The organism is Algoriphagus zhangzhouensis (genome assembly GCF_900148515.1).
In the GTDB taxonomy this organism is placed as follows: Bacteria; Bacteroidota; Bacteroidia; order Cytophagales; family Cyclobacteriaceae; genus Algoriphagus; species Algoriphagus zhangzhouensis.
Genome location: NZ_FRXN01000001.1, coordinates 1,268,773 through 1,325,552, shown reverse-complemented (window position 1 = coordinate 1,325,552; position 56,780 = coordinate 1,268,773). Strand labels below are relative to the sequence as shown.

58 protein-coding genes (2 of these 58 only partly in view) are annotated in these 56,780 nt (G+C 39.4%); 29 read left to right on the top strand and 29 right to left on the bottom strand.

Annotated elements, in window-relative coordinates; all coding sequences use genetic code 11:
• Positions 1-2,213 carry the 5' portion of a putative LPS assembly protein LptD gene (locus tag BUF13_RS05630; protein ID WP_073570731.1) on the bottom strand. The gene continues 466 nt to the left of window position 1, outside the view, so the window shows 2,213 of its 2,679 coding nt (coding positions 1-2,213); its start codon is at positions 2,211-2,213; the stop codon falls past the left edge of the window.
• Positions 2,214-2,322: 109 nt separating this feature from the next.
• Here BUF13_RS05630 and BUF13_RS05625 point away from each other — a divergent pair, with 109 nt between their 5' ends.
• The 5 genes from BUF13_RS05625 (at position 2,323) to BUF13_RS05605 (ending at position 7,653) form a co-directional block, all read left to right on the top strand.
• Positions 2,323-3,126, top strand: coding sequence for an N-acetylmuramoyl-L-alanine amidase family protein (locus BUF13_RS05625; RefSeq protein WP_073570730.1), 804 nt, complete (start codon positions 2,323-2,325; stop codon positions 3,124-3,126).
• Positions 3,127-3,292: 166 nt separating this feature from the next.
• Entirely contained in the window at positions 3,293-4,909 is a 1,617-nt protein-coding gene (locus BUF13_RS05620) for an acyl-CoA carboxylase subunit beta (protein ID WP_073570729.1), read from the top strand.
• A 90-nt stretch (positions 4,910-4,999) separates the two neighbouring features.
• The gene (locus BUF13_RS05615; protein WP_073570728.1) at positions 5,000-6,265 is read left to right on the top strand and encodes a sulfite oxidase; all 1,266 of its coding nucleotides are present in this window, start codon (positions 5,000-5,002) and stop codon (positions 6,263-6,265) included.
• Position 6,266: 1 nt separating this feature from the next.
• On the top strand, positions 6,267-6,734 hold the full coding sequence (locus BUF13_RS05610; RefSeq protein ID WP_073570727.1) for a hypothetical protein: 468 nt from the start codon (positions 6,267-6,269) through the stop codon (positions 6,732-6,734).
• 76 nt (positions 6,735-6,810) lie between these two features.
• Entirely contained in the window at positions 6,811-7,653 is an 843-nt protein-coding gene (locus BUF13_RS05605) for a transglutaminase-like domain-containing protein (protein ID WP_073570726.1), read from the top strand.
• Here BUF13_RS05605 and BUF13_RS05600 read toward each other — a convergent pair.
• The gene (locus BUF13_RS05600; RefSeq protein WP_073570725.1) at positions 7,650-8,219 is read right to left on the bottom strand and encodes a redoxin domain-containing protein; all 570 of its coding nucleotides are present in this window, start codon (positions 8,217-8,219) and stop codon (positions 7,650-7,652) included. The two genes, BUF13_RS05605 and BUF13_RS05600, sit on opposite strands and share 4 nt — an antisense overlap.
• Before the next feature lies 1 nt (position 8,220).
• Entirely contained in the window at positions 8,221-8,850 is a 630-nt protein-coding gene (locus BUF13_RS05595) for a 4'-phosphopantetheinyl transferase family protein (RefSeq protein WP_073570724.1), read from the bottom strand.
• A gap of 35 nt (positions 8,851-8,885) precedes the next feature.
• Between BUF13_RS05595 and BUF13_RS05590 the strand changes: the two genes are divergently transcribed.
• From BUF13_RS05590 to BUF13_RS05575, 4 genes are read left to right on the top strand one after another with little or no spacing between them, the layout of a single operon-like run.
• On the top strand, positions 8,886-9,809 hold the full coding sequence (locus tag BUF13_RS05590) for a WD40 repeat domain-containing protein (RefSeq protein ID WP_073570723.1): 924 nt from the start codon (positions 8,886-8,888) through the stop codon (positions 9,807-9,809).
• Positions 9,806-10,783 carry a DivIVA domain-containing protein gene (locus BUF13_RS05585; RefSeq protein WP_073570722.1) on the top strand — a complete coding sequence of 326 codons (978 nt, stop codon included), beginning with the start codon at positions 9,806-9,808 and terminating at the stop codon, positions 10,781-10,783. Before BUF13_RS05590 ends, BUF13_RS05585 begins: the two co-directional genes overlap by 4 nt.
• Positions 10,783-11,148, top strand: coding sequence for a dihydroneopterin aldolase (gene folB, locus BUF13_RS05580; RefSeq protein ID WP_073570721.1), 366 nt, complete (start codon positions 10,783-10,785; stop codon positions 11,146-11,148). The genes BUF13_RS05585 and folB overlap by 1 nt, the downstream gene beginning before the upstream one ends.
• A 3-nt stretch (positions 11,149-11,151) precedes the next feature.
• A complete protein-coding gene (locus tag BUF13_RS05575; RefSeq protein ID WP_073570720.1) occupies positions 11,152-11,610 on the top strand; it encodes a DUF4268 domain-containing protein in 459 nt (152 codons plus the stop codon).
• Here BUF13_RS05575 and BUF13_RS05570 read toward each other — a convergent pair.
• Together BUF13_RS05570 and BUF13_RS05565 are read right to left on the bottom strand one after the other, a co-directional pair.
• Positions 11,607-12,104 (bottom strand): DUF6265 family protein, encoded by a 498-nt coding sequence (locus BUF13_RS05570; protein ID WP_073570719.1) that lies wholly within the window; start codon positions 12,102-12,104, stop codon positions 11,607-11,609. The genes BUF13_RS05575 and BUF13_RS05570 overlap by 4 nt on opposite strands.
• A 32-nt stretch (positions 12,105-12,136) precedes the next feature.
• Positions 12,137-12,451, bottom strand: a complete 315-nt coding sequence (locus tag BUF13_RS05565; RefSeq protein ID WP_073570718.1) for a HesB/IscA family protein — start codon at positions 12,449-12,451, stop codon at positions 12,137-12,139.
• A 110-nt stretch (positions 12,452-12,561) separates the two neighbouring features.
• On the opposite strand from BUF13_RS05565, the gene BUF13_RS05560 reads away from it, so the two are divergent.
• The 7 genes from BUF13_RS05560 (at position 12,562) to BUF13_RS05530 (ending at position 18,285) form a co-directional block, all read left to right on the top strand.
• Complete coding sequence (locus BUF13_RS05560; protein WP_073570717.1) at positions 12,562-13,083, top strand: DUF7935 family protein; 522 nt, start codon at positions 12,562-12,564, stop codon at positions 13,081-13,083.
• A 4-nt stretch (positions 13,084-13,087) separates the two neighbouring features.
• The gene (locus tag BUF13_RS05555; protein WP_073570716.1) at positions 13,088-13,501 is read left to right on the top strand and encodes a YkvA family protein; all 414 of its coding nucleotides are present in this window, start codon (positions 13,088-13,090) and stop codon (positions 13,499-13,501) included.
• 32 nt (positions 13,502-13,533) lie between these two features.
• Entirely contained in the window at positions 13,534-14,157 is a 624-nt protein-coding gene (locus tag BUF13_RS05550; RefSeq protein ID WP_073570715.1) for a thioredoxin family protein, read from the top strand.
• Complete coding sequence (locus BUF13_RS05545; RefSeq protein WP_073570714.1) at positions 14,154-14,873, top strand: Rossmann-fold NAD(P)-binding domain-containing protein; 720 nt, start codon at positions 14,154-14,156, stop codon at positions 14,871-14,873. Before BUF13_RS05550 ends, BUF13_RS05545 begins: the two co-directional genes overlap by 4 nt.
• Positions 14,870-15,322, top strand: a complete 453-nt coding sequence (gene dtd / locus BUF13_RS05540; protein WP_073570713.1) for a D-aminoacyl-tRNA deacylase — start codon at positions 14,870-14,872, stop codon at positions 15,320-15,322. Before BUF13_RS05545 ends, dtd begins: the two co-directional genes overlap by 4 nt.
• A 38-nt stretch (positions 15,323-15,360) precedes the next feature.
• Positions 15,361-16,836 (top strand): ATP-binding cassette domain-containing protein, encoded by a 1,476-nt coding sequence (locus BUF13_RS05535; RefSeq protein ID WP_073570712.1) that lies wholly within the window; start codon positions 15,361-15,363, stop codon positions 16,834-16,836.
• A gap of 180 nt (positions 16,837-17,016) precedes the next feature.
• Positions 17,017-18,285 carry an aminotransferase class V-fold PLP-dependent enzyme gene (locus BUF13_RS05530; RefSeq protein ID WP_073570711.1) on the top strand — a complete coding sequence of 423 codons (1,269 nt, stop codon included), beginning with the start codon at positions 17,017-17,019 and terminating at the stop codon, positions 18,283-18,285.
• On the opposite strand, the gene BUF13_RS05525 is transcribed toward BUF13_RS05530, so the two are convergent.
• From BUF13_RS05525 to BUF13_RS05515, 3 genes are read right to left on the bottom strand one after another with little or no spacing between them, the layout of a single operon-like run.
• Positions 18,266-18,640 carry an iron chaperone gene (locus BUF13_RS05525; RefSeq protein ID WP_073570710.1) on the bottom strand — a complete coding sequence of 125 codons (375 nt, stop codon included), beginning with the start codon at positions 18,638-18,640 and terminating at the stop codon, positions 18,266-18,268. The two genes, BUF13_RS05530 and BUF13_RS05525, sit on opposite strands and share 20 nt — an antisense overlap.
• Before the next feature lie 13 nt (positions 18,641-18,653).
• Positions 18,654-19,136, bottom strand: coding sequence for a hypothetical protein (locus BUF13_RS05520; RefSeq protein ID WP_073570709.1), 483 nt, complete (start codon positions 19,134-19,136; stop codon positions 18,654-18,656).
• Between the two features lie 13 nt (positions 19,137-19,149).
• Positions 19,150-19,776, bottom strand: coding sequence for a MarC family protein (locus tag BUF13_RS05515; RefSeq protein ID WP_073570708.1), 627 nt, complete (start codon positions 19,774-19,776; stop codon positions 19,150-19,152).
• Positions 19,777-19,897: 121 nt separating this feature from the next.
• Between BUF13_RS05515 and BUF13_RS05510 the strand changes: the two genes are divergently transcribed.
• Entirely contained in the window at positions 19,898-20,236 is a 339-nt protein-coding gene (locus BUF13_RS05510) for a nucleotide pyrophosphohydrolase (RefSeq protein WP_170865138.1), read from the top strand.
• Between the two features lie 30 nt (positions 20,237-20,266).
• Here the strand turns inward: BUF13_RS05510 and BUF13_RS05505 are convergent, their stop codons facing one another.
• From BUF13_RS05505 to BUF13_RS05475, 7 genes are all read right to left on the bottom strand, one after another.
• Entirely contained in the window at positions 20,267-20,503 is a 237-nt protein-coding gene (locus tag BUF13_RS05505; protein ID WP_073570707.1) for an HP1242/YdcH family protein, read from the bottom strand.
• A gap of 81 nt (positions 20,504-20,584) precedes the next feature.
• A complete protein-coding gene (locus tag BUF13_RS05500; RefSeq protein WP_073570706.1) occupies positions 20,585-22,144 on the bottom strand; it encodes a M81 family metallopeptidase in 1,560 nt (519 codons plus the stop codon).
• Positions 22,145-22,226: 82 nt separating this feature from the next.
• On the bottom strand, positions 22,227-22,733 hold the full coding sequence (locus BUF13_RS05495) for a hypothetical protein (protein ID WP_073570705.1): 507 nt from the start codon (positions 22,731-22,733) through the stop codon (positions 22,227-22,229).
• 10 nt (positions 22,734-22,743) lie between these two features.
• Positions 22,744-23,643 (bottom strand): hypothetical protein, encoded by a 900-nt coding sequence (locus BUF13_RS05490; protein ID WP_073570704.1) that lies wholly within the window; start codon positions 23,641-23,643, stop codon positions 22,744-22,746.
• Between the two features lie 55 nt (positions 23,644-23,698).
• The gene (locus BUF13_RS05485) at positions 23,699-24,406 is read right to left on the bottom strand and encodes a 2-phosphosulfolactate phosphatase (RefSeq protein ID WP_073570703.1); all 708 of its coding nucleotides are present in this window, start codon (positions 24,404-24,406) and stop codon (positions 23,699-23,701) included.
• Positions 24,403-25,497, bottom strand: a complete 1,095-nt coding sequence (gene gcvT, locus BUF13_RS05480; protein WP_073570702.1) for a glycine cleavage system aminomethyltransferase GcvT — start codon at positions 25,495-25,497, stop codon at positions 24,403-24,405. The genes BUF13_RS05485 and gcvT overlap by 4 nt, the downstream gene beginning before the upstream one ends.
• A gap of 130 nt (positions 25,498-25,627) precedes the next feature.
• On the bottom strand, positions 25,628-25,954 hold the full coding sequence (locus tag BUF13_RS05475; RefSeq protein ID WP_073570701.1) for a HesB/IscA family protein: 327 nt from the start codon (positions 25,952-25,954) through the stop codon (positions 25,628-25,630).
• 236 nt (positions 25,955-26,190) lie between these two features.
• On the opposite strand from BUF13_RS05475, the gene mce reads away from it, so the two are divergent.
• Positions 26,191-26,604: a methylmalonyl-CoA epimerase gene (gene mce, locus BUF13_RS05470; RefSeq protein ID WP_073570700.1), complete on the top strand. Its 414-nt coding sequence runs from the start codon at positions 26,191-26,193 to the stop codon at positions 26,602-26,604.
• A gap of 66 nt (positions 26,605-26,670) precedes the next feature.
• On the top strand, positions 26,671-27,699 hold the full coding sequence (thiL, locus tag BUF13_RS05465) for a thiamine-phosphate kinase (protein WP_073570699.1): 1,029 nt from the start codon (positions 26,671-26,673) through the stop codon (positions 27,697-27,699).
• A 55-nt stretch (positions 27,700-27,754) separates the two neighbouring features.
• Here thiL and BUF13_RS05460 read toward each other — a convergent pair whose 3' ends face one another.
• Both BUF13_RS05460 and rlmD read right to left on the bottom strand, forming a co-directional pair.
• Positions 27,755-28,132: a hypothetical protein gene (locus BUF13_RS05460; RefSeq protein ID WP_073570698.1), complete on the bottom strand. Its 378-nt coding sequence runs from the start codon at positions 28,130-28,132 to the stop codon at positions 27,755-27,757.
• A complete protein-coding gene (gene rlmD / locus BUF13_RS05455; protein ID WP_073570697.1) occupies positions 28,129-29,535 on the bottom strand; it encodes a 23S rRNA (uracil(1939)-C(5))-methyltransferase RlmD in 1,407 nt (468 codons plus the stop codon). The genes BUF13_RS05460 and rlmD overlap by 4 nt, the downstream gene beginning before the upstream one ends.
• A 118-nt stretch (positions 29,536-29,653) precedes the next feature.
• On the opposite strand from rlmD, the gene BUF13_RS05450 reads away from it, so the two are divergent.
• The 5 genes from BUF13_RS05450 to BUF13_RS05430 all read left to right on the top strand — a co-directional run bounded on the left by BUF13_RS05450 (position 29,654) and on the right by BUF13_RS05430 (position 37,029).
• Positions 29,654-30,457 carry a hypothetical protein gene (locus BUF13_RS05450; RefSeq protein WP_073570696.1) on the top strand — a complete coding sequence of 268 codons (804 nt, stop codon included), beginning with the start codon at positions 29,654-29,656 and terminating at the stop codon, positions 30,455-30,457.
• A gap of 29 nt (positions 30,458-30,486) precedes the next feature.
• Complete coding sequence (locus tag BUF13_RS05445) at positions 30,487-31,299, top strand: SDR family oxidoreductase (RefSeq protein ID WP_073570695.1); 813 nt, start codon at positions 30,487-30,489, stop codon at positions 31,297-31,299.
• A complete protein-coding gene (locus tag BUF13_RS05440) occupies positions 31,300-35,175 on the top strand; it encodes an AAA domain-containing protein (RefSeq protein ID WP_073570694.1) in 3,876 nt (1,291 codons plus the stop codon).
• A gap of 223 nt (positions 35,176-35,398) precedes the next feature.
• Complete coding sequence (locus BUF13_RS05435; protein WP_073570693.1) at positions 35,399-35,734, top strand: helix-turn-helix domain-containing protein; 336 nt, start codon at positions 35,399-35,401, stop codon at positions 35,732-35,734.
• Complete coding sequence (locus BUF13_RS05430) at positions 35,728-37,029, top strand: type II toxin-antitoxin system HipA family toxin (RefSeq protein ID WP_073570692.1); 1,302 nt, start codon at positions 35,728-35,730, stop codon at positions 37,027-37,029. The genes BUF13_RS05435 and BUF13_RS05430 overlap by 7 nt, the downstream gene beginning before the upstream one ends.
• Here the strand turns inward: BUF13_RS05430 and BUF13_RS05425 are convergent.
• Together BUF13_RS05425 and BUF13_RS05420 are read right to left on the bottom strand one after the other, a co-directional pair.
• Entirely contained in the window at positions 37,026-37,922 is an 897-nt protein-coding gene (locus BUF13_RS05425; protein WP_073570691.1) for a hypothetical protein, read from the bottom strand. The two genes, BUF13_RS05430 and BUF13_RS05425, sit on opposite strands and share 4 nt — an antisense overlap.
• Before the next feature lie 118 nt (positions 37,923-38,040).
• Positions 38,041-38,811, bottom strand: coding sequence for a YdcF family protein (locus tag BUF13_RS05420; RefSeq protein ID WP_073570690.1), 771 nt, complete (start codon positions 38,809-38,811; stop codon positions 38,041-38,043).
• Between the two features lie 169 nt (positions 38,812-38,980).
• On the opposite strand from BUF13_RS05420, the gene BUF13_RS05410 reads away from it, so the two are divergent.
• Positions 38,981-41,926 carry an FAD-binding and (Fe-S)-binding domain-containing protein gene (locus BUF13_RS05410; protein WP_073570688.1) on the top strand — a complete coding sequence of 982 codons (2,946 nt, stop codon included), beginning with the start codon at positions 38,981-38,983 and terminating at the stop codon, positions 41,924-41,926.
• A gap of 23 nt (positions 41,927-41,949) precedes the next feature.
• Here the strand turns inward: BUF13_RS05410 and BUF13_RS05405 are convergent, their stop codons facing one another.
• The 6 genes from BUF13_RS05405 to hutH form a co-directional block, all read right to left on the bottom strand.
• Positions 41,950-43,146, bottom strand: coding sequence for a 6-bladed beta-propeller (locus tag BUF13_RS05405; protein ID WP_073570687.1), 1,197 nt, complete (start codon positions 43,144-43,146; stop codon positions 41,950-41,952).
• A gap of 84 nt (positions 43,147-43,230) precedes the next feature.
• The gene (locus tag BUF13_RS05400; RefSeq protein WP_073570686.1) at positions 43,231-44,049 is read right to left on the bottom strand and encodes a mechanosensitive ion channel family protein; all 819 of its coding nucleotides are present in this window, start codon (positions 44,047-44,049) and stop codon (positions 43,231-43,233) included.
• Between the two features lie 159 nt (positions 44,050-44,208).
• Entirely contained in the window at positions 44,209-45,165 is a 957-nt protein-coding gene (hutG, locus tag BUF13_RS05395) for a formimidoylglutamase (protein ID WP_073570685.1), read from the bottom strand.
• A 112-nt stretch (positions 45,166-45,277) separates the two neighbouring features.
• Positions 45,278-47,278, bottom strand: coding sequence for a urocanate hydratase (locus BUF13_RS05390; RefSeq protein WP_073570684.1), 2,001 nt, complete (start codon positions 47,276-47,278; stop codon positions 45,278-45,280).
• Positions 47,279-47,320: 42 nt separating this feature from the next.
• A complete protein-coding gene (gene hutI / locus BUF13_RS05385; RefSeq protein WP_073570683.1) occupies positions 47,321-48,574 on the bottom strand; it encodes an imidazolonepropionase in 1,254 nt (417 codons plus the stop codon).
• An 11-nt stretch (positions 48,575-48,585) separates the two neighbouring features.
• Positions 48,586-50,151 (bottom strand): histidine ammonia-lyase, encoded by a 1,566-nt coding sequence (gene hutH / locus BUF13_RS05380; RefSeq protein ID WP_073570682.1) that lies wholly within the window; start codon positions 50,149-50,151, stop codon positions 48,586-48,588.
• A gap of 93 nt (positions 50,152-50,244) precedes the next feature.
• Here hutH and BUF13_RS05375 point away from each other — a divergent pair, with 93 nt between their 5' ends.
• From BUF13_RS05375 to BUF13_RS05365, 3 genes are all read left to right on the top strand, one after another.
• Positions 50,245-51,111, top strand: a complete 867-nt coding sequence (locus tag BUF13_RS05375) for a LysR family transcriptional regulator (protein ID WP_073570681.1) — start codon at positions 50,245-50,247, stop codon at positions 51,109-51,111.
• A gap of 62 nt (positions 51,112-51,173) precedes the next feature.
• Positions 51,174-51,698 (top strand): VanZ family protein, encoded by a 525-nt coding sequence (locus BUF13_RS05370; protein ID WP_083586378.1) that lies wholly within the window; start codon positions 51,174-51,176, stop codon positions 51,696-51,698.
• Positions 51,699-51,861: 163 nt separating this feature from the next.
• Entirely contained in the window at positions 51,862-52,665 is an 804-nt protein-coding gene (locus BUF13_RS05365) for a helix-turn-helix domain-containing protein (RefSeq protein ID WP_073570865.1), read from the top strand.
• On the opposite strand, the gene menD is transcribed toward BUF13_RS05365, so the two are convergent.
• From menD to BUF13_RS05350, 3 genes are read right to left on the bottom strand one after another with little or no spacing between them, the layout of a single operon-like run.
• On the bottom strand, positions 52,662-54,344 hold the full coding sequence (menD, locus tag BUF13_RS05360; RefSeq protein ID WP_073570680.1) for a 2-succinyl-5-enolpyruvyl-6-hydroxy-3-cyclohexene-1-carboxylic-acid synthase: 1,683 nt from the start codon (positions 54,342-54,344) through the stop codon (positions 52,662-52,664). The two genes, BUF13_RS05365 and menD, sit on opposite strands and share 4 nt — an antisense overlap.
• Positions 54,341-55,552, bottom strand: a complete 1,212-nt coding sequence (locus tag BUF13_RS05355; RefSeq protein WP_073570679.1) for a chorismate-binding protein — start codon at positions 55,550-55,552, stop codon at positions 54,341-54,343. The genes menD and BUF13_RS05355 overlap by 4 nt, the downstream gene beginning before the upstream one ends.
• On the bottom strand, positions 55,549-55,971 hold the full coding sequence (locus tag BUF13_RS05350; protein WP_073570678.1) for a hotdog fold thioesterase: 423 nt from the start codon (positions 55,969-55,971) through the stop codon (positions 55,549-55,551). The genes BUF13_RS05355 and BUF13_RS05350 overlap by 4 nt, the downstream gene beginning before the upstream one ends.
• 52 nt (positions 55,972-56,023) lie before the next feature.
• Between BUF13_RS05350 and BUF13_RS05345 the strand changes: the two genes are divergently transcribed.
• A complete protein-coding gene (locus tag BUF13_RS05345) occupies positions 56,024-56,647 on the top strand; it encodes a histidine phosphatase family protein (RefSeq protein ID WP_073570677.1) in 624 nt (207 codons plus the stop codon).
• Between the two features lie 14 nt (positions 56,648-56,661).
• Here the strand turns inward: BUF13_RS05345 and BUF13_RS05340 are convergent, their stop codons facing one another.
• Positions 56,662-56,780: the 3' portion of a hypothetical protein gene (locus tag BUF13_RS05340; protein ID WP_073570676.1), read on the bottom strand. The gene runs 280 nt beyond the window's last position; the window shows 119 of its 399 coding nt (coding positions 281-399); its start codon lies beyond the right edge, outside the window; the stop codon is at positions 56,662-56,664.

The following is a 56,780-nucleotide window of genomic DNA, read 5'->3' as shown; positions in this document are numbered from 1 at the left end:
CTTGGGTTAATCGATGCGTTTAGGTTCAAGGATGCATTTCGGATTGTTCCGATTCCTTGCCCATTTTTCCAGGCAAATTGGTTGATTCTTCTTGTTACTTCTGTGCCAGATGAATTCAATGAGGGAGCTGTCGCATAAGGGTCCAAAGTGGTACTCAATGCCATGGATAGTTTCCTTTGGAAAAAGCTGGTTCTGGCAGAAATACGAATAGGAGCCAATTGGAATGAGTCTGCAGCCATATTGTAGGATGAACTCATATCCAAGTTTTCCAAAATAGGGACTTTCTTGGTAGGGTTGTCTCCAGTACTGTCCTTGGCATTTTTTACTTTTGCTTCCAGAACCGTTCTCAAACTCATGGTTAGAGATCTAGATTCCCCAGAAGGTGCACCACCGTAAATAAAGCCGGAATGTCGGCTATAAAGCCTAGTATCTCCTTCCTCATTTATCTGAACATTTTGATAATAGCCATAAGATTCTCCGGTGAAATCTGGTGTATAGCTAAATCCAAATGAAGGCTGAATATGCTGTCTGATGGTTTCAATTTTCCCCTTTTTGAAGTTGAAGAAACCATAGATATTGGTGTTCATATTGAATGAACTGGTATAAGTGGAGATTCTGTTGAATCCGTTTTCCACAACTTGATCTACTCGCTCAGAAACCGGATTATAGAAGTGTTTTAGTTTTTGAAAGTACCATAACTCACTAATATTGAAGGAGCCAGTACCTGTGAAATACTTGAAAAGCGTAAAATTGGAACTGATAGGTATATTATGCTTAAAGCCATTGTTTGCGTTTTTCAATAGCAATGCAAAGTTACTTGGTGTAAACGGGATCAACTCTGAACTGGTAGTCCCCCCAAGCTCTTCATCAATTGGTGAGGTGTTTTGAATTTTATTATTGATCGAATTTTGAAAATCAAAGTTCCAGGCAATATTCAGTGTTTTCAAAGGCTCAAACCTCGTTAACTTTTCAAAGGGTTTTTGCCTATTCATACTGACGTTCATAGAAGGCAATCTCAATCGAACTTCTCCAGTCGAAATGGACTGGGAATGCTGCGCTGCAAAGGACATGGAAAAAGGAGTGCCTGAAAAAGTCTTTGAATAATTGACACTGGATTGTAAATCTGAGGTGATGTTATTCTGGAAATTTTGGTTGACTACTGTGTTGAAATAACTGGTACTTCCCACATTGACAGATGCAGAAAACCTTCCAGTTCCTCTTGTTTCTGGTGTATGGCTCCAAGTCACTCGGAATGTATTGTAGTCAACGGGGTTAAGCTCCGTTTCAGGTGATTTGAATTTTTGGAAGTCCAAATTAAATGCACCGTTGAATCTATACCGTTTTTTATAAACAGATTGGGCTTTCGCTCCCCATCCTCCTTTAGAATAAATGTCTCCAGTTACTCGGGCATGGATATAGTCATTTAAGGCAAAATAGTACCCAAAATCTCTTAAATAAATACCTCTGACCTTTTCTTGGCCGTAGCTTGGGAAAATGATTCCGGATGCTTTTTCTTCAGGAGTATTAGGGATGATTCCAAATGGTAGACCTAAAGGAGTTGGGATCCCATTGAAATATAAATTGAATGGCCCTGAAACGACTTGTTTACCTTCGATGGATTTGAGCTTGTTGGAAGAAATATGCCAATGCGGTTCGGTAAGCTTACAGGTTGTATAATATCCATGATCAAGATAAATACTACCGTCCTTAGTCTTTTTGATCGTTTCTCCTCTCAGGATTCCATCTTGCTGTTCTGTTACCACATCTTTGATGATGGCCTTTTGGGTTTTGAAATTGTAGCGCATTTCCTTACGGATTTCATAGACAGCTTCACCGTCTTTGAAAAATGGATTTCCGCTAATCGTTCCAGTGCTATCAGTTACACCTGAGGCATAGATTTCATTATTTTCCCAATCAATGACTATTCGGTCTGCATCCAATCTCATTTGACCGTATTCAAACCAAGCCTGATTATATAAATATACCTTGTTGGTTTCGAAGTCAGTAATGATGCTATCCTCAGCGTAATAATCAATTTCTGTTGTAATCGGACCAGAAGGCACAATTTTTGTCGAATCTTGCACAGCAAGTGTATCTGCAGTAATAGGAATAGTGTCCAAGTTTGCTACAGGAGGAACTTGGAGTGTATCAGGACTAGTCAATCGACGTTCCTGTACTCTGCCAGATCGCTGACCATTAGCCATAAAAGGCATAATCAGCGTAATGAAAATACTTAAAAAAAGGAGTCTACTTCCCTGCACAGCTACTTGCGCTTTATTTATATTGAGTGAAATTTCGCGTAAAGTTAATTTTATTGCCCTCATGGAACGGTCCAAAAACAAAAAAATTCTTCTTTCTCTAATTATCCTAATTCCTTTTGTATTTGGTGGCTTTATTCCGAATGAAACGATGATGCCTTCATTTCGAATGAAAAAGATCGTTTTGGATGCTGGACACGGCGGGAAAGACCCAGGGAATTTAGGTTCAAGATCAAGAGAGAAGAATATTAATTTAGCTGTAACGATGTTAGTTGGTAAATATATCGAAGAAAATTTACCAGACGTGGAAGTTATTTACACCAGGAAAGATGATAGCTTTCCTGCCTTGGAAAAACGTCCTCAGATTGCCAACGTGAACAAAGCGGATTTGTTTGTGTCCATTCACTCCAATTCAGCGCCTACCAAGTCTGCATATGGAACTGAAACGTGGGTGATGGGAATGAAACACTTTGATGAAAACTTTGATATCGTAAAAAGAGAAAATTCCGTGATGATGCTCGAAGAGGATTATAAGGAAAAATATGAAGGCTTTGATCCTTCTTCTCCAGAATCCTATATCATGTTTAATTTGATGTCAAAAGCCTTTGTAGATAATTCAATTTCTTTGGCTGACAATATAGAAACGCAGTTTAAAAACCGTGTTGGCAGGAGAAGTAGAGGAGTGAAGCAAGGTCCATTTTATGTATTGTGGACACCTTCCATGCCTTCCGTATTGGTGGAGTTAGGTTTCCTTTCCAATACCAATGAAGAGAATTTTTTGATGAGTAAGCAAGGACAGGAGTATATGGCCTCAGCGATTTTTAGATCTATCCGCGACTATAAAAATGAGATTGAGGGTACGAATTAAACTTTGTTAAAATTAGTTCTTAAGTCTCAATTAGATAAAATGATGGCCTGTAAGGGCCATTTTTTTTGGATCAAAATAGAATTCTTTTTTTCAGAGAGTGTTCTTATTGGATTTTCTTTGAGCTATTGTAGATTGGGAATAGAATATTATAAACCCAATAGTACCCATGAGTTCAAATTCAGGAAAGATTCAAGATTTATTAATTGTATTAGAACAGAAGTACAATGCTGTCAAATTGGGAGGTGGTCCCAAAAGAAATCAAAAAGAGCATGATAAAGGGAAACTGACTGCTCGTGAAAGGATCGCTTATCTATTGGATACCGATTCGGATTTTTTGGAAATTGGGGCATTTGCTGCGGATGGAATGTACCAAGAGGAGGGAGGATGCCCTTCTGCTGGTGTGGTTACAGGGATTGGTTTTGTGCAAGGAAGAATGTGTGTAGTTGTGGCCAATGATGCGACAGTAAAGGCCGGTGCTTGGTTTCCTATGACAGCGAAGAAGAACTTGAGAGCTCAGGAGATTTCCATGGAAAACAGGCTTCCCATCATTTATCTAGTGGATAGTGCTGGGGTCTTTCTGCCTATGCAAAATGAAATTTTCCCGGATAAGGAGCATTTTGGACGTCAATTTCGAAACAATGCAAAAATGTCTGCGATGGGGATTGTCCAAATCGCGGCTATCATGGGTTCCTGTGTTGCGGGAGGAGCTTATCTGCCTATTATGTCGGATGAAGCCATGATTGTGGATAAAACAGGCTCAATCTTTTTGGCAGGATCCTATTTGGTAAAAGCTGCAATCGGGGAAATTATCGATAATGAAACCTTGGGAGGAGCGACAACTCATTGTGAGATTTCAGGAGTAACGGATAATAAGTATAATTCGGATCAAGATTGTCTGGATGCAATTAAGAAGATTTTTGATAAAATCGGAGCCTGTGAAAAGGCGGGATTTGATCGGGTAAAGCCTAAAGAGCCCGAGATTTCAGCGGATCAGCTATTAGAGAGATTTCCTGTGGAAAGGGTCAAACCATATGATATGCTGGAAGTGTTGGCTGGAATTGTGGATGGGGGAATTGTAGAGGAATATAAGCCCGACTATGGTAAAACACTGATTTGTGGTTTTGCACGGATTGATGGCTGGGCAGTAGGCATTGTAGCCAATCAGCGAAAAGTTGTCAAAACCGCCAAAGGAGAAATGCAAATGGGTGGAGTGATCTATTCCGATTCAGCAGATAAGGCCGCTCGTTTCATTATGAATTGCAACCAGCGGAAAATCCCATTGGTCTTTTTTCAGGATGTTAGTGGATTTATGGTGGGGAGCAAAGCCGAACACGGAGGTATCATCAAAGACGGGGCGAAGATGGTCAATGCAATGGCAAATTCTGTAGTCCCAAAATTCACGATCATTGTTGGTAATTCTTATGGAGCTGGTAATTACGCTATGTGTGGAAAAGCCTATGATCCAAGATTGATCTATTCCTGGCCCACTGCTCAAATGGCGGTAATGTCAGGAGCTTCGGCTTCCCAAACTTTATTGCAAATCAAGGTTTCCTCTTTGAAAAAAGCCGGAAAGGAAATAAGTCCTGATGAGGAAAAACAACTTCTGGGAGAAATCACTTCCAAATATGAGGAAGAACTTTCTCCTTACTATGCCGCTTCGAGGCTATGGGTTGATGGTGTGATTCGTCCTGATGAAACCAGAAAGGTCATTTCTATGGGGATTCAGGCAGCAAATCATTCTCCGATTACCGAGAAATTCAATGTGGGAGTAATTCAGACCTGATCAATCTTTGAATGGTAATGCTCAGTCCAATCATTCCTGTTAATTTCAATCGTTTATTTATTTTTCAATCATCCCCTAAAAAGATCAAGGATGAAAAAACACATTGCCTCAAATCCTTCTATAAAACAAGCATCAAACGGAAGAAGAAACTTTCTTAAAAAATCTAGCCTGGCAGCTTTGGCCGCCTCCTTGGGTTTTGAAATCGTTCATGCAGCCAAACTTCCTTCCAACTATGTCCCTTTAGCTTTTCAGGATTCCGATCCTTTTAAGCTATTTAATAAGAATAAAGAGCTAATTGTATTAAACAACAAGCCTTGGAACCTAGAAACTCCTCCGCATTTGTTGGATGATAAGATCACCCCTGCAGATAAGATGTTTGTCAGGAACAATGGGTTGATTCCAGAAAATGTTGATGTAAATACTTGGACTTTAACAGTAGATGGGGAGTCAGTCTCCCAAACTAAGACCTATTCTCTGGCAGATTTAAAAAGTAAATTCAAGAATTACACGTATCAGCTGACCCTAGAATGTGGAGGCAATGGGAGAAGCGAATTTTTTCCACCGGCAAGCGGTAATCAATGGAAAGTCGGTGCTGTTTCCTGTGCAAATTGGACTGGGATCAGGTTGAAAGATCTTTTGCAAGATATAGGCATCAAGCCAGATGCTGTTTACATAGGGTATCATTCGGCAGATTCTCATTTAAGCAATGACCCAAATAAAGAACCAATTTCTAGGGGAGTTCCGATAGCCAAGGCACTTCAAGATGAGACTTTAATTGCTTTTGAAATGAACGGATCGCCAATTCCAATTGCCCATGGTTTTCCGCTGCGCCTTGTGGCTGGAGGATTTCCTGCTTCAGCTTCGGGGAAATGGCTCAATAGGATATCGGTTAGAAATATAGTTCATGACGGTGCAAAAATGGAGGCTCCTTCTTACAGGGTTCCTTGTAATCCAGTAGCTCCCGGTACCGAGGTGTCTAATGAAGATATGTGTATCATCGAATCAATGCCAGTCAAATCATTGATTACTAATCCGAAATCTGGGGCCATGATCCCGATGAATAAGAAATTAGAGGTCCGAGGACATGCTTGGGCAGGTGAGTTGGAGGTCAAAAAAGTTCAAGTTTCTATTGATTTTGGTGCTACTTGGCAAGATTGCCAGTTAGATCCTCCTGTCAATAGATTGGCTTGGCAGCATTTTAAGACAAGTCTGAATTTTCCAAAAGATGGATATTACGAAGTATGGGCCAAAGCAACTGATTCAAACGGGAAATCTCAGCCAATGCTTGTTCCAGGATGGAATCCCAAAGGCTATCTGAATAACGCCTGTCACCGCATAGCAGTAAAAGTAGGCTGATATGGATGATCTAGTGAAAGCTTTCAGATTGTTGATGATTGGATTGGCAAGCATAGCAGGTCTCTTATTGATTTTGGTGGTAGGGTTGTTTTTTTGGAACCAAAATCCGGAAATTTTCAGTTGGGAATCCGAACCCATTGAACTTTCAGAACCTGAGATGTTAGAATCTGAATCAGAAATATCTGACGATGGGATTCATGTTGAATCTGGCCTTGTAGCCGATGATGGTTACCAATTGATCATTGCAAATTGCACCAAATGTCATTCTGCTAATCTGGTGACTCAAAACCGTGGAAACCGTGATTATTGGAAGAGTTTGATTATCTGGATGCAGACCACGCAAGGACTTTGGGAGTTAGGGGATAGTGAAGAAAAAATTCTTGACTATTTGTCTAAAAACTATGCTCCTATCCAAGAAGGTAGAAGAGCCAATCTTAGCGGTGTCCAGTGGTATGAATTGGAAGATTGATTTTCCAGATTCTTGAAAAGTGGATTGGAAGATAAATCCATTGAATTTGGGTATATTGAATAAAGAATGATTTTGAATGGCTGAGTTAACAGAATGTGAATTAAATGCGCTGGTTTCTCTTTTGGATGATACAGATGAAGAAGTGAGGAATCATGTTCGTGATCGGATCAGCTCATTAGGTACAGAAATAATCCCTTTTTTGGAGGAAAAGTGGGAGCATAGTTTTAATCCCGAGATTCAGAAAGAAATAGAGATTCTTGTTCATGACCTTCAATTTTCCCTCCTAAAAACTAGATTGGAAAATTGGAAAAATTCAGAAGATCAGGATCTTTTAACCGGACTTTGGATTATCAATACCTATCAATATCCAGACTTGGATTTTGAAAAAATCAATGCAGAAATGCATCAAATCTACTTTGAGGTTTGGACGGCTTTCAACAATGATCTGGCACCTTACGATCAAATACGGATTGTCAATAATGTGCTTTTTAATTCGCTTCGGTTTTCTGCCAATACCAAGAACTTTCATTCTCCTGCCAATAGCATGCTTTCAACAGTTTTGGATACCAAAAAAGGAAATCCAATCTCTCTCTGCGTTATTTATATGTTGGTGGCCAAAAAATTAGGATTGCCAATCTACGGAGTCAACCTTCCCAATTTATTTGTGTTGACCTATAAATCGGAGGAGAGCACTTTTTATATTAATGCTTTTAATAAGGGGTTGGTTTTCAGTAGGAAAGATGTGAGTAATTATCTCAATCATTTAAAGATTGAACCCAAAGAGGAATACTTTGAGCCAACGACACATCTTCAAATGGTATTGAGATCTCTTAGAAATCTAGCTAACTCTTTTGATAAACTAGGGGAAGCTGAGAAGGTGGACGAGATTAAAGAGTTAATAGCAATCTTAAGTGATTAGAAGCTTTTGACATTACATCCTGTCGCTCTTATTTGAGCTGGGCTAGGTTTTTCACCTCGAAGGACTTGATTGATTGCTCTTTCCAAACTTCTTTCAGAAACTGAATTTGCTGCCTGAGGATTGTTGTCAATGGCGCCTTTGTAAGCGATTTCCAATCCGTTTTCACCTGGAATAAGAATGATAATTTCTGGAATTTTGGTAATTCCCAATTGCTTGACAAGAAGTAGGTCCTCGTCAATTAAATAGCTCGCATTGACTTCAGAATCATCTACAAATTTTCTCAATTCAGCTTCCTGGTCGGCAGTTGCCTCTGGATTGACCAATGCAAAGGTGATTCCTTTGTTTGAGTAATTGTTTTTTAAATCAATGATCCGGTCTTGGTACATGTTTGCAAATGGGCATTTTAGGCTATGAAAAACCAAAACCAGGGCTTTGTCACGAATTAAAGATTCTACCTGAACACTTTTTCCGGTTACCGCATCAACTCTTTCTATAGATTGGAAAGTTTGTGCCTTTGAAAAGGAAATAGAAGCAATGAATAGAAATAAAGCGAGTAGGTTTTTCATTTTACCAAATTGTGTAGGTGAGCACCACGTCTCCGAGTAGCTGGCTCTCGACTTGGTAATGATGATCTGCAAATTCTGTTCCTCGAATTTTCCCTCGAATTATTTTATCCTCTACACAAAATGGTTCCAAAAGAATATTGTCTCTAAATGATACTCCTCGTTTTCCCTGACATTTAAAAATTGATTCTTTCGCAGACCAAGCCATAGTATAATGAATAGGATCTTTGGAAAGGAAATCAAGCTCCGATGGATCCAAAAATCTAAAACCGATTCTTAGGATTTTTTCTCTGATTAAATCCATATCCATTCCCACTGGGTTTTCTCGATGATAAATAGCTCCAGCGTATCCCATCGTATGGCTCAAAGAAACATAACCATTGCCATTCATAGAGTGAGATTTGCCATGTTCATCCTTGAAAAAACCAGGATAAGGAATGGAAAGTGAATCTAAAGTGTCTTTAATGGCCAACCTTGCGGTGATCCATTCCTGCTTTTTCTCTGGATGTGAAATATTTGCCAAAGAGAGTTTTTCCCTAAAGCTCAAGAAATCAAGATCCTGCTGGGTTTGGTCTCTAATTATCTTGATGGCTAAAGCCGATGAAGAGTCAATTTTTTCTATTTTTGTTTGCATGGGCCAAAAGTGCATCCTTAAGCAAATGGCAATATATGGTAAAAATCCAAGTAAATAAATCCCATACACTCACAGGTCACAATGATTGCATTTATGCATTGGCCGAAGGTTCTGACCCAAGATTCTTTTACACTGGTGCAGGTGATGGTATGGTTGTGGAGTGGGACCTTGATGCTCCCAAAGACGGTAAATTAATCGCGAAATTGCCTCATTCGGTCTATGCTCTGGCTTTGGACAGTCTTCGTAATCTATTGATCATCGGTCATAATTTTGAAGGTGTTCATGTCATCGATTTGCATGACAATAAAGAGATTTGGTCTTTGAAAGTGACCGATCAGGCCATATTTGATATCAAAGTTTGGGGAGATCAATTATTCGTAGGGACTGGAGATGGAGTGCTGATTGTTATCGATATTCCAACCCAATCCATCAAGAAACATGTGAAATTATCTTCCAAAAGTATTCGGGTGATGGATATTGCTTTGGAGAAAATGCACCTAGCGATTGGGCTATCTGATCATTCGATCAAAATTTTGGATTTGAACAATGATTTTCAGCCGATAGCCAATTTGGTTGGGCATAGTAATTCAGTCTTTGGATTAGCTTATTCACCTGATGAAAGTGTTCTTTCGAGTGGATCCAGAGATGCCCACCTGAAATTCTGGAATACCGAAAATTATGAACTGGAAGAAGATGTGGTGGCGCATATGTATGCCATCAATTATTTATCTTTCAAAGAGGATGGCAAATACCTCGTTTCCTGCTCCATGGACAAATCCATTAAGATTTGGGATGTGGAAAGTAAAAAATTGCTGAAAGTCATAGACAAAGCAAGGAATGCCGGGCATGGTACCAGCATCAACAAAGTTGTTTGGAGTAGTTATTCCCAAGAGGTGATATCTGTTTCAGACGACCGAACTATTTCAATTTGGAAAATAACCGAACCTCAACATACATGAAATTAACACCTGCAGCTATTCGTTCCCAGTCATTTGAAACCGCTTTTCGTGGTTATGAAAAAAAAGATGTAACCGCTTTTCTGGATGAGGTAAGCCAGGTTGTGGAGGCATTGAATCAGGAAAACCTTGAATTGAAAAGCAAACTTCAGCAGGTAGGAGATGAAGCCAAAAGGCTGAAAGATGTGGAGGATTCCTTGTTTAGAACTTTAAAAACTGCTGAGGATACGGGTGCGAGTATCATTGAAGAAGCTAATGAGGCAGCGGATCAGATTATCTCTGAGGCAAATCAGACTGCTGAAAATGCAACTGCTCATGCTGAAAAATTGATGGCTGAGGCCAAGCAAAAAGCTGAATCTGAAGCGGCTATTATCATTGGTGCAGCTGAGGCAAAAGCTAAAGACACTATCGTTGAGTTGAGAGAAAGCATGCAAGGATTGGTAAGATCCTATGAAAGCCTTGTGGAGCAAAGGGAGGCTTTGGTGAAAAGTTTGAGAAGAATATCTCAGGATACATTGAATCAAATAGATCTTTCAGATGCACATTTTGCCAGAATCGATGCAAAATCTCATCAAAGAGCTATTGAAGAATTGAGTAGATCTCAAAAATTCACCTTTGCAAATTTAGCTGCATTGGCTGAAGAGGTCGGAGAGGTTTCAGCTCATCAAATGCAAGAAGAATTTGCTCCAGAGCCAGCGGCTGAAGATCCTATGGCAGAGATGGAAGTGATTGAAGAAGATATCGAGCTTGAAGTTCATGATTCAACTCCTGATATTCAGGAAGAGGTGGATGAGGAAGTTCAAGAAGAAATAATTGCAGAAGAACCTCCTGTCCAAGAGAATCAAGAAGAGGTAGTTGCCGAAGAAGAGAAGATCAAACCTGAGGTTCCTGAAACGCCTGCAGCTTCTCATCCTGAGTCTTCTAAAGAAAAAGACCCGAAGAAGCAATCAGGATCCTTTTTTGACCAGTTTGACTAATGGGCAAAGTAGCACTTGAAGGAATTGAGTTTCATGCTTACCATGGAGCCTATCCAGAAGAAAGCATTTTAGGAAACAGGTTTACCCTGGATTTGGAATTGGAAACTAATTTCAAAGATGCCATGATTCATGATGATTTGAATGCGACTGTTGATTACTCTCGATTGTATCAAATCATCAAAGCTCGAATGGACGTCAAAGTCAAACTGTTGGAGCATTTGGGGCATATGATCGTTTCTGACATCTTGGAAGTCTATCCAGATACTAAACAAATTAGATTAACTCTAAAAAAACACGGGCCGGCCTTAGGTGGTTTGGTGAAATATTCTGCTGTGCAGATTCAGTATCCCGAAGATTATCAATAATACATGTATTCAAGAGCTGAGACCTCAAGGATTCGCAAGGAATTTTGGATCAAGTTTGGCCAATTTATGAAGCCTGTCCCGAATGCGGAAGGAAGAAGAATCAATTGGCCCAATTATAAAACTGGGATAAAGGATATTTATTTCCGGATGAAAGCTGAAAGAGATTTTGTTTCAGTAGGGATTGAAATAGCACATGGAGATGCCGAATATCAAGAACTGATTTTTGATCATTTTACCCAGCTTAGGAAGATTTTGGAGTCTTGTACCCAGGAAGAATGGGATTGGGTTCTACATCATGAAAATGAAGTTGGACAAATTGTCTCCAAGATTGAAAAAGTGAAGAAAGGTCTCAATGTGATGGAAGAAAAGGACTGGGCTTCTATAATTTCATTTTTGAAACCAAGAATTATTGCCCTAGATGAATTTTGGGACTTGGTTAAACCTGGATTTGAGGATCTTTAAAAATCCTTTTTGGTGTAGGCGAATTTTTCGATTTGGGTTTGTCCGCCATCAGCTAAATTGACATAGACATTCATGGTATCTCCAATTCTTTCCATGGTCAATCCATCCAGATATAAGATGTTTTCGCCTATCTCCACTAGTCTGAATTCAACCCATTCATCTTTATCTTCCCAGGCCGAAAGATCTCCGCTAAAGTGTTTGAGCTTAAGAGTTAGGCTTTCTCCATCCTGAATCAAATGGAAGAACTCAGAAAAGAGTAATTTCCCTTCGTTCCAAAACCGGAAGGTGCCCATCATCTGTCCGTCTTTAGCAGGCAACCAAACTTCTTCGCATTCCCCTCCTAATCCCGGACCTTCCCAATATCCGGGGATCCAATCAAGATCTTCAATTTTTCCAGTTCCAGGTTTTTCGTCAGACTTTAAGGTTTTGACTTCCTGAGAAAATAGGGACGCTCCATTCAGGATGAAAAGTGAAAGAAGGAACAATTTCTTCATGGCTTGGGAATTTACCCTAAGCTAAGAAAAAATCACTGATCATGTCTTTTGGGAAGGTCAGGATTGATGAAGGTAAATCCTCTTGCCTCATCTCCTTCGAAAAAATCGATTTGCATACCCATCAGAAACATGAAATGTCTTTTTTCAATCAAAACAGGGATTCCTGCTATTTCAAAAAGCTGATCATCTTCTTTTGGTTTGTCAAATCCCAAAGCATAAGACATTCCACCGCAGCCACCACCTTTGACGCCCACTCTAAGATGATATTCTTGAGGAATATTTTTATGAGCGATGATGTTTTTGATCTCAGCTTCAGCTTTTTCTGTAATAGTAATTGGTACTAACATGCAATTCGAATGAAATTGGCAGGGAATTGGTTCGTTTTGAAACCAAATTTACATCATCTTCCGTTTCGAGGGATGGATAAATTTAAGATATTCGGCTTTATTTAAATTTTATGGACTACGTAGTTGACTTATTGAAAATCTTGCTTCCAGCCGCAGCTGTACTGTATGGCATGTATCTGGTGGTAGTTTCTTTTATTTCCAAAGAGCGTGAAAAAATGCTCGTGGAACTTAAGACCCAAAATTCCAAAACAATTTTGCCTGTTAGACTTCAGGCAGGAGAGAGGCTTTGTCTTTTGCTGGAAAGAATTACCCCTAATAATTTGGTGAGAAGATCCAATGCAGGTGGAATGAGTGCGAATGAACTTCACGGGGTTCTTCTTCACGAAGTTAGAGAAGAGTTCAATCACAATTTTTCTCAGCAAGTTTATTTCTCAGATGAAACCTGGGAGGCAGTAAAACGTGCAGTAGAAGAAGTAACTACAATTATAAATCTCAGTAGGCAGACTTTGGGAGAAGAGGCTTCTGGTTTGGAATTGGCTAAAGCTATTTTCACTCAGTCCTTGGAAAGAAAAAACGATGCAATAGCATTTGCCTTAAAAAAGGTCAAGTCTGAGATTCAAATTTATTTCTAAGAATATGGGAAAAGAGAAATCCAAAAGTGCCAAAATTCTAGATCGAGCCAAAGAGTTCTATGGTGAAAAAGTAGAGGCTATTTCCAGACAGGAAAGTAAAGTGAAGGAACTTCTTTCCGGCGTGGTGAACAAGCTTTCAAGTCTGAAAACAAATTCTAGAATTCAAAAGCTCATAGAACCCCTAACCATTTTCATAAGGATGGTCAAAGCCCATTTTTCTGGAAAACATAAGATGGCTAATACAACCTTGGGCTTGATTCTATTGGCTCTGTTTTATTTTCTTTCACCAATCGATTTCATTCCGGACTTCTTAGGTTTTTTTGGTTTTGCTGATGATTTGTCTGTGATTTTGGCGGTTTATGCCAAAGTGAAAGATGAAATTGACGATTTTTTAGATTGGGAACGAACTCAATTGTAGGTTAGACTGTTGTTGCCCAAAGTTTCAGAGTAATGACAGAAAATCTAAACCAAACTATCACCCCCCAGATCATTGCCATTTCCCAGACTTATACTGAATATCGAGAAATGGTGCAAACGTTTGTCCAAGAAGGAAAAACGACAGGACCATTTCAAACTGAGGCATATCTGGAATATACAAAAATGGCCAACCAGCGAATGAATCGCTGGGATAAAACCGCTCAAGTTTCAGAAGAAATGAAGGAGTTGGTAGAAAGCCTACCTTCGCAAACCTGGCTAGTAATCACCGAAGCTTGGTGTGGAGATGCAGGACAAAGCCTTCCCTATATCAATAAATTAGCAGAGCTAAATCCAGGAATTCAATTACGAATTATCCTTCGAGATGAGAATCTTGAAGTAATGGATCGATACTTGACAAATGGTGCAAGATCTATCCCGAAATTGATCTCTTTAAGTCCTGATTTGGAGTCGGAATATTTCGTTTGGGGACCAAAACCACAGTTCCTGATCGATAAATTCAAGGCTTTCAAAGCAGATCCTCAAGGTCAAACTTCCAAAGAATACAATGAAAGCGTTCAGCTTTGGTATGCTCGTGATAAAAACCAATCTTTAGAGAAAGAATTGAAAGATAAAATCACCGAAGCATTCCTAGGATGAAAATAGCCCTGATTTCAGGCACTTCAGGATTGGTGGGGATGCAACTTCTCCACCAATTACTTCAGGCCGATAGATATGAGTACGTATTGAGTGTCGGTCGACGAAAGCTTGCTTTGAAACACCCAAAATTAATTCAACTTTCAGGAGATATGACTCAATTAGAGTTTTGGAATTATTCCGAACTCATCAATGAGCAGTCGCTAGGTGGAGAATATCATAGCTTGGTAGAAAACCTGGAAAATGGGAATGCTACCATTCATGCTTTTTCAAGCTTGGGGACAACCATCAAGCAAGCAGGTTCCGAAGAGAAGTTTTTTGCAGTGGATCATGACTTGGTTCTCTATTTTGCCAAATCAGTCAAAAAAATGGGAGCAACAGGATTTTTCTATGTTTCCTCTATGGGAGCAAACCCAAGTTCCAATGTCTTTTATTCCAAAGTAAAAGGTCAAACAGAAGAGGATTTAAAATCCTTGGATTTTGATCATTTGGGGATTTTTAGACCTTCCTTATTACTTGGAAATCGTCACGAGTTCCGTTTTGGAGAAAAGGTTGCCACTATTGTGATGAAGCCTTTGGTCTGGTTGAAATTGTTTAAGAATATTCGTCCTATTTATGATTATCAGGTGGCGAAAGCGATGGTTTCTGTAGCTTTGGATGAAAACCGAAACGGTATTAAAATAATCTCCTCTGGAGAAATGCAAGATTTAAGTAAATGATAGTAGTAATACAAAGAGCTTCTGAAGCCTCCGTAAAAATCGAAGGTGAAATCAAAGCTTCAATCGGTAATGGATTGATGATTTTATTGGGAATTGAGGAAGCAGATGGGCAAGAAGATATCGATTGGCTGACCCGCAAAATCATCAATTTGAGAATTTTTCCAGACGAGGCCGGAGTGATGAATAAAAGCCTTTTGGATGCTGATGGTGAAATTTTGTTGATTTCTCAGTTTACACTTCATGCCAGTACCAAAAAGGGAAATCGTCCTTCCTATATCAAAGCAGCAAGGCCAGAAACGGCAATTCCTCTGTACGAACAAATGATCTCAAGTCTTGAAAAAGAATTGGGAAAAAGCATTGGAACTGGTGAGTTTGGAGCAGATATGAAAGTCTCCTTGGTTAATGATGGCCCGGTAACCATAGTAATTGATTCGAAGAATAAGGTATAGGACATTTGTGCTCCTAATTTTCCTTTTATTTTTGTCGAATGCCTCAAAACCTTTTACTAATCCAGAATTCAAAAGTATTGTTCAAAGGAAATCATGCTTTTGAAAATCTTAATTTTTCACTGAATCAAAATGAGAATTGGGCAATTATTGCTGAGTCAGGTTGGTTGCAAACTGCTTTTTTAGAGACGATACGAGGCAATACCGTCATTCCAGAAGGTCATGTAGAAAGGCCTTTCGCATCTACATATATTCAAGAGAAAAGTGCTCAAAAAGAGATGCATAGCTTTCGTGATTTGATCGCCTATGTGTCTCAGAAATACGAGTTTAGAAATAAATTCAACCAGCAGAATTTTTACTTTCAGCAGCGCTTCAATTCCTCAGAATCTGGAGAGACTTTAACTGTTGAAGAATTCCTTCAAGCAGTTGAGTCAAAGGTTTCTGGACCTTGGACAGTGGAGGGAGTCATGGAGTTGTTGGATCTCGAAAGGTTGAAAGATGAATCTCTTTTGAAACTTTCCAATGGAGAGACTCGACGTTTAGCCATTGCTTCGGGACTTTTAAGACAGCCGAAATTGTTTTTGATGGATCATCCTACCACTGGGTTGGATTTGGCTAGCAGAACAAACTTTGGGAAAGTTTTAAAGGAGATCATTTCTCAGGGAGTCCATGTGATTTTAACTTGTGCGGCAGGTGAGGTACCTGAAGGCATTACCGATGTGGCTTTGTTGGATTCTAAAGGAGTGGACAAAACATTCTCCGCTTCTTCTTTTTCAGATCAAGAGGAGATCATTGCCAGAAAAGAATGGAATTGGGATTTGTTGAAAAGCCTTTTGTCGCGGGAAAAACTGCCGGAAGCTTCGCCGGTGCGGCTGGAAAATGTGACGATTACCTATGATCAAAAGCCAATCTTGAATCAAGTGAATTGGGAGGTGAGAGCTGGAGAAAAATGGCAGCTTAAAGGGCCAAATGGCTCTGGGAAATCGACATTGATTTCCTTATTGATAGGAGAAAATCCTCAAGCCTATTCTCAAAATTTCTGGCTTTTTGGAAGGAAAAGAGGGACAGGAGAAAGTATCTGGGATGTGAAGCGACCAACAGGTTTTGTAGCACCAGAGTTGGCTCGTTTTTTTCCTGCAAATCAAACTGTCAGAAAGGTGATTTTATCAGGCTTGTTTGACACCATGGGATTATTCAAAAAGATCAATGCAGAACAAGATGAGTTAGCTGATAAATGGATTGAATTGTTCGAATTGGAAAGGGAAGCAAATCAATTACTGTCTAGAGTATCCATGGAAAAGCAACGTTGGGCACTTTTGGCTAGGGCAATGATTAAAAAGCCTCAATTATTGATTTTGGATGAAGCTTCTCAAGGAATGGATGAGATGCAGCGGACTCTATTTAAAGATACAGTTCAGAAAATCTGTGAAAATTCGGCGATTTCGCTGATTTATGTGAGTCATTACGATGAAGATGTCCCAGATGAGGTTAACCAGAAGTTCTCTTTGGTTAATTGATGATTTGGGGATTTTAAGAAAAAAGACAATGGAATCTTTATAAAATTTTATTTGTCAATTGAATGAATTTGATATTCATCATAGATTTTTTAAATTTTTTCCATTTTATGTCTAAAATTATTCTCAATGCCTTAATTTTCGTATTCCGAAATCAGTTAGGAATTTGAATTTTGTTAATGCATGACTTCTAGAAGGTCTTTTATTCAAAAGTTAGGACTTGGGGCTTTATCACCATCACTTATTAAACTTGCCAATGATTCTGAATCATTGAATTTTTCGAAAGATTCTTTAGCAGATAAATCTTGGGATGAAATCCGCAAATTGTTCCCCTTAACTCATAATAGAGTTTATATGAATAATGGAACTTTTGGGCCTTGTCCTCAGGTAGTAATCGATGCTGTAAGTGAGGGGCTTCAAAAAACTTGCGCAAGTGGTGAATACGGAAACTATGATGCAGTAAGGCCTAAAATTGCTGAGTTTTTAGGGATTGACGAGAAAGAGCTTTGCCTCACTCATAATACCACAGAAGGAATCAATATTATGACTTGGGGGATTGACTTGAAGCAAGGAGATGAGGTGATTTTATGTTCCCATGATCATTCAGGGAATGCGTTTCCATGGTTGAATAGAGAGAAGCTTGATGGGATAAAATTAGTGGTTTTTGATCCTAAACTAACTGCAAAAGAGAATTTAAAACTGATCAAAAGCTTAGTCAGCAAAAAGACCAAAGTGATCGCTATTCCTCATATAACCTGCACAACGGGGTTAGTTTTTCCCATTAAAGAAATAGCAGAATTTGCAAAAAGTAAGGGGATTATTACCGCCATAGACGGAGCCCATGGAGCAGGTACATTTGACTTGGATTTACATGATTTAGGTTGTGATATGTATGCTGGATGCTTTCATAAATGGATGTTGGGGCCTGCTGGGACAGGTTTTCTCTATGTCAGAGAAAATATGATTGATAAAGTCCAGGCAATTCAAATCGGAGCGCATTCTAGCGATGGATGGACTTTAGAACCAAATTACCAACATTTGGAACCCTTAGTGAATTCAGCTCATCGCTACGATTATGGTACTCAGAGTACTCCACAACGATTGGGGATGGGAGCAGCAGTGGATTTTCATTTGGCGATAGGAAAGGAGAGGGTAGAAAAAAGAGTCAGAGAATTGTCTTCCTACTTATGGAAAGGATTGGATTCATTCAAGGAAGTTGAAGTTTTGACACCTAAAGAAGAAGAGTCTAGAATCTCTGTAGTGACTTTTAAGGTGAATGGTATAGATTATCTAGAGCTTCAAAGAAAACTCGGCACTGCTGGATTTAGAACGCGAGGGATATATGAGGCAGGTTTGGATGCAGTTCGTGTTTCTACCCATATTTATAATTCCAAAAAGGAGATAGATAAGTTCGTCTCTGAGGTCAAAAAGATTATTTCTTCGATTTCTTAGCCTTTCGATCCTCCGCTTCAGCTTGACGAAAAATAGCTATATCACGAATCAGTTTTTCCGGCAAAGGGATGTCATAAGGGATTTGAATAGCCCCTTTGCTAGTAACAAAACCCTTTAATTCTTCCTTGAATTCACTTACTCCTGAATTGGTTGGGTAAAATCCCAGGTGGTTTTTCATAGCAGCATAGTAAACCAGAACTTCAGAAGTCTTAAATGCCGGCATATGATAGCTGATCACCTCTTTGGCATCAGGTAGAGTTTTTTTTAGGATACTTCTGATTTCCTGAAGTTTGGATTGGATTTCAGGTGAAAACCAGCTGAAATATTCTTCGATTGAGGATGGTTTTGGGTTCATGTGTTTAAGTTATTTATTCTTCAAGTAAACTTTCTAGAATCTTTATTTTCTTTAGAGTTCTATCGTATTGCCAATCCATTCCACCACCAGCTATCTTAAACTGAGAAGTTGGTGTGCAACTATTAACTTCTATCTGGTCATTATTTAAATTTCCAAAAATCAGCCACTCTTCTCCTGTATCAATTCCTTGGTCGCAGGAGGTGAAGTATCCAAACTTCCTTTTTCCCTGAATGATTTTAAGACTTGTAACAGAGGAACCTTTGAATACTTGGATCTCCTGGATCTCGGCTGTAAAAAACCAAGGCCTTAGCTGTGAAATTCCACCGGTAGTATCCATAGGAGAGGTGTTGTTTATTTTTACCAAAGCGACATAATCAAAATTCTCAACCTCTTTGATAGTAAATTCTCCATGGGGTGCACATACACACCCAAAGCCCTTTAAAGAGATAAAAAGTAAACAGAGAATTAGAGTTGTTTTGAAAAATGGAGGTTTCATTTTAGACCAGAATTTAACTTTTGGGGCTAATATCAAAAGCAAGCTTGATCCCATCAATAATCATGGAGGTGCCAATAATCGCAATGATCAATCCCATGATTTTACCGACTACAGTGATGACATTATTCCCCAGTTTTTGAATGACCCGATCACTGATGCGAAAAGCCCAATTGGTCAAAATACACATCAATCCAAAAATCAACACCACTATTCCGATATGAATATAGGAGCCTGTGGCAAAGTTCATGGCAGTTACGATAGTTCCAGGTCCTGCCAAAATTGGGATCGCTAAGGGAGAGATTGCGATGTCTTCATCGATTACGGGTTTTTCAATTGTTTTCACTTTGGATCTTTTGGATTGCAGCATTTCAAAGCCTACATAAAAGATCAGGATTCCACCTGTGATTTTGAATGCAGGAATAGTGATTCCAAAGAGTTCAAAAATGAATTTTCCCAAAATCACAAAAACAGTGACAATCAAGAATGCTACCCAAGTAGCCTTGCGGCTGATTTCTCTTTTAGTCTGTTTATCTGCATCCTCTACCAAAGAAGAAAAGATTGGAATATTCGCGATCGGGTTCATAATGGCAAAAAAGCCAGTAAAAACAGAGAGAGCAAATGGTAGTAAGTCTGGTGTCAAATGGTTGGAATTAGAATAAAAACTTGTTTATCCGCAATCAATTTTAATATGTTTACAAAAGGATTTTTAGAAACTAAAATTAATGCATTTCTAAAATGCTAAAAAGCTAACAAAAGCTCAAATGAAAAATGAAATCACTATATCTGAAGCTCAAGAATTGGTAGATCATTGGATCAAGACTGTCGGTGTTCGCTATTTCAATGAGTTGACCAATATGACCATTTTGATGGAGGAAGTGGGGGAGCTGGCCAGGCTAATGGCAAGAACTTATGGAGAACAGTCCTTCAAAGAATCTGATAAAGGCAAGGACTTAGGGGATGAAATGGCCGATATCCTTTGGGTATTGATATGTTTGGCTAATCAGACAGGAGTGGATTTGACAGAAGCTCTAAGAAAAAATATGGATAAGAAAAATATCAGGGATGCTACCCGACATAAAGACAATGAAAAGCTTAAATAAAAAATGCCCGGTATAAGCCGGGCATTTTGATTAATTATCCTGAAGAAACTGGTAAATCTCGTCCTTCAAATGAAGTCTTTTGATCCGAAGCTGATTTGCTGCCTCATCAGAAGCCGGCTCTGTATCGGATTCTACTCTATAAATTTCATGATCTACTTCATCGTAGGTTTCGAAAAGTTTTTTGAAGTGCTCATTTGAAACTTTTAGATCATTGATTTTGCTTTCAAATTCTGGGAATTCTTCCTGTAGTGGATGTTTTTTTAACATGGTCTATTTGCGTTTATCAATTACCAAGATTACCCAGAATATTGGCGAATAAAAATGACAAATGTCACTTTTGAGTATAAATTAGTTCAGTTCATCCGCTGCTTTCATCCATCTGACAGTCAAGTCCGGATCAGCCATGTCTTTATCCAATGGGAACATCGGTCTTTTGATTCTTTGGTAGCCAAGACGCTCCAAATCCTGGTCCACTCCACCTGGAGTCAAAGCCATGATCCAATCACCTCTCATGTTGTAAAGTTCAGGTACAAGGTAGCCGATTTTCACAACCAAGATATCTGAATTTCTAGGATCCAAATTGAGTTCGGTAAAGTCTGATTCATTGTGGTATGGCTTTCTTTTCTCAGTTACAATCACTTTGATAGATCCTACCTGTACGACTACCTCTGTTTTTGCATCATGATCTCCTTCTTTGATTGCCAAGACTTTTCCTTTGAGCAAAATAGGCCCTGCGTATCTATTGTCAACAGCCGCACCTACATACCCTTCAACCTCAGCTCCTAGGCCTGCCTCTTTTGCTTTTGCGACCAATTCTGGTCCTGGAATGGAAGCATAAATTAATTCTGGTCCTTTTTCAGACTTGAATTCTGGTCTTTTTAGGAGTTCAGTCAAAGTCCAAGTAACATCACCTGCACCTCCTGCTGTAGGATTATCTCCCATATCAGAAATCACAAATGGCTTTTTCTCACTTTTTAGAGCCATTTCCAAGCTTTCATCCAGATAGGCAACAGGTGCTACGAATTCGAATTCATTTCTCACATCCCAAAAGCTCTGTGCCAAATATTCAGCACTTTCTTTTACCTGTGCTTCATCATCTCCAGTAACCATCACTACAGCATGATTTCTTGGTTCATCCGCCCATGCATATCCGATCCAGATTGCAGCATCGATCACCCCTTCTTTTTTGGTTTGAGGATCAACTTTTGAGTACAAGGTTTTTCCTGGGTCGATTCGAGTAGAGGTCTTTTCTCCTGGAAGTAAAATAGGAACTGGAATCCATGCTTTGAAGGCTGGTTTTCCTTTTCCAGATTCCAATCTGTCCAACATGTTTTCTACTGCTCTTTGCTTGGATTCCAAAGCATCCTCATGAGGTGCCATTCTGTAGCAGGTGATCAAATCAGAGTTTTCTGCAAGTCTTTCAGAAACGTTTCCGTGTAAATCCATAGAAGTTGAGATCAAAGTTTCAGGACCAACTACCTCGCGAACTTTGACTATAAAATCACCTTCAGGATCATCCAAATCTTCTACGCTCATAGCTCCATGGATATCGAAAAATAAGCCATCATAGGGAAGGTTTTCTTTCAACATTTCCAAGGTCACATTGACCAAAGAGTCATAAGCTTCACGAGTTACCATTCCGCCTGGGATAGCATGGCCTCTCAAGGTTGGGAACCATTGAGCTCTTGCTCTATCTTCAGAACTATCAGAGAGGAATCTGTAATAATTGAAAATATCATCTCCAACCCGAGCCTTGAAAGACTCTGCAGTGGATCTGGCAGGAGAGAAAGTACTTGATTCTATGGCCAATCCGGCAATAGCAATACGTGGAAGTGGTTTTTCTTCGCTCTCTTTAGTACATGCTGTGAAAAGCAAAAGAAGAGAGAAAATGGATAAATAATATTTCATCAGCTGGTGGTTTTAAAGAATGTAAAATACCAGCTTCTTTTAAGAATTCAATTAAGTTTTGGTTGGTAGGAAAAAAATTAGTCTAAGATGAAAACTCGTGCTTGAAATTGGGAGTTTCATAATCACTTTTAGGTTTAATAATTACCGTTCTTGGGAAACTCATCAGGTCTATTCCAAATAAATAGTAATTAACAGACCCTAATATCTCGATTCGACCTTCTTTCTCCTGGATTCCTTCTTGTTTCCAAACCCGTCCCAAAACAAAACCTGACAAATAAGAATTTGAAAGATAGGGATTGATTTCATTGTCTTCTTTTCCCCGAACAATAGAAATATTTAAGTCATTGATAGAGGAAACAGGAACGATAATCTGATCAACAGAATATTCTAAGCCAATGGGACTGTCCTTTCCTTGATCCGGTTTGTTTTGCTTAATTAGTGAAAAGGTCCCAATCAAAATTGCAGGGATGGCAATGAACCTCCATTTCTTTTGTAGTTGGGAAATACCGAGTCGTATCACCAATAAGAAAAAGAAGACAAAAAGAATAATTATCGCTAAGTCAAAGATACTCCAGAGTAAATCTAACATTATCAGCCTTTTAGGTGTGCTGGATAATATAGCAAACTATTTTGGTATTTGGGTTCATAAAAATGAAAAGGTCCCCATCAGATCCAAAATTCATTTTTTCATAATAGGATTTATCAATCGAGTCCGAATTAAAATCTAAATCAGATTCAAATACAGGTACATTTATTTGATATGAAAATTGACAAATAAATTTCATCATTTCTCCTGTTTTTGGACAGGTCGGAATGGCAGGGTATTGAATCCACTTCGGAATTCCTATAATCCCATTTTCCCACTCTAATTCTCGATGTTCATTAAGTTTTTCCGTAGATATATATGTTTTTTCAAATATTACTTGGCTGCTTGAATTCACATATTTATCATCATTGTCTGAATTTAAATACTCGGATTCATTGACGACTCTTGGGTTGTTTTTATCAGAATAATCTAAAAATAGTTGGTCAAAATAACCATATAATGGAATGGTAAGATTTAGATCAAATGGTAGCCACTTGAAACCATGAGTTTTGTTTGATAATTTTCCTAAATATTGAAACGATGGCTTTTTTGAGAATTTTGGAAGATTAAATTCCTTTTCTTCAGTACCACCAAGAAAACTTTCTGATTTTGATTGAGAAAGTTTAATTGCAAAAATATCATTAGGTAAAACTTCTTCTTTTAGTTGGAATGATTTTTCTTCATCGGATAACTCTAATGGATCTCTTTCCCCATACATCCATTGATGCTTTTCGATTAATAAACCATCCTTAAAAACTAATTCTAGTCCATCATTATCTTCTTTTGCAAATAATTTTTCTACAGCTTGGGTTCTTAAAAAATTATAAGATTGTGAATCTCCATTGAATACTACTTCTGAGCCAATTAAAAAATGCTTGGTTACTTTTTTGGAAAAAGGATTGCTGAATTTCATAAAATCGAATGTTGAAAATATGAACTAAAAAGTAAATAAATTTTAAAAAATACAACTAGATTTTTTTCAAAATCTGACCCTTAAAGACTTTTCCAACGATATTAAATAAATCTAAAGTCAAGCAGATGTCAATATCATGTTCAATTCCATGATTCTGCAGTCTTTTGGCATGTGAAGCCTGAGAAAGGAATTGTTTCATCTGATGGCCTTCCTTTTCAAAAAGTGACTTCATGGCCATCGCTCCATCATCCTCAGAAAGATGAGTGGATTCCAGAGATTTGACCAAAGCCCCAGCATATAGGGAGTCTTCTAGATTGAATTTTCCTTTCCAACCTGCACAATGAATCAAAACATCTTTGTCCTGTTGTTGGATATATTGGATGGTAGCGGAAAGGTTCGGAAATGCGCCAATCAGGATTTCGTCTGCTTCCTGGGATTTAGAAATTGCCAAGGTGCCGTTGGTGGTAGTCATGGCCAATTTGTTTCCAGAATAATCTTTTTTCAAAAATGCCACAGGAGAATTTCCTAAATCAAATCCTTCTATGGTTTTGCCGTTTCTTTCACCGGCAACCAGATATCCTTGGCTCTGCATTTCACGGCAGGATTCTTTGTCAGCAAACGTTCTGATCTCTTCAATTCCATTGGAAAGGGCGGTAACCATCGTGGTTGTCGCACGGAAAATATCCACGACAACCACAATTTTACCTTGTAATTCATGTAAGTGAATCAGCTCTGGGCTGAAGCAAACTTCAATCTGTCTCATCCTTTGTAAAGAGGAAGTTTTTCTACCTGTGCTTTCAGGTTTTTGTTTCTGATTTGGATAAAAATTTCAGTTCCGGCCTTTGCGAATTCAGTTTTCACATAGCCCAAACCAATACCAACTTCCATAGAAGGAGATTGAGTTCCAGAGGTAACCTCTCCGATTACATTTCCTTCAGCATCTACGATAGGGTAGTGCCCTCTTGGAATACCTCTTTCCTGCATCACAAAACCCACTAATTTTCTTTGAACCCCAGCTTCTTTTTGAGCTTTCAAAGCTTCGGAATTGGTGAAATCCTTGGTGAATTTGGTGATCCATCCCAAACCCGCTTCGATAGGGGAAGTTTCATCCGTGATATCATTACCATAGAGGCAATATCCCATTTCTAGACGAAGAGTATCTCTTGCTCCTAATCCGATTGGTTGGATTCCGAAGTCTTTTCCAGCTTCAAAAATTGCCTTCCAAACCTTCTCTGCATCTTCGTTTTTCACATAGATTTCAAATCCTCCAGCTCCTGTATAACCGGTTCCAGAAATGATTACATCCTGAACTCCCGCAAATTCTCCTACTGTGAAATGGTAAAATTTAACCTCTGAAAGATTAACTGGAGTCAAAGATTGAACTGCTTCAATTGCCTTAGGTCCTTGAACTGCAAAAAGAGAAATCTCATCAGAAATATTGGTCAATTTTGCTCCCATGGTGTTGAACTTGTTTACCCAAGCCCAATCTTTATCAATATTGGAGGCATTCACCACCAACATGTATTTTTCGTCTTCAAATTTGTAAACGATCAAGTCGTCAACAATTCCTCCAGTCTCATTTGGGAAACAAGAGTATTGCGCTTGGCCATTGACCAATTTGGATGCATCATTGGAAGTAACCTTTTGAATCAGATTTAAGGCTTCTGGACCTTCTACCATGAATTCTCCCATATGGGACACATCAAACACACCAACTCCCTGTCTTACACAATGGTGCTCTTCTTTATCCGAGCTATATCTTACAGGCATATTGTATCCAGCAAAAGGGACCATTTTGCCACCTAATGCAGTATGAAGATCATTGAGTTGAATTTTTTTGATTTGTTCTTCCATAATTTGGGTTCGGTTTTAATGGGGGCAAAGGTAAGGAATGAGCGCTAAAATGGGGTAGGAAATAGGCAAAAAGAAAGGCCACCCGAATGGGTAGCCTAATGATTAGTTTGATGTTTGGATTTTTTTCAGTTTAAACTGAAAAGCTTTCTCCACAACCGCATGTTCTGCTCGCGTTTGGATTGATGAACTGGAAGCCTTTTCCGTTCAATCCATCAGTAAACTCCAAAGTAGTTCCGGCCAGGTATAGCAAGCTTTTTCTATCGACAATGATTTTCACTCCCTTGTCCTCGAAAACATGATCGGTTTCGACAGTATTTGCATCAAAACCCAAATCATACATTAATCCTGAACACCCACCACCTTTGACAGAAACTCGGATGTTTTCGTTATCGGCACGACCTTCTTCTTGCTTGAGTTCCAAAATTCGCTCTTTGGCCTTATCAGAAACGATGATCATATTTTATATCTTTTTATATATCTTCAATTGTATTCGAAAGCAGAACAGAGAGGCTTCCGAAATGATTCATTTGCAAATATACAAATTCTAAATAGCAGCAATTGTACAATTGTCCATTTTCCCTTTGATTGAGGGTAGGAAGCCCGATGACCGATGTTGGAAGTAGCCAAATTCGGATCTTTTTGGCTGAATTTAATAATGTAGACTTTTGTTTATAAAATTAAATAAAGAAAAAAATGAGGAAAATCGAGCATATAGGAATTGCCGTTCAGGATTTAGAGGAGTCGAATGCCTTATTTGCCAAGTTGTTGGGCAAAAAGCATTTCAAGACTGAAAAAGTGGAAGGTGAAGCGGTTGAAACCTCATTTTTTCAGGTAGGAGAAACAAAAGTTGAATTGCTTCAAGCAACGAATCCTAACAGTGCCATTGCCAAATATTTGGAAAAAAAGAAACCTGGGGTCCATCATATTGCCTTTGATGTTGAAAATATTGAGGCTGAAGTGGAACGCTTAAAAGGGGAAGGTTTTGAAATATTGAATGAAACTCCAAAACAGGGCGCGGACAATAAATTAGTCGTATTTTTGCATCCCAGAACCACAAATGGTGTTTTGGTGGAACTCTGTCAGGAAATTTCAGTGAACAGTAAGTAGTAAACAGTAAGTAGTTTAAGTTTTTGAGTACTTGGTACTTTGGACTTGGTACATTGTGCAATAAATATGTCAGAAAAAAGAACAGAAATAGGTGATTTGGGTGAGTTCGGTTTGATCGATCACCTAAGCGAAAAAATTGAAATCAAAAACAACTCTTCCCTCACAGGGATCGGTGATGACGCAGCTGTCATTGAGGGTGGAGATCATGTGAAGGTGGTAACCACAGATTTATTGCTGGAAGGAGTTCATTTTGACCTTTCTTATGCGCCTTTGCCTCATGTGGGTTTTAAAGCTGTGGCTGTAAACGTTTCAGATGTGGCTGCGATGAATGCAATTCCCAAGCAGATTACGGTTTCGATCGCACTTTCCAATCGCTTCTCAGTTGAGGCAGTTGATGCCCTATATTCTGGGATTCGAGCAGCTTGCGAGCATTATGGAGTGGATTTGATCGGCGGAGATACTACCGCCTCAAGAAGTGGATTGGTTATTTCTGTGACTGCCATTGGTGAAGCTAAAAAAGAAGAAATCAGCTATAGAAATGGTGCAAAGGTGAATGATATTCTTTGTGCTACTGGTGATTTGGGAGCAGCTTTGGTAGGACTTCAGATTCTGGAAAGAGAAAAGCAGGTTTTTCTTGCCAATCCTGATATGAGACCTGATCTGGAAAAATATACCATCGTAACAGGAAGACAATTGAGACCTGATGCAAGAATGGATATTATTCATGAATTGAAGGAGGCTGGAGTCGTTCCGACTTCCATGATGGATATTTCCGATGGTCTGGCTTCTGAGATATTTCATATCTGTAAGGCCTCTAATGTGGGTGCTACCATTTATGAGGATAAACTTCCTATTGACAAGCAGACTTTTGATACGGCCGTAGAATTGAATTTGGATCCGATCACATGTGTATTGAATGGGGGAGAGGATTATGAATTGCTATTTACCATCGATCAAAAGGATTTCTCCAAGCTGGAGAAACATCCAGATATTCACTTTATCGGTCATATGACCAAACCTGAAGAAGGGAAATTCCTGGTGACTAAAAGTGGAACAGCCGTACCTCTTAAAGCTCAAGGGTGGAAACATTTCTAATCCGATACATGTAAAAAAGAAAGGCTTGATTTTATAATCAAGCCTTTCTTTTTATCTATTCTTCTGGATAAGGAATGTAAACGAAGCTGGTAAATGCTCCATCCATTACAAATAAGCAACAGAACTCGTCCGGATCTTTGTATGATTTTTTAAACTCTTCCAGGGATTCTTCAGAAATGAGTTTTCTCTGAACGAATTCATCTACATAAGTAATGAAGTAATTCCACTCAAGGTTCTTCTCTGCTTTCCCCAGAAATATCTTTCCGATAGGTTGCATTTCCTTGGAAATTGGGAAAATGGGATAATCCGAAAAACCACGGGATTTGATCTGGTAAGCAGCCTCTTTTAGTACATCAGAAATCTTGATGAAATCACTGCTGATAGTACCGAGGTACTTTCCATTTAATTCTGGATCATTGAAATCTGAAATCATGATTTGAGGGTTAGGCGTATAACATTTTCAACATGGTAGGTTTGAGGAAACATATCTACAGGCTGAATTCGTTCCACTTGATATTTTTCTCCCAATAAAGCTACATCCCTGGCCTGGGTTGCAGGATTACAAGAAACATAAACAATAGTCGGTGCTTCCAACCTCAACAGCATAGTAATTACATCTTCATGCATTCCGGCTCTTGGAGGATCCGTAATGATGACGTCTGGTCTGGCATGTTGAGAGATGAATTCCTCATTCAATACATCTTTCATGTCGCCTGCATAGAACAGAGTATTGTCAATCTCATTGATTTGGGAATTGAGCTTGGCATCCTCAATGGCAGCTTCCACATATTCCACACCGATTACCTGCTTGGCTTTTTTAGCTACGAAGTTGGCAATCGTTCCAGTTCCTGTATACAAGTCATAAACGACTTCATCGCCTTTCAATTCGGCAAAGTCTCTTGCGACTTTGTAAAGCTCATAAGCTTGCTCCGAATTGGTTTGGTAGAAGGATTTGGGTCCGATTCTAAATTTGAGCCCTTCCATTTCCTCTTCGATATATGGCAAACCTGCAAATGTCACCAATTCCAAATCGTGGAACGTCTCATTTCCCTTGGTGTTGATTACATAAAGAAGGGAAGTGATTTCAGGGAATTTAGCTTTGAGGAATTCCATCACCTGCGGAATCTGATCCGGATTATCTTCCCCGAATTGAACAATGACCATGCTTTGACCAGTCGAGGTAGTACGGATGATCAGATTTCGAAGTAATCCGACTTGCTCACGGATGTCATAGAAAGTCAAATTGTTTTCCAGCGCGAAACTTCTCAATTCATTTCGAACATCATTGGAGATGCCTCCCTGTAGGTAACAATGATCGATGTCGATAATCTTATCAAACATTTTGGGAATATGAAATCCCAATGCGTTTCTGTCAAAGTCTTCCTCAGAGCGGATCTGCTCCAAAGTCAGCCATTTTTTGTTGGAAAAAGTAAAATCGAGTTTGTTTCGATAATATCGGGTTTGGGCAGAACCCAGAATAGGAAGTACTTCCGGTATCGGAACTTTGGCGATTCGGGTAAATTGATCGACTACCTGTTGTCTTTTGTAATCTTTTTGAAGTTCGTAGTTGATGTGTTGCCACTTGCATCCCCCACAGGTTCCAAAATGTTCGCAAAATGGCTCTACACGATCCGTTGAATACTCATGGAAGTTAATGGCTTGACCTTCCATAAAGGAGCTTTTTCCTTTGGTGATGCGCACATCTACCACATCACCGGGAGCTACTCCACTGACAAATACTACCTTTCCATCATGATGTCCCACACATTTTCCCTCTGAAGCAATTCGCTCGATCAGGAGGTTGGAAACCACTTTGTTTTTCATTTTTCGCGACATGGCCGCAAAATTAGGGAAAAAAGATGAGCTAGAATAAGTGGACTAAAGAATGAAACTGGATTGTTTAATATTTATCCAGATTTTGGATTACTTTGGTGGTTTTAGAAATTTTAAAATAATGCAGTTAACCTTAATAAAAGGCTTTGAAGGAAAAGTCGAAAATGTAATACAGGTTTATGACTGGGATGAAATTGAAAAGATTTTTGATGCGATAGATTGGAAAGTATTTCACATTATAACTTTGGAAAAAGAGGAAGGATGTTCCTGTGATATTAGTGGGAATATTTGTGAAGATGGACTTTCAGCCTCTTTGACTTTTAAGGATCAGTTATTTGTAATTGAAGAAGCACCTGAAAGTCTTCTGTTTGCCAAAACCCTCCTAAAGACTTTTTTTCTCAATGAGAACAGTGCCTTTGAAAAGTATTTTTCTAAAAAAGAGGTTCAAAAGAGTTTCCCAAAACGAAATAATAACAGGTTTTTTACCATAGTCATGTTGTTGTTCTTTTTATCTATTATTCTGATACCCTTTTATTTTTTATTTAAGGATGATTTAAAGTTCCTAGGCAGAAGTGATGTCTCTTATGCAAGGGCAGTAGTCGTAAATATCAAAAAGCAGAATTATGGAGGAAGGTATTTTTTTCAAAAAGTTACCTATGAGTTTGAAACCGATCAAGGCGTTTATCAAGGCGAGTTTTTAGGCGGAAATCGACAGGGGTATTCTAAACTTGGAGATGAGTTGAAAATACGATATCTAAATTCTGATCCAAATATTAGTGATTATGAAGGTCGATATATCAAGGTTACAAATGGTAGAAATTCATCCTCCTATGCTAAAGCCCAAAAAAGAAAACAGGATAGTTTGAAACTGAGTTTAGATAGTATTTCTGAAATTAAAGATATGGATACTGTATTTATTCCATAGCCATTATCTTTACCCCTTTAATTTTTGCCATGAAGTTTAAAGATAAAGTCGTAGTCATTACAGGAGCAACCTCAGGGATCGGAGAGGCTTGTGCGGAAGTATTCGGGAGAGAAGGAGCTAAACTGTGTATTACCGGGAGAAATCCTGAAAAGCTGGGAAAAACCCAAAAACAACTGGAAGAAAAAGGGTTTGAAGTATTGGCTGTTTTGGCTGATGCAGGATCAGAAGCAGATAATAAAAAGATGGCTGAAGAAACCCTTCAGCGATATGGTCGCATTGATGTGTTGATCAATAATGCCGGTATCTCCATGAGAGCCTTGTTTCAGGATCTGGATCTTGAGGTTTTTCACAAAGTGATGGATACCAACTTCTGGGGTACAGTATACGCTACCAAATATTGCCTTCCTGCTATTTTGGAGTCCAAAGGATCTATCATTGGGGTGTCTTCAATCAATGGTTATCGAGGAACTCCGGCCAGGACTGCCTATACAGCCAGCAAATATGCCATGAATGGCTTTTTTGAAGCTCTTCGTACTGAGGTGATGAAAAAGGGAGTTCATGTGCTGGTGGTTGCCCCTGGTTTTACTTCCTCCAATATTCGGAATTCTGCGCTGACGGCAGATGGATCCTCTCAAGGTGAATCTCCTCGTGATGAAGGTAAAATGATGACTTCCGAACAAGTGGCAGAGCAAATGTTGAAAGCTACCCTGAAAAGGAAACGGGATATTGTACTGACTTCTGAAGGGAAAATGGCAGTGTTCCTGAATAAATGGATACCGGGAATTCTCGATGGAATTGTCTATAATAAGATGGCCAAAGAAAAAGATTCTCCATTCAAATAAATGCCCCAAAACCTCTTTCAATTTTACCTCAACCGACTCACTGACCTTTCAACCCGAAACAGGTCTTTGTATTTGCCCAAATTGGAAGGGTATGGGATGATAGATGTACTGGATTTTGACTTTTTAATCGGAGCCCCGGCATTTTCTCTGATAGAGCAATTGATTCAGGGAAAAAAGAAAATCAAGTTGATTCCAGAAATTGACCCTCGGTCAGGAGTTTCGAATCAGCTTTCTAAAGCTTTAAGCAGACTAGCCTACAGAGATCAATTAACACAAGAAGAAACAGGCGAGCAAAGCCTTTACATTGGGTGGCTGTTTGTGGAGGGGAAATTAGTGAATGGGCAACTAGTACGCTCTCCGCTATTATTAAAATCTATTGCTCTCCTTCGTGAAAAAGGTGAATGGACTTTAAAGTCTGATGGGGATTGGGAATTTAACCCTGCATTTTTATTGGCTTGGAAGCACGCTATCAAATCGGATTTTGGAGATGATTTCCCAACGGACCTTTCAGAATCCTTATCAACAGACCCCAGGGAGTTTCGGGTTCAGCTCAATCAACTGATCCAAGAGCATTTTTCGATTCAGGTTCAGTCCAATTTGTTGGAGGACCGTATCATTGCATTTCCGAATTCCCAGATTTCCGTTGATCAGGAAAAGTTTCAAGAAGGAAAGGTTTCATTGAAGCCATATGCTGTTTTGGGACAATTTTCTCAAAAGGGCAGTTTCTTGTTTTCTGATTATGAGTTGCTGCAAAAAACGCATCTGGAAGAGTCATTGGAAGAGGTCTTTCAAAATCGCTTTATTCCTGATAAGTATCTATCTGAGCCAAGAGAAGAAGATTTGTATCCGGTATTTCCATTGGATTCTTCTCAGGAGAAAGTTTTGGTGCAGGTGAGGAAAGGAAAGAGTTTGGTGGTTCAGGGCCCTCCTGGAACCGGGAAGTCCCAATTGATTACCAATTTGATTTCTGACTTTGTTTCAAGAGGAAAAAGAGTCCTGGTTGTCTCTCAGAAAAGAGCCGCTTTGGATGTGGTTTTTGAGCGACTAGATCAATTGGGCTTTGGAGATTTTTTGGCTCTGGTGCATGATTTCAGAGGGGATAGAAATCTGCTTTTTGAAAAAATCAGAAAACAGATCGATGCAATTGAAACTTATCAGGAGGAAAGCCGGGGAATGGATTCCATCCAGCTGGAAAGGGAGATTTCGGTCCTAAGCCGTACGATTGCTAGACTCTCCTCTCAGTTTGAAGGATTAAGAGAATCTCTCTTTGATTCTGAAGCCTGTGGATTGCCTGCCAAATCCTTGTATTTACAGGCTAGATCTGAGCGTCCGTTTTTTAAATCCAAGGATCTGATTCGTTTGGATTGGGATGAAGCAAAGGATTTTGAACAAAATTATCGAATCTACTATGGCTATCAGACTAAGTTCGGTGAAGGGTTCTGGCAGAAAAGAATTTCCTTTTCCAATGTTAGCACAAAGGACTATTCCCAGATTACAGATGCCCTGAATTCGGTAGAGGAATTCAGAGAAAAGAATTTCAAAAACCTAGAATTCAAGAACTGGAAAAAGGTTTTAGAAAGCCTGTTGGAATCAAATCAGTTTTTGGATGATTTGAAAAAGGCTTATTCTTCTTTTGAAGGTTTAGAAAACCCGACTGTGGGACTTGAAATCATTAGGGATAAAAAGCTCCGAAATGAGCTGGAACTGGTACAGGATTTTCTTCGGGAATGGATAGATTCAAAGAATTCATGGACCTATCAGATTTCAGGTTCTCTTCAAGATTTGGAGGTAGAATTGAAGGAGTTGATTCCTCAAAGTCAATCTTGGTTCGGTAAGCTCAAAGCCAAATTGAACCGCCCTAAATTCCCTTTGGTTTTCCAAGTTCTTCAAGAAAATCAACTTCCATTTCATTCCGAAAATCTGCTTTCTGTTCTGAATGAGGTGGGGGAGAAGATCAAGATAAATAATAGAAAAGAAGAGCTTTCAAAAATCACTTTTTTCGATTTTTCAGAGTTTCCTAAGCAGGATATACAGCGCGTTCAAAAATTAAATACTTGGTTTGAATCTTGGAGTTTTATTTCAAGTTATGATTTAATAAATAATTTATTAAAATCAGATAATCAGGATTTTAAAGAAAATTTGGAAAGTCTTTTAGCTTTACTTGAAGTCTTTAGGTCCCAGTGTGTAAGATGGAGAAATTGGCTTTCCAATAATCAGATTTTGGACCTTTTGGAAAGTGGACTGAAAGAGGTTATTTCTGAACCTGAAATCAATTGGCAAACTATTTTTTCTGAGCTCAAGAGCTTTGATCAGCTGATGGATAATTGGTCTCAAAGGGGATTGGCAAAAGAACTTTGGACGCAAGGAGAAGGATTGGGATTTGGTGATCAGATTGATCTTTTTTGGAATGGATGGTATCTGAATTGGATTTCAGAATTGGAAAGAAGAAACCCTCTATTGGCAGAGGCAGGAAGTCTGAAGATGGTGCAGGAGATGAGCTTAATTTCAACCTCAATTTTAGAAAAAAGGAAGCTTTCACATCACATTTCTCTTTTAAGAATTAAGGAGCGATTTATCCAAGATTTGGAATATAACCGGCTTGGAAATCGGGTGACTTTTCGTGAGCTTTTGCATCAGGTTTCCAAAAAAAGACAAAAGTGGTCAGTACGAAAATTGGTTCAGGAATTGGAAGAGGAAGTCTTTCGGACCATGCCTTGTTGGCTGTGTAGCCCTGAGACGGTCTCTGCTGTTTTTCCAATTGAGCAACAGTTTGATCTCGTGATTTTTGATGAGGCATCCCAATGTCCTGTTGAGAAAGGAATTCCAGCGATGCTTCGGGGGAAGCAAGTGGTTATAGCAGGAGATTCCAGGCAGTTGAAACCTTCTGATTTTTATCAGATTCGTTGGGAAAGTGAAGAGGAAGGATTAGAACTGGAGTCAGAATCATTATTGGGATTGGCCTCGAATTTTTTTGAAAACGCTTCCCTAAAAGGACATTATCGATCTGCTGATCCTGGTTTAATTCATTTCTCCAACCAGTATTTCTATGAAGGTAAACTGGAAGCGTTGCCTGATTATCCAACTGTAACCGCAGGGCTTTCTCCCTTTTCATGGGAAAAAGTGGAGGGGATCTGGGAAAACCAAGTGAATAGAATGGAAGCCGATGCCGTTGTGAAAAAAGTAGAAGCGATTTTTAAAGATTCATCCAAAACAAGTATCGGCGTGGTAACAGGGAATTACTTTCAGATGGAGTTGATTCGGGACTTGTTGTGGAAAGAAGGGATTCAGGACGCTTTTATAAAAGTTCGAAATATTGAAAATGTGCAGGGAGATGAGTTTGATGAGGTGATTTTGTCTTTGGGATATGGTCCCAATCGGGAAGGTAAATTGGTGACTAATTTTGGGCTTTTGGGAAAAAGTGGAGCTGCGAATCGTTTGAATGTGGCTGTTACAAGAGCTAGGAAAAAGATGCATGTCATTTCCTCCATCGAGCCAGAGGATTTTCGACCCAAGCAATTGGAAAATGAAGGGTTAAGGCTTCTGAAAGAGTATTTGTCTTTTGTTAAAGCTGAGAGTAAAGTTTACAATGTTCCTGCCTTGGAAATTGTTTCAAGAGGATTTGAAACAGATTGGAGTTTGAAGAATAAGCTTTTGACGAGTTCTGACTCTTACTCGATGGACGTTCCAAGTTCTTTGATGGATTTGATATTCACCGAATCAGAGGGGGAAAGGGTAGCTATTCTCACTGATGATCAGCGATTTTTTAATGCATCTTCAGCCAAAGCTGCAATGGCATACCATCCTATTTTATTGGAGCAGAAAGGCTGGAAGTGGAAGTGGAACTGGAGTAGAGAGTTTTTTTTGAAAAATGGTTGATTTTTTAGTAATCAGTGGACAGTCTCAGTTTACAGATTTTTAAAGATGACTAAATTTATACTTCTTAATATTTTTATATAAAGTATGATATTTCATTCGTTAAATAATAAAAGTTAACTTAATGAATGATTAATCATTTATATTTTTAATATCAAGTCATATATTTGTATGATATTTCATTCCTTATAGCTATATTTATATGTTAATGAATGATTTATAAGTCATGAATATCTCTAATTTATCGGATTTGGCAATTCTTCAATTGATAGGAGAATTTATCAAAAAGAAGAGGATTGCATCCAATAAAACCCAGGATCAATTATCCGAGGAGGCTGGGATCAGTCGTTCTACGCTCAGTTTGTTGGAGCGAGGTGAAAAGGTCAATCTCATTACCTTAATTCAGGTTTTACGTGTTTTGGATGAGTTGCAGCTTTTGGAAGCTTTTGAAGTAAAATCTGAGATAAGTCCCATTGAATACATGAAGCTGCAGAAAAAGCAAGAGAGACAACGGGTTCGTAATAGTGGTATGGCTGCTGAAAACCCACCGTCAGAATGGTAAGTGCTGCCGAAATTTGGATTTGGGGAAAAATGGTTGGGGCAGTTCTTTGGGATGAAGATTCTCAAATCGGACGCTTCGAATATGCCAATGATTTTTTGCGTTCAGGCTGGGATATTTCTCCGGTCAAAATGCCTCTTGCTCAAGGAAAGCAACTGTATTCATTTCCGGACCTTAGACTAGGTAGGACGGACTATGGTGATACTTTCAAAGGCCTTCCCGGTTTGTTGGCAGATATGCTTCCTGATAAATATGGGAATCAGCTGATTAATGCATGGCTGGCTCAAAATGGAAGACCTTCAGATAGTTTGAATCCTGTCGAGTTGCTTTGTTTTATAGGAAAGCGGGGAGTTGGAGCTTTGGAAATCCAGCCTCCCATGCGAAAAGAAACCACTAGGACTTCTGTGCTGGAGATCAATAGCTTGGTAGAAACGGCCAATAAAATATTGAACTCCAGAGAATCTTTTCAAACCGATTTGTCCAAAGAGGAAGAGCATGCTTTGACAGATATTCTCAAAATTGGAACCTCAGCTGGAGGAGCTCGAGCGAAGGCGGTTATTGCTTTTAATTCCAAAACCGGAGAAGTCAGAAGTGGGCAAGTAAAAGCACCTGCAGGTTTTTCCTATTGGCTGATCAAGTTTGACGGGGTCATGGACAGCCAATTTGGAGCTTCTTCTGGCTATGGGAGAGTGGAGATGGCTTATTACCTGATGGCCAAGGAGGCAGGAATTGAGATGAATGAGTGTAGGCTTTTGGAGGAAAATGGCAGAGCTCATTTTATGACCAAACGCTTCGATAGAACTGATACAGGGGATAAAATTCACATGCAAAGTCTCTGCGCTATGCGTCATTTTGATTTCAATCGGGTGGGTGAATTTAGTTACGAACAAGTATTTGAAACCATGCGGATGCTGAGACTTTCATATCCCGAGGCCGAGCAAATGTTTACTAGGATGATATTCAATGTATTGTCTAGAAACTGTGATGATCATACCAAGAATTTTGCCTTCCTGATGGATCAGACTGGCAAATGGAGACTTTCACCGGCCTATGATATTTGCTATGCCTACAGACCTGGTAGTCTTTGGGTTAGCAAGCAGTCATTGATGGTTAATGGAAAAAGGGAAAATATTACGGAATCAGATTTTTTGACTGTGGCCAGACAGATGAATATCAGAAAGCCGGAGGAAAAAATCTCTCAAGTTAGGTCAGCTATTTTCAAATGGTCAGAGTTTGCCGAAGAAGTGAAAGTGGAGCCCGTACTCAGAGATACAATTCAAAACAACCTTTTGATTTAATCTTTGGGAATAGCACCAGTCCCCCTCAAATTGACCAATTTATTGAGGGTTTGAAACCAAAAAGGTGCGCCAATTATTCCTGCAATTATTGAAAATACCAAGCCCAGCAGCTTGTTGATGATTTCTCTCATAGAGATCTCTCCGTCTCCTTTTTGCCAGCCAAATGGCAATTTGCTAGAGTCTATGGACGCTTTGATTTCTCGAAGTTGCTGAATGTCCATTTTGATTTTTTGCTCAGTGCTTAAAGAATCGGCGTTTGCGGCTCTGGAGTCTGTGTTTAGCTCTTGGATGGATTCACTGATTTGATCAGCTAAAGCTTCTGATTCGGCTGGATGATTATAGAGATATTGAACGATATTGATGGTGTCTACATTCAAAAGCAGGACTGTCCCTGTAGATATCATCACGATAAATAGTTGAGCTTTCTTTTTATAAGTGCCAGAAATTCTGTCCATACAATCATTGAACCAACCTTCTATATCCCTTCTGACATCTTGAAGACCATTTTTGGCCTCTGCAATACTTTGAAGAAGCCGTCTTTTTAAATCTGCAGGGAGTTCTGAAGTTTTGACAGATTCCTTGAGTGATTCCAGATCATAGGGCTCATCCTTTTTTTGATGGATCAAATCCAGCAGGACTCCAGAAAACACCATGGAAGGAATATAACTCGCTCTTCTTCCTATCGCTGTTAGTCCATCAATTAGTCTGTGCTGCAATATTTTTTCACCCAATTGATGCTCCCGAAAGGTGTCCTTGATCCATTTTTCCAGATTTTCTGCTCGCATATCCAAATAGTGAGCGATTAGTTCTTGGATGGTGGAGCAAGCCAATGCAATCAGGAAATAAATGAAGATCAAACCTATAACCAGATTGAGAATAGCTGAAAAATCCATAAAAATAGAATCTAATTAAAAATTGATATTATAGATTCTATTTACGAATTATTTGTCTGAAAATCAATAGTTTGAACTGTTTTGATTACGTGTTTTTAAAGTTGAAAAAGTGATGATTTCACATGTAACCAACCAATTTATAAACAACGATTCCAAGCCATTCTTTGAACAGTTTAGTCCAATATTGAATTGAGTTCGAATCAGGAAAAATCAGGGAAGGAATGTCATATTTGACATCATGGCTATAATAATCGGTTGGAAAGGTTTCAGTTTTCAGCCCGACTTTATCAAAGCAACCTTTTGCTCTATACATGTGGAAAGCTGAGGTGATCAAGATAAATTCCTGATTAGCGTCAATCCCTTTCTTCTCCAAAAAGTCCTTGGTAAACTGAGCATTTTGGGCTGTGTTTTTACTTTGATCCTCGATCCAAATATCTTCTTCTGGCATACCGGTCATGATTAGAAAACGCTGCAATAATTCTGCTTCAGATTGAGGATTGACAGGGTTTAGTCCCTGACCTCCAGAAATCAGGATCTTTTTAATTTTTCCCATTTGATACAATTGTAAAGCATGGGTAATTCGATCTGCTCCCTTATTGAAGAAGGTACGATCATAGGCTGTTTTACTCAAATTGGTGACACCTGTTAGAACTATTCCGATTTCATGATTTTCTATCTCATCAAAGGACTTGAATTCTGGTTCCCAAGTCAATAAGGCTAGGTTTGAAAGGAAAGGATTCGTGAAGAATACAAGTAAAGTGATTCCAGTCCAAAGCATCTTTTTACCCCATTTCCTCTTTAAAAAGACTGCTCCTCCTATGATCAGGATCATCAAAATCGTCAATGGCATTGCTAGGAAACTCAAAAATTGGGAGAGGTAGAAAAACATGGATTTGGAATGGATTTGGAGCAAAGAAAGGATGGAATTGTTCAATTTTCAAATTCATTGTTCTTTCCTCCCTTGTCAATTTTATCCACGGTCCAATTAATTATGCTCCAAATGAAATTCTTTCTTTCATCCTGTTTCCTAAATCTACTTGGGAAAGCTATTTTTGGACATGAGTTCAGACCAACCTAACCTATTGCCATTATTGCAAAAACTTTCTACCGAATTGGAAGGTGCATTGCAATTTGATAGCCTAATCAAGACCCTTTATGCCACTGATGCTTCCGTTTACAGAGAGGTGCCTTTGGCTGTTGCTTTTCCAAAGTCTATTCTTGATATCCAAAAACTGATTCGATTTGCATCCGAGAACGGGACTTCACTGATCCCAAGGACTGCTGGAACATCTTTGGCGGGGCAATGTGTGGGAAATGGGATTGTGGTGGATGTGTCTAAGAATTTTACTCAGATTCTAGAGTTCAACAAAGAGGAGAGATGGGTTCGTGTACAACCTGGAGTTGTCCGGGATGAATTGAACCGTTTTTTGAAGCCTCATGGACTTTTCTTTAGTCCTATCACTTCCACTGCCAATCGTGCGATGATAGGAGGTATGGTAGGGAATAACTCTTCTGGTACCACTTCTATCGTCTATGGAGTGACTCGAGACAAAGTGATTTCTTTGAATACCATCTTGAGTGATGGGGAAGAGGTGACATTTGGAGAGTTGACTAGGGATGAATTTGAAGCAAAAAAAGAACTGAATACTCTTGAAGGGAAGGTCTATCAAGAAATTTTTCAAGAGCTTGAAAAGGAGGAAGCAAGGGCGGAGATTCATGCCCAGTTTCCTAAAAAATCAATTCATAGAAGAAATACAGGTTATGCAGTAGATGAATTGTTGAAGTCTGAGATTTTTGAAGGCGAGGAGAAATTCAACTTTTGTAAACTATTGACAGGCTCTGAGGGTACTCTTGCATTTACCACGGAGATCAAAGTGAGTTTAGATCCGCTTCCTGACCCGGTAGATATCGTGGTAGCTGCTCATTTTGAGACCATCCATGAAAGTATGAAGTCCTCTCAAGTGGCGATGAAACATCCGGCAGCTGCGGTGGAACTGATGGATAAAATCATCCTGGATTGTACCAAAGAAAGTATAGAATACAGTAAAAACAGAGACTTTGTAGAAGGTGACCCAGAAGCTTTGCTTATGGTGGAGTTTAGAGGAAAGACCTTAGAAGAAGCCTTGGCAAAAGGGGAGGCGTTAGTAGCAGACTTGAAGGCAAATGGTTTAGGGTATGCCTATCCTGTGATCGGCCCGGGTAGAACAGCTTCCGCTTGGTCTTTGAGAGCAGCGGGTTTGGGATTACTTGCTAATATTCCGGGGGACCCAAAGGCTGTGGCCTGTATTGAAGATACTGCAGTAGATATTGAGGACTTGGCTGATTATATCGATCAGGTAGATGAAATGATGGAAGGTTTTAACCAGAAACCTGTTCATTATGCTCACGCTGGGGCAGGTGAGATTCACTTAAGACCGATTCTGGATTTGAAAACCAAAGAAGGGGTTGAGGATTTTTATAAAATTTCCTTGGCTTCTGCTGAATTGGTAAAAAAATTCCAAGGTTCACTGAGTGGTGAACACGGAGATGGGAGAGTTCGTGCCGCTTTCATTCCATTGATGGTAGGAGAAAAGAACTATGAATTGTTTCGACGTATCAAGTTTACATGGGATCCGAAGAATATTTTCAATCCGGGTAAAATTGTAGACGCAGCTCCAATGAATGAATTTCTTCGCTATGAGCCAGGAATGGAAATACCAATTCATAAGACTGAATTGGATTTCTCAGCCACAGGAGGGATTCTTCGTATGGCAGAAAAATGTAATGGTTCTGGGGATTGTCGTAAACTTCCAGGCTCAGGAGGGACGATGTGTCCATCATACATGGCAACTCGAAATGAAAGGGATGCTGTTCGTGGTAGAGCGAATACACTTCGTGAATTTTTGACAAGGGGAGAAAAGGAAAATCCATTCGATCATCCGGAGATCAAGGAGGCCATGGATCTTTGCCTAAGCTGTAAAGGATGTACCTCTGAATGTCCTTCCAATGTCGACATGGCGAGTATGAAGGCTGAGTTCCTATATCAGTACCAAAAGACGAATGGAGTACCACTTCGGGCGAAGGCTTTTTCCCATATCAATGAATTGAATGAATTCGGTTCGCTGGTTCCAGGAATAGCCAATTTTTTCCTCAATAACTCAGTGACGGGCGGAATGATGAAATCCATCCTGAATGTAGCTCCTGAGCGGAATTTGCCGGCGATTAGCCCTGTGAGTTTGAGGAAGTGGTATAAAAAGAATTATGCTTCTCTTCCGGGAGCTGAAAAACCAATCAAATTGGTTTATTTCTTTGTGGATGAATTTACCAATCACAATGATACTGAGATTGGGATCAAGGCTATTTCATTATTAAAAAAGCTGGGCTATGATGTCAAAGTAGTAGATCATCAAGAAAGTGGGCGATCCGCCTTATCCAAAGGCCTCCTTCCAAAAGCTAGAAAACATGCAGAAGCGAATGTAAAAGTTTTTGAAAAGCTGATTGATGGAAATACTCCTTTGATCGGTTTGGAGCCCTCAGCTATTTTGAGTTTTAGAGATGAATATCCTCGAATAGTTGGTAGAGAATTGGTCGATGCTGCCAAAAAATTAAAGTTTCATGTCAAGCTGATTGATGAGTTTTTGGCTCAGGAAGCAGCTGCAGGGAAAATCAAATCAGAATCTTTCACCACCAAGGAACAAAAGATCAAACTTCATGGGCATTGCCATCAAAAGGCACTCTCTTCAGTCCTTTGGACCCAGAAGATTCTTTCATTACCTACCAACTATTCTGTAGAAACAATACCTAGTGGATGCTGCGGAATGGCGGGAAGCTTTGGTTATGAAAAAGAACATTATGAAGTTTCGCAGCAAGTAGGAGAGCTGGTTCTTTTTCCAGCTGTAAGAAAAGCTGATTCCGATACATTGATCGCTGCTCCTGGAACTTCCTGTAGACATCAAATCGCAGATGGAACAGGCAAGAAAGCCAAGCATCCTGTTGAGATACTTTGGGAAGCTCTAGCTATTTGAGCTAGAGCTTCCATTTTCATTGATTAATCGAACTTTACTTTGTATTTGATCAGAATAGGATCTTCAAATCCATTAAGTTCGGACAATTGTTTTTCTAAAACTTCTCCAAAAGAACCAAAAGAACCCTTTTCTAAAGCATATATCCAGTCTTCAGTTTGAAGGACATCGTAAAAGTATCCGTCTTTCGCATCACCAAATCCATTTGACCATCCTGCAAAAGAAGGAAATGCAACTGCTTGATTGTTTTCATGATTGATAAACACTTCATGGATTGGAAAGCTTCGCATGTTGGAAATATCCATGTTAGGATTGGGAGACAAAGCGAAAGTCTTGATTCTAGATATTGAGTCAGTATACCATATTTTACCCATGTTGAATGCATAGGGCTGGTTAACAACCGTTGCTTCAAAATCCTGAGCATCCATTCCTAAATCAACTTTAGCCATCTTCCTATTTCCAAAATCAATTACAGAGAACGCTTCTGTTTTTCCTTCCTTGAATAAAAAGAGGGTATCTGAAAATGCATAATTCAAGAGATGAGTTTGAGGATCAATTTGAGCGATTTCACCTTCACTGATTTCTGCAGTTAATGCGGTTGCTCGCAGAGGAAGATCGGATATGCTATTTGTAGCTGAGTTGTAGTTTTTAAAAACCGGATAAGTCCCGTTTTCATCCAATTCTCCCATAAACATCGGCGATACTAGCCATTGTCCGGGAGAATATTCTAAAAAGGTCAATAAGAAAGGGAATAATTCACTTAGCTTTTGACTTCCGATAAATTCGAAATCAGGAAGTAGAAAAGATTTGAGAACACCACTTCCAACCGAAATAGTCAAAGTATCTTGAATTAGGTTCATTCCTTGAATAAACTGGTATTCTTCTGGGCCATCTCCTGCTTTATCTATGGTTTTGAGATGCTCTCCAGAAAGATCATAAAGGTGGATTTTGGCATCTGGATTACAGATTGTAGAATAGATGATTCTTTCATCTTGAACAAGCAATCTCCATACGCTGCAATTCAAATTTACGGGAGAATCTGAATCGTTTTTTAACGGGATAAACTCGATGGATTCAATGGCTTCATCAAAAGGGATGATATTGTTTTCATTGATTTGAACGGTTAATGATTTTTTACTTTCCTCATCCTTGGTGCTGCATGAGAATAGAACAATTCCTGAGAAAAGGAATGTCAAAAATGGAGAGCTTAAAAATTTATTCATGGGATGAAACTACTTTAACTATCCAAAAAAAGAAAAGACTGAGAACTAAGTCCCAGTCTTTTAAATCATTTTAACAGAAGGAGATTAAGCTTTCCCTTCCGGGTAATAATGATGCACATCTCTTTGAGGGAATGGAATTCCGATTCCTGCTTGGTCAAACGCCTTTTTGATATTTTCGTGCATAAAGAAGTAGACATCCCAATAATCCTCTGTTTTACACCAAGGTCTCACAGCAAAATTTACCGAAGAATCACCTAATTCAGAAACCAAAATATCAACTGACTGCGAGTGATCAATTTTTTCGCAAGAAGCTGCTACTTTTTCAATCACAGACCGTGCTTTGTCAATATCCGCTGTATAACTGATTCCAAAAGTCATCGGGACTTTTCTCACAGGGTTCATGGTCAAGTTTTCCAATGGATTGGATGCGATGGCACCATTCGGAACTATGATTACTCTATTATCCAAAGTGGTCAAAATGGTATTGAAAATCTGAATTTCTTTAACCGTACCAGAGTATCCATTGGTTACGATAAAATCTCCAACTCGGAAAGGCTTAAAGAACAAAATTAGGATTCCGGCTGCCATATGGCTGAGATTCCCTTGCAAAGCCAAACCAATAGCAAAGGCTAAAGCAGAGAATATGGCAATAAATGAAGTGACTTCAATTCCAAACATGGATGCAGCACTCAAAAGCACCAAAAGCTTCAGAGTGATGTTGATCATGGAATTTAGGAAAGGAGCAAGGGACTTATCCACATTGTTCTTTTCCATAGATTTTTTGATTTTGGAGGAGATCAATCCTGCAATCCAAAACCCAATAACCAGGGTGATAATGGCTCCTAAAACTTTTGGAGCATAGGTGTAGACTTGGTCTAAAATTTTTGAAATATCAAAATCCATAGTTGAAAATTGTTTGGTAAAACAGAGTATGGAATGTTCTGTTTTACAATTAAAATTTTAATTGACTCAAACAATTTGATTAATTTTTCTGTATGGGAAAAATAAAATGGATGGAAATATGTGTTTTTTAAAGAGGAATTAACTGTTACTTAATAATTATTAGGAGAATATTTTTCTTAGTAAATATTCAATACATCTTGCGGCCAATCTTGCAGTAGCATTATCTTGATCAAACCGCGGATTTAGTTCAACCACATCAAGTGAGATCATTTTTTTACTTTTTGCAATCAACTCAAAAACCTTAAATGCGATTTGAGGATTGAAGCCCATCGGGGAAGGAGCTGATACACCGGGTGCAAAAGCTGAAGCAAAACCATCCAAATCGATGGTGAGATAAACCTTGTTGACTGAGTCCAAAAACCAAATGATTTGCTCCTCGATATATTCCCAATTTTGAAGTCTAAACTGCTCCATGACCAAATAATTGGCATTAACATTTTTTGCAGTATTGAAAAGTGATTGAGGGTTGGCAGCTCTCTGAATTCCCAGAGCTAAATAATTGAACTGATCTGGAAATTCTTGATAAAGTTGGTAAAAAGGAGAGCCGGAGTGCCCTTTTCCATTTGCCAAAGGACGGAGGTCAAAATGAGCGTCCAAATTGATGATGCCTAACTTTTCTCCTTTTGGTTGTAAATGCTGAAGGATCCCTTTTCCATGTGCGTAAGCTAAGTCATGTCCACCGCCCAGGAGAACTGGGAAATGCCTGTTTCTGAGCAAATCAAGGACTGTTTCAGATATCTTTTGCTGTGTACTTTCCAGATCATTTCCAGAAGTTAAAATATCTCCATAATCTAGGATTTGGCAGTTTTCATTTAAGTGGTAAGCTGTGCCTGCAAGGAATTTTCGAATCAAATCAGGAGCTTCTTTTGCTCCAGGTCTTCCTTGATTTCTTTTGACTCCTTCTTCTCCCGGATAACCTAAAATGCCTATTTTTCTGCCTGTCTCTGATGAAAAATTAAAATCAGAAATGCATTTGACAAACTGGTACCAATATTCAGGTTCTGAGGTTTTTCTTCCTGTCCATATTTCCTGATTTGGGTTTTGATGAAGGGTCATGGGTAAATTGTTTAAGTAAAAATCTGCTTCAATTTTGCTCTTTTTTTGAAAATGAAAAAAGCCTTGAACCGAAAAGACTCCAGTCCAAGGCTATACGACAAATTATCCCTGATTAGTCGATATTTTTCAAAATATTTTCATCTACCAAATTGGGTAAAGTCACTTTCAAAGAAGGTGTTCTATCCATTTCTCTTTGGATGGCTTCTAATGATCCTGAATTCCTCGCCCAAGCTCTTCTGGCAATACCGTTATTGACATCGTAGAAAAGCATTGATTTGAGGTTGTTCTCAGCTTTTTGACTTCCGTCCAAAACCATCCCAAAACCTCCATTGATAACTTCTCCCCAGCCAACGCCACCTCCATTGTGAATCGAAACCCAGGTTGCACCTCTGAAGCTGTCACCAATCACGTTTTGGATTGCCATATCTGCCGTAAATCTACTACCGTCGTAAATATTAGAGGTTTCACGATAAGGAGAGTCTGTCCCACTTACGTCATGATGGTCCCTTCCCAATACAATTGGAGCAGAGATTTCCCCTGTAGAAATGGCTTGGTTGAAAGCTTGAGCAATTTTGGAGCGACCTTCAGCATCTGCGTATAGAATTCTGGCTTGGGAACCCACCACCAGTTTATTCTTCTCTGCCTCTTCGATCCAAGTGATGTTATCTTGCATTTGCTGCTGAATTGAAGCAGGGGAGGAATTCATGATTTCCTTCAATACTGAAGCTGCAATTTGGTCGGATTTTCTTAAATCCTCAGGTTTCCCTGAAGTACAAACCCATCGGAATGGTCCAAATCCATAATCGAAACACATCGGTCCCAATATGTCCTGAACATAGCTTGGATAGCGGAAATCAATTTCGTTTTCAGCCATTACCTCTCCGCCAGCTCTTGATGCTTCCAAAAGGAAAGCATTTCCATAATCGAAGAAGTAAGTTCCTTTGGCAGTATGTCTGTTGATGGAAGCTGCATGTCTACGGAGAGATTCCTGCACTTTTTCTTTGAACAATTCAGGATTTTCAGCCATCATTTCATTTGATTCCTCTAATGAAAGTCCTGCAGGATAGTATCCTCCTGCCCAAGGGTTGTGAAGGGAGGTTTGGTCTGAACCAAGTTCAATAAATATATTTTCAGTATCAAACCTTTCCCATACATCAACTACATTTCCTATGAAAGCGATAGATACCACCTCTTCGTTTTCTTTGGCTTTTCTTATTCGATCGACCAGGGAATCCATATCCTCAATCAATTCATCTACCCACCCTTGCTCATGGCGTTTGATTGCAGCGCTTGGATTGACTTCAGCACAGATAGTAATACAACCTGCAATATTTCCAGCTTTAGGTTGTGCTCCGCTCATTCCTCCCAAACCAGCGGTTAAAAAGATTTTTCCTTTTGGGCTGATTCCGGCTCCCAGTTTCTTTCGGAAAGCGTTCATCACAGTTATGGTAGTGCCATGGACAATCCCTTGTGGTCCAATGTACATGTAGGAACCAGCAGTCATTTGCCCATATTGAGTAACACCCAAGGCGTTGAATTTTTCCCAGTCCAAAGGCTTGGAGTAATTGGGGATCATCATTCCATTGGTGACAATCACTCTTGGAGCATCAGATGAAGAAGGGAAAAGCCCCATGGGATGACCAGAATACATGTGGAGCGTTTGCTCCTCCGACATCTCGGACAAGTATTTCATGGTCAGCAGGTATTGAGCCCAGTTTTGGAATACCGCGCCATTTCCACCGTATGTGATCAATTCTTCAGGATGCTGCGCCACTGCAGGGTCCAAGTTGTTTTGGATCATCAACATGATGGCTGCCGCAGATTTGCTTTGAGCAGGATACTCTTCAATCGGTCTGGCATGCATCTCGTAACCTGGCATAAATCGATACATATAGATTCTGCCAAACTTTTTGAGTTCATCCATGAACTCCTGTGCTAATTCGGAATGCCATTCTTTTGGAAAATATCTCAATGCATTGCTCAAAGCCAACTTTTTCTCATCTGAAGTAAGAACATCTTGCCTTTTTGGGGCATGTGAAATTGAGTTGTTTCTTACTTTTTTTGGAGGTAATTGAGAGGGGATTCCTTGCTGGATTTTATCTTGAAAAGTCATGAGGTTGATTTTTCTAATTATGGAAAATTGAGCTTAGAGGTTTTATTTTTTCGGAGTGGGTACTTTTTTGCCTGCTTTCCAAACCTGAGCAGGCTTTAGCTTGCCTTGTTGGTAAAGAATTTCCTGAAAATTGGAAGTCGGGTAAAGAATAAAATCAGCCTTTTGGCCAGCTTCTAATTTTCCTCGATCTTGAAGTCCAAGTGCGGCAGCTGCTCTGAATGTAATACCAGCAAAAACCTCAGCGGTGCTTAGTTTTTCAAAGGTTGCCAAGATGGAAGCTTGAGTAATCAAATCTCCCATAGGAGCGGACCCGGGATTCCAATCGGTGGCTATAGCTAAAGAACCTCCTTTATCCAATAGTTTTCTAGCGGGCGTAAAATCGCAACCCAAACCTAATGATGCTCCAGGTAGGGCCACTCCAATGGTATCCGATTTGGCAAGTCTTTGAATATCTTCTTCAGTTGATGCCTCCAAATGATCAGCAGAAACAGCCCCGATTTTCACAGCTACTTCGGAGCCTCCTGAGCTAAATTGATCTGCATGTACTGTCAAATCAAAGCCCATTTCTTTGGCTTTTTGGAAATAAGGTAAAATTTGCTCAGGTGAAAAAGCTGATTTTTCCACAAAGGCGTCTATTCTGCTTGTTAATTTTTCTCTTTTGAGAAGAGGAAGAAGTCGGTTGATCAGCTCATCCAAATATTCTGTCTCAGTTCCTTTATAGTCTTTGGGAAGCATATGGGCAGCAAGACAGGTTGAAATCAAATCAGCTTTGGTTTTGGCCTGAGCTTTATGAATAGCCGTTAGCATCTTTATTTCCTCCAAGGTAGAAAGACCGTAGCCACTTTTCACCTCAATAGTAGTAACACCCTCTCGAAGATGTCTATCAGCTCTTTCTGTAATGCCTTTTGCCAGTTCTGAGGCACTTAATTTCCTTGTTTGGGTAACTGTATCCCAAATTCCACCTCCAGAAGCTGCAATCTCCAAGTAAGACTTTCCAGCATTTCGCATGGCAAAGTCTTTTGCTCTGCTACCACCAAAACAAATATGAGTATGGCAGTCTACAAATCCCGGAACAGCTACAAAGTCCTGATTTAGGTCAACTCGCTTGACCTCTGATAAGTCTGATCTTTTTCGTAGGTCTTCATATTGGCCAACTTCAAGGATTCTGTCATCTTCGATTAGGATTCCTCCCTTTGAAATTACCTCCAATTGGTCGTCAGTGATAGCCCCCTTTTGTGCTAATCCTTTTAAGGTTACCAACTGATGGATAGGACCAATTAACTTTTTGTTTTTCATGGAGTTTGGGTTTAATATTCAAACTTTTCAGTCCAAGGAGTATCAAATTCTAAGGCTTCCTCCTCAGCCACTTGATTTGCGAGAGATACCAATTCCCCTGAGCGAATCAGTTCAATAGCAGTTTCCATGTCCTCGTACATGACTCTGTCAGAAACTACCGGAGGAATCAATTTTCGAACCTTCTCATAGATGGCTGTCATGATTTTACCTGATTTCATAGGAGTATGATAGTCCATGGCCTGAGCTGCGTAGAAAAGCTCAATTCCGAGGATTTTCTCCACATTTTCGATCACTCGCAATGCCTTTCTTCCTCCGATACTTCCCATACTTACATGATCCTCCTGGCCCAAAGAAGTTGGAATGGAGTCAGCAGAAGCCGGAAAACACAAGCCTTTGTTTTCAGAAGCCAAAGCAGCTGTAGTGTATTGAGGAATCATCAGGCCGGAGTTTAGACCTGTTTCCTTCAAAAGAAGTTTTGGGACTCCGGGAGTGTCTCCTTCAATGGAAAGGTAAATTCGCCGATCAGAAATATTTCCGATTTCAGATGCTGCAAGACATGCATAATCCAAAGTCAAAGCAATAGGCTGCCCGTGGAAATGACCACCGGAAATGGTGTGATTTTCATCAAAAACCACCGGGTTGTCAGTAACAGAGTTGATTTCTATTTCCAAGGTGTCCTTCACATGCAACCAAGCATTCCAGCTAGCTCCATGTACCTGAGGCATGCATCTCAATGAATAGGGATCCTGAACTCTGGCGCAGTTGATATGGGAATTTACAATCTCTGATTCATGGAGCAGATTCAATATGGTCTGAGCCACATGTTGATTTCCAGCAAAGGGTCTCAATTGATGCAATTCTTCTGAAAATGGCTTTACAGAACCCATCAAACCTTCGATCATCATGGCTCCCGAGATACTGGCATGAGTCAGAACATTATGGAGTCTTTCTACAATCTTCATCCCATGGGCTGCCATGAACTGTGTACCGTTAATCAAAGCAAGCCCTTCTTTGGGCCCTAAAGCCAAAGGTTCTTTATGGAATTCTCCCAAAACCTCTTTGGTAGGAAGAAAACGGCCATGATGCCATACTTTTCCATAGCCAATCAATGGCAAAAATAAGTGGGAAAGAGGTGCTAAATCACCGGATGCTCCAACAGAACCTTGAATTGGAACCAGAGGCACCAAATCAACTTCTAGCATCCAATGAATTCGCTGAATAGTTTCAAGTCGAATTCCAGAAAATCCCTGAGCCAATGCATGGATTTTCAAAACCATCATCAATCTGGCTATTTCCAAATCAACAGGTTCTCCCACGCCAACTGCGTGACTTTTTAAGAGGTTTTCCTGAAGAGTTGTAGTGTCTGCAGAAGAGATTTTCGAAGTACAAAGCGGACCGAAACCTGTGTTGATTCCATAAACAGCCTTTTCTCCTTGGGCGATTTTGGCTACAGCTTCCGAAGAAGTCTCAATTTTTTTGATAGTTTCTGGGCTGAAAATCCCTTTGATTTCCCTTCGAGCCAATTGAATAGCTTTGGAAACGGTAAGATGGTCCTGACCAAAATTGAAAGTAGACATGAAGATGGGTTTATATTCTGATTCAAAGGTACGGACTTTGATTGATGCTTTTTGATACTATATTTGTCAATATATGATAACCGGTAGGTATCAATGGAACTAAGACATTTACAATATTTTAAGGCTGTAGCTGAAGAGTTAAACTTTCGGAAGGCGGCGGATCGATTGTTTATTTCTCAACCGGGATTGAGTAGGCAGATCCGCCAATTGGAAGAATTATTGGGAGTTCAACTTTTTGAAAGGGATCAAAAGCATGTGCAGCTCACACCTGCAGGGGTATACTTGAAAGGGGAAGTGGATTTTGTATTAAATCACTTGGAGACAACTCGTTCCCAATTGAAGCAGATTGACGCTGGAAAAATAGGGGAGTTACGGATAGGTTTTTTGGGTTCGGCATCCAATCGTGTTTTGCCTGATTTATTGCAAAAGCTCAATGAGAAGCAGCCAGGAATTACCACCAGTCTGGAGGAGCTCAGCAATGCCATTCAGGTGGAAATGATTCAAAAGGATAGATTGGATTTGGGATATGTTCGAATGGCAACTGTCCCAGAAGGTCTGAGTAAAAAGACTGTCCTCAAGGATTCATTTTCTGTTGTGGTGCCATTGGATCATGAGGTCAATTCTTCCAATTTTAAAAGTCTATCTCAATTTTCAGAGGAAGCTTTTATCCTTTTTTCGAGCGATTATAGTAAGTATTACTATGACCAAATCATGGGGATTTGTAGAGATGCTGGCTTTTCTCCACAGATTAGGCATAAATCTGTCCATGCTTTAACCATTTTTAAATTGGTAGAAAATAGAATGGGAGTTGCCATCGTTCCTACTTCTCTGAAAGAGGGATATGAGTTGAATGTTCGATTTTTGGAGATACCGAATACCAGCCAATATACAGAGCTTTCTGCCATCTGGAAACCGGAAAACAGAAATCCAGCTTTGAAGCGGGTATTGGCATTATTGTAGTGTAAATTGAGGTATTAGTAAAGCTGGAAAATTTTTCAATTCGATTAACCTGAAAATAAAAAGTGGCCAAAGAAATTAAACAGGATTACAAACAGGATCAACTCACCAGAGTTTTATTATTTATCTATCTGATAGTTTTGGCTTGGATCATTTTGTTCAAAATGGGGGTGAGTTTTTCCTACATGGAAGAGAGGAGAATCAACTTGATTCCATTTGCCAATGGCTATTATAGCTTGACTGAAACTATTATGAATGTGGTGATTTTTATTCCTCTCGGTCTGTATGCTGGTATTTTATTTCGAAGGAAAACGTTTGCCTGGGTAGTACTCTTTTTTTTCTTGGTCAGTTTGATTGTTGAAAGCCTTCAGGTTATTATCAAAACTGGTACTTTCGATATTACCGATTTATTGACCAATACAACTGGAGGGATTATTGGATATTTGTTTATATGGTTATTTGAAAAAATTGCTTCAAGTCCACTTCGGGTTCAAAAAATCATGAATATCCTAGCCTCCTTGAGTACTGTGATTATTATTTCCTTGTTGGCTTTACTCAAATTGAATATGCTTCCAGTAAGATTTCAATAATTGAATTCAAACTCAATACATTTGAAAAACCCTCTAAATAAGCCGTAAACCTAAATGTCGGGCAAATGTCGGGCAAATGTCGGGTGAAAACCGAGTTATTTTCGTCCTCATATAATCATTGAACTGAGAAATTGCCATGGTTAAATCAAAATCACAATTCACAATGAAGAAACCAGAATTAGGTAAAAAAATCTCAGAATGGAGAAAAGCCAAGGGAATGACCCAAGAGGAGTTGGTCGAAAAATGCAATTTGAATGTAAGGACCATCCAGCGGATAGAAGCTGGAGAAGTCATGCCAAGAAGCTATACGATCAAGGCATTGATGGAGGCATTGGAAATTCAAGAGACTGATTTTCTAAAAGTAGAAAAAATGGAAGTCGGGTTATCTGAAGGGTTGAAGAATTGGATCATTATTTCCTTTATAGCTGGAGTGATTTATTTCATTCTTGGATTTATTGAAATTCCGATGGATATCAAAATGATGGCCGGAATGGGAGATTCTGAAAGCCGTTGGGGAGTTTATCCCACTCTAAAAATCATTGTTCTTATAAGCTCTAGTTTGTTCTTTTTGGGATTCCTGAAAATTGCGAAATCAGAGAAAGATCAACTCTTGAAAACTTCTTTTCTAACACTTGTTATTGGTAATATATTTTGGATCCTCATGGATATCTTTCTTCTAAATATGGGCTCCTTTTCCCAACCACTATATGCTATTTTGAAACTGGGATCCCTCGGTTTGATCTATGTTTTTGTTGGTTTTGCCTTATTTAAATTTGAAACTTACGAAAAGACATTTTTTGGGGCATTGGGCATCATGGGGATGATAACAGGGATTTTATTTTCGTCTGTTGTCGGAGCAGCTGGAGGGCTTCTAGCAATGACTATTTTTGAAATAGCCTTATTGGTTTCTTTGGTAATGTACTTCAAGGGGAAAGAAAAGATCCCCTTGTCCAGTTTTGCCCATTAAAATAGAGAATCTCGAATTAACCCTTTCAGCTTTTTCAACTGCTGCTCATTGAGGCTGCTTTTACTTTCAATCTCAAGGGTTTTTGGATGAATACTTGGAGAATAGAAATCCTGTAAAGCTTCAGTCAGGGATTTTTGATCCGAAACTTTTGTGTAGTTGAAATGGAACTCTTTTGCCAAATTCTCTGCCGTTAAGGCTTGTCTGGTTTCAAAATATTCTTCCAGTTCGGGTTGTTTCTTTGGCCCGTCAATCATTCTGAAAATGCCTCCTGCATGGTTATTCAATAGAATGATTCTCAGGTTCGGCATAGTGTAATTATGCCAAAAAGCATTTCTATCATAAAAGAAGGCCAAATCGCCTGTAATCAGTGTAACCGGATCTTTGGTGGTGAAGGTACAACCGACTGCTGTGCTATTCGATCCGTCTATTCCGCTGGTTCCTCGATTGCAGTAGATTTCTTGAGTTCTGGCTCCCAATTGATTCAGGTAGCGAACAGACATGGAATTGGCAACGTGGATTTTTGAGCTTTTAGGAACAAAAGAAAGTACGGTTTTCAAGGCTGAAAACTCGCCAAATTCTAGTTCCTGAAAAGCTGTTTCCAGAAGTTTTTCAGTTTGACTATTTAAATCATGCCATCTAGCGTAATAGCTTCTCTCTAGGTGTGAAATATTTTCCAATAACCAACAAAGGAAATTCTCAGGTGAAGCAGGGATCAATTGACTTAAAGACTGGAATACGTCTTTCCCTCTTCCATCTTCTTGAATATGCCAATGGGGGACGTCACATTTTCTTAGGAAAAGCTTCAAAGGCTTAGAAATAATGGATTTCCCAAAACTGATGATCAAATCAGGTTTTAATTCCTGATTCAAATCTTCATTTCCTACCCAGTGATCATGAAGATTAATCGTTTCCCCCGACTGCATATTGGAAATGGTGTCAGTAACCACGACCACATTTTTTTCCTTGGAAATCTTATCTAAAATCGTCTGAATCTCTGGATTTGGGTTTTGTTGCCCTGCCAAAATTAGGATCCTATTGTGATCCTTCAGTTGGCTTTGAAGCTGAATTTTAGAATCGGAAGAAAGTCCAAAATGGCTAGAACACAAATGTGTGATTTTGTGATCTTCTGGAAACTCAAACGCCTCATTTTCTGAAGGATAAAAAGGCTCCCTCAGTGGGATATTGATATGAACTGGTCCTTTCGGAAAAGTCTGACTTAGATTGATAGCCTCGTTGCTAATTCTGCTTGCCCAAGCTATTTGATCTGGATGTGAATAAGAATCTGGAAACTGAAAGCTCCCTTTTACATGCTTTCCATAGACTTCCGGTTGGAAAATCGTCTGTCCGTCCCATTGATCAATCCATTCTGGTGGTCGATCTGCAGTCAGGATAAGTAAAGGGATATTCTGGAAAAAAGCTTCTGCCACAGCAGGAAAGTAATTCAATGCTGCAGATCCCGAGGTGCAAACCAAAGCTACTGGCTCATCCAATTGCTGAGCCATACCCATAGCTATAAAAGCCGCTGAACGCTCATCAGAAATAGTTCTGGCGTGGATTTCAGGATGCCTAGCAAAGGCCAAAGTCAAAGGAGCACAACGTGATCCAGGGGATAAAATGACGTTTTTGATGCCTTTTTTGGCACAAATAGCCACTAGATCGATAATGGGTTGTAAGATCAAGCTTGGGATTTTTGAATGAATTTACCGATGATTTCGCATTTCATTTCAGTCTCTTCCCATTCTTTTTGTGGATCTGATTCTTCGGTGACTCCAGCGCCTGCGTAAAGAGTGACCTTCCCATCTTGGAACGAAGCTGTTCTCAAGTTGACAAAAATGGAAGTTTCATCTTGGATATTTACCGGACCTATGAAGCCAGCATAAAATGAGCGATCAAAACCTTCGAATTTTTTCAAGAAATCATGAGCTTCTTTGCGAGGCATACCACAAACTGCTGAGGTAGGATGAAGCAATTCCAACATGATAGATCCCAATTGAGGGAAGTTGGTTGTTTTCATATTCACTCGGAAATCTGAGCGCAAATGAAGAAGACTTCCTGCCATCACGGTTTTGGGTCCGTGTTCCTCGTATTCTCTTAAGCGGATTCTTTTAAAACAATCCACGATATAGCGACAGACCAATGCTTGTTCCTCGATTTCTTTTTGGGTCCAAGCGGCTGTTTTTAGCGGATTTTCTCCTTTTGCAGCTTGGGTTCCTGCCAATGACATGGTATAGAACTCATCGCCTTTTGTCTCAATCAAAACCTCAGGGCTTGCACCCATCCATGTTCCAATTTTTGGGATATGGAAAAAGTTTACGAAGGAATTGGGAGAGGAGTGGAGAAGGTTTTTGATGGCAATTGCCAAATCAAAATTCTCCGGAATTTCAAAACTCTTGGTTCTCGCTGGAACTACCTTTTCTAAATACCCATCCTGAATGGATTGGATACTTTTTTCAACCAATTCAATAAAATGCTCTTGGGACTCACCATCCTTATTTTTAGGATATGAGTTGGATAGCACATTGATTCTCTGGACAGATTTTAAATATTCCTGATGTGAAATATCAGTTGCTACTTTTGTCCATTCCGGAAGGTCCTCTTTTTGAATTTGCTGATCCAGCTTCCAATTCCAATAGTGAGTTGCTTGAATGAAAAAGGCTTGTTTGTCTTCTTGGTCCTCAAAAGGATGAACAATAAAGCCTGCCTCTAATTCTTCCAGTTGAAGATTGACTTTTTTTGGAGTTTCCTGTCCATCAAAAATCAATTCTAAGGTATTTGATTTCGGTTTTCTCCAAATCGCAAAAGAGCCTCCTGATGCAAATCCTGCATTGAGGATTTGATTTAAAACTTCTGTTACTGAAAGCGACTTTGAAATGATAGATTCGATCATTTTCTATCTAAAATTGCTAGGGTGATTCTACTGATGCAACAAAGGTCTTTTGCTGCATTATATATTTTTATTTCCCAAACTTGAGTGGATTTGCCAACATGTATGGGACTTACACGGCCAGTAACTAGTCCCTCTTTCGCAGATTTAAGATGATTGGCATTGATTTCCAATCCAACGCAGATCTGCTTTTCAAGATCTAAAGTCAATGTTCCGGCAATCGAACCCAAAGTTTCGGCAAGCACTACGTTTGCTCCTCCGTGTAACAAGCCCATAGGCTGTTTGGTTCGATGATCGACAGGCATGGTCGCTTCTATGAAATCATCACCGATCTCGGTGAATTCGATTCCAATAAACTGGACCATATTATTGGTCCCCATTTTATTTAGTTGGTCTAGAGAAGGCTTTGAACGAAAGACCATGAATTTTGACTGGATTTGTTTTTCTTTGGGCTTGAGACAAAAATAAAGAATCTTGAATCGAAAAAAAATTTACTTAGTACGCCACGGACAGACTGATTTTAATTTGAAAGGTGTAGTCCAAGGATCAGGTATAGATGCTCCTATCAATGATACAGGAAGAGCCCAGGCAAAAGCGTTTTTTGAAGCTTACCAAGATGTTCCATTCGATCAAGCATATCACACGGCTTTGATACGAACCAGACAGTCCATAGAATCCTTTATTGAAAAAGGAATTCCAACTGGAACTTTGCCAGAATTAAATGAGATTTCTTGGGGAGATTATGAAGGTACACCTATGACTCCTGAGGAGAGTCAGTATTACCAGCACATGCTTCACCAATGGCAACAAGGGAATTTGGATTATGCAATTGCTGGAGGGGAAAGCCCAAATACAGTGGCCGAGCGAATGAGTCGAGGAATTCAAAAAATCTTGGATGGTCCAGGTGAAACTATTCTAGTTTGTATGCATGGACGTGCGATGAGAATATTCTTGAGCTTGATTTTCAAATATGATCTTCGATTTATGGATCAATTTGAGCATACCAATTTGGGGCTGTACCTATTAGAACAATTGGAAGACGGAACTTTTGTTCTCAAAAAAGGAAATGATAGAGAGCATTTGAAGAATCTTGGGTAATCCTTGAAATAGAATTATTGTGCTTTTTGGTTTCGTTTAGGATTGTCTTGGTTTTCATGAGCTTCCAAAAACACCTCCATAGTCTTTTTGCTTTCAGTAATATCGAAAACTCGGAAAGCAACTTCCTGTAATT

Coding starts and splice junctions, on each gene's coding strand:
- BUF13_RS05355 (WP_073570679.1), bottom strand. CDS start 55,552: ATGATCGAATCTATCATTTCAAAGTCGCTTTCAGTAACAGAAGTTTTA.
- BUF13_RS05445 (WP_073570695.1), top strand. CDS start 30,487: ATGAAGTTTAAAGATAAAGTCGTAGTCATTACAGGAGCAACCTCAGGG.
- BUF13_RS05450 (WP_073570696.1), top strand. CDS start 29,654: ATGCAGTTAACCTTAATAAAAGGCTTTGAAGGAAAAGTCGAAAATGTA.
- BUF13_RS05530 (WP_073570711.1), top strand. CDS start 17,017: ATGACTTCTAGAAGGTCTTTTATTCAAAAGTTAGGACTTGGGGCTTTA.
- BUF13_RS05525 (WP_073570710.1), bottom strand. CDS start 18,640: ATGAACCCAAAACCATCCTCAATCGAAGAATATTTCAGCTGGTTTTCA.
- BUF13_RS05375 (WP_073570681.1), top strand. CDS start 50,245: ATGGAACTAAGACATTTACAATATTTTAAGGCTGTAGCTGAAGAGTTA.
- thiL (WP_073570699.1), top strand. CDS start 26,671: ATGTCAGAAAAAAGAACAGAAATAGGTGATTTGGGTGAGTTCGGTTTG.
- folB (WP_073570721.1), top strand. CDS start 10,783: ATGGGCAAAGTAGCACTTGAAGGAATTGAGTTTCATGCTTACCATGGA.
- BUF13_RS05520 (WP_073570709.1), bottom strand. CDS start 19,136: ATGAAACCTCCATTTTTCAAAACAACTCTAATTCTCTGTTTACTTTTT.
- BUF13_RS05495 (WP_073570705.1), bottom strand. CDS start 22,733: ATGTTAGATTTACTCTGGAGTATCTTTGACTTAGCGATAATTATTCTT.
- BUF13_RS05390 (WP_073570684.1), bottom strand. CDS start 47,278: ATGACTTTTCAAGATAAAATCCAGCAAGGAATCCCCTCTCAATTACCT.
- BUF13_RS05575 (WP_073570720.1), top strand. CDS start 11,152: ATGTATTCAAGAGCTGAGACCTCAAGGATTCGCAAGGAATTTTGGATC.
- BUF13_RS05405 (WP_073570687.1), bottom strand. CDS start 43,146: ATGAATAAATTTTTAAGCTCTCCATTTTTGACATTCCTTTTCTCAGGA.
- rlmD (WP_073570697.1), bottom strand. CDS start 29,535: ATGTCGCGAAAAATGAAAAACAAAGTGGTTTCCAACCTCCTGATCGAG.
- BUF13_RS05595 (WP_073570724.1), bottom strand. CDS start 8,850: ATGCAAACAAAAATAGAAAAAATTGACTCTTCATCGGCTTTAGCCATC.
- dtd (WP_073570713.1), top strand. CDS start 14,870: ATGATAGTAGTAATACAAAGAGCTTCTGAAGCCTCCGTAAAAATCGAA.
- BUF13_RS05500 (WP_073570706.1), bottom strand. CDS start 22,144: ATGAAATATTATTTATCCATTTTCTCTCTTCTTTTGCTTTTCACAGCA.
- BUF13_RS05550 (WP_073570715.1), top strand. CDS start 13,534: ATGACAGAAAATCTAAACCAAACTATCACCCCCCAGATCATTGCCATT.
- BUF13_RS05490 (WP_073570704.1), bottom strand. CDS start 23,643: ATGAAATTCAGCAATCCTTTTTCCAAAAAAGTAACCAAGCATTTTTTA.
- BUF13_RS05475 (WP_073570701.1), bottom strand. CDS start 25,954: ATGATCATCGTTTCTGATAAGGCCAAAGAGCGAATTTTGGAACTCAAG.
- hutI (WP_073570683.1), bottom strand. CDS start 48,574: ATGAAAAACAAAAAGTTAATTGGTCCTATCCATCAGTTGGTAACCTTA.
- BUF13_RS05400 (WP_073570686.1), bottom strand. CDS start 44,049: ATGGATTTTGATATTTCAAAAATTTTAGACCAAGTCTACACCTATGCT.
- BUF13_RS05620 (WP_073570729.1), top strand. CDS start 3,293: ATGAGTTCAAATTCAGGAAAGATTCAAGATTTATTAATTGTATTAGAA.
- BUF13_RS05565 (WP_073570718.1), bottom strand. CDS start 12,451: ATGTTAGTACCAATTACTATTACAGAAAAAGCTGAAGCTGAGATCAAA.
- gcvT (WP_073570702.1), bottom strand. CDS start 25,497: ATGGAAGAACAAATCAAAAAAATTCAACTCAATGATCTTCATACTGCA.
- BUF13_RS05545 (WP_073570714.1), top strand. CDS start 14,154: ATGAAAATAGCCCTGATTTCAGGCACTTCAGGATTGGTGGGGATGCAA.
- BUF13_RS05610 (WP_073570727.1), top strand. CDS start 6,267: ATGGATGATCTAGTGAAAGCTTTCAGATTGTTGATGATTGGATTGGCA.
- BUF13_RS05535 (WP_073570712.1), top strand. CDS start 15,361: ATGCCTCAAAACCTTTTACTAATCCAGAATTCAAAAGTATTGTTCAAA.
- BUF13_RS05365 (WP_073570865.1), top strand. CDS start 51,862: ATGAAGAAACCAGAATTAGGTAAAAAAATCTCAGAATGGAGAAAAGCC.
- hutH (WP_073570682.1), bottom strand. CDS start 50,151: ATGTCTACTTTCAATTTTGGTCAGGACCATCTTACCGTTTCCAAAGCT.
- BUF13_RS05615 (WP_073570728.1), top strand. CDS start 5,000: ATGAAAAAACACATTGCCTCAAATCCTTCTATAAAACAAGCATCAAAC.
- BUF13_RS05505 (WP_073570707.1), bottom strand. CDS start 20,503: ATGTTAAAAAAACATCCACTACAGGAAGAATTCCCAGAATTTGAAAGC.
- BUF13_RS05625 (WP_073570730.1), top strand. CDS start 2,323: ATGGAACGGTCCAAAAACAAAAAAATTCTTCTTTCTCTAATTATCCTA.
- BUF13_RS05435 (WP_073570693.1), top strand. CDS start 35,399: ATGAATATCTCTAATTTATCGGATTTGGCAATTCTTCAATTGATAGGA.
- BUF13_RS05485 (WP_073570703.1), bottom strand. CDS start 24,406: ATGAGACAGATTGAAGTTTGCTTCAGCCCAGAGCTGATTCACTTACAT.
- BUF13_RS05555 (WP_073570716.1), top strand. CDS start 13,088: ATGGGAAAAGAGAAATCCAAAAGTGCCAAAATTCTAGATCGAGCCAAA.
- BUF13_RS05420 (WP_073570690.1), bottom strand. CDS start 38,811: ATGTTTTTCTACCTCTCCCAATTTTTGAGTTTCCTAGCAATGCCATTG.
- BUF13_RS05460 (WP_073570698.1), bottom strand. CDS start 28,132: ATGATTTCAGATTTCAATGATCCAGAATTAAATGGAAAGTACCTCGGT.
- BUF13_RS05350 (WP_073570678.1), bottom strand. CDS start 55,971: ATGGTCTTTCGTTCAAAGCCTTCTCTAGACCAACTAAATAAAATGGGG.
- mce (WP_073570700.1), top strand. CDS start 26,191: ATGAGGAAAATCGAGCATATAGGAATTGCCGTTCAGGATTTAGAGGAG.
- BUF13_RS05605 (WP_073570726.1), top strand. CDS start 6,811: ATGGCTGAGTTAACAGAATGTGAATTAAATGCGCTGGTTTCTCTTTTG.
- BUF13_RS05430 (WP_073570692.1), top strand. CDS start 35,728: ATGGTAAGTGCTGCCGAAATTTGGATTTGGGGAAAAATGGTTGGGGCA.
- BUF13_RS05510 (WP_170865138.1), top strand. CDS start 19,898: ATGAAAAATGAAATCACTATATCTGAAGCTCAAGAATTGGTAGATCAT.
- BUF13_RS05590 (WP_073570723.1), top strand. CDS start 8,886: ATGGTAAAAATCCAAGTAAATAAATCCCATACACTCACAGGTCACAAT.
- BUF13_RS05560 (WP_073570717.1), top strand. CDS start 12,562: ATGGACTACGTAGTTGACTTATTGAAAATCTTGCTTCCAGCCGCAGCT.
- BUF13_RS05570 (WP_073570719.1), bottom strand. CDS start 12,104: ATGAAGAAATTGTTCCTTCTTTCACTTTTCATCCTGAATGGAGCGTCC.
- BUF13_RS05425 (WP_073570691.1), bottom strand. CDS start 37,922: ATGGATTTTTCAGCTATTCTCAATCTGGTTATAGGTTTGATCTTCATT.
- BUF13_RS05440 (WP_073570694.1), top strand. CDS start 31,300: ATGCCCCAAAACCTCTTTCAATTTTACCTCAACCGACTCACTGACCTT.
- BUF13_RS05585 (WP_073570722.1), top strand. CDS start 9,806: ATGAAATTAACACCTGCAGCTATTCGTTCCCAGTCATTTGAAACCGCT.
- hutG (WP_073570685.1), bottom strand. CDS start 45,165: ATGACCCTTCATCAAAACCCAAATCAGGAAATATGGACAGGAAGAAAA.
- BUF13_RS05600 (WP_073570725.1), bottom strand. CDS start 8,219: ATGAAAAACCTACTCGCTTTATTTCTATTCATTGCTTCTATTTCCTTT.
- BUF13_RS05410 (WP_073570688.1), top strand. CDS start 38,981: ATGAGTTCAGACCAACCTAACCTATTGCCATTATTGCAAAAACTTTCT.